Annotated in this window: 46 protein-coding genes (2 of these 46 cut by a window edge); 17 read left to right on the top strand and 29 right to left on the bottom strand. The window is 42.4% G+C overall.

From position 1 onward, the window contains the following. The 12 genes in view from ACXAFJ_RS12655 to ACXAFJ_RS12710 are tightly spaced (at most 27 nt apart) and all read right to left on the bottom strand, a layout consistent with a single transcriptional unit that may run on beyond the window. Nucleotides 1-211, bottom strand: the 5' end (the start) of a protein-coding gene (locus ACXAFJ_RS12655; protein ID WP_475323800.1) for a DegT/DnrJ/EryC1/StrS family aminotransferase. It extends 974 nt beyond the left edge of the window; the window shows 211 of its 1,185 coding nt (coding positions 1-211); its start codon is at nt 209-211; its stop codon lies beyond the left edge, outside the window. Then, nucleotides 201-1,751, bottom strand: coding sequence for a hypothetical protein (locus ACXAFJ_RS12660; RefSeq protein WP_475323802.1), 1,551 nt, complete (start codon nt 1,749-1,751; stop codon nt 201-203). The genes ACXAFJ_RS12655 and ACXAFJ_RS12660 overlap by 11 nt, the downstream gene beginning before the upstream one ends. Nucleotides 1,752-1,753: 2 nt before the next feature. Then, nucleotides 1,754-3,061 carry a polysaccharide deacetylase family protein gene (locus ACXAFJ_RS12665; protein WP_475323803.1) on the bottom strand — a complete coding sequence of 436 codons (1,308 nt, stop codon included), beginning with the start codon at nt 3,059-3,061 and terminating at the stop codon, nt 1,754-1,756. 23 nt (nt 3,062-3,084) lie between these two features. After that, a complete protein-coding gene (gene asnB, locus ACXAFJ_RS12670; protein ID WP_475323804.1) occupies nt 3,085-4,977 on the bottom strand; it encodes an asparagine synthase (glutamine-hydrolyzing) in 1,893 nt (630 codons plus the stop codon). Nucleotide 4,978: 1 nt separating this feature from the next. Then, the gene (locus tag ACXAFJ_RS12675; protein ID WP_475323805.1) at nt 4,979-5,770 is read right to left on the bottom strand and encodes a glycosyltransferase; all 792 of its coding nucleotides are present in this window, start codon (nt 5,768-5,770) and stop codon (nt 4,979-4,981) included. Between the two features lie 27 nt (nt 5,771-5,797). After that, complete coding sequence (locus tag ACXAFJ_RS12680) at nt 5,798-6,865, bottom strand: DegT/DnrJ/EryC1/StrS family aminotransferase (RefSeq protein ID WP_475323807.1); 1,068 nt, start codon at nt 6,863-6,865, stop codon at nt 5,798-5,800. A gap of 20 nt (nt 6,866-6,885) precedes the next feature. Next, nucleotides 6,886-7,461 carry an acyltransferase gene (locus ACXAFJ_RS12685; RefSeq protein WP_475323808.1) on the bottom strand — a complete coding sequence of 192 codons (576 nt, stop codon included), beginning with the start codon at nt 7,459-7,461 and terminating at the stop codon, nt 6,886-6,888. Nucleotides 7,462-7,465: 4 nt separating this feature from the next. Further along, nucleotides 7,466-8,422, bottom strand: a complete 957-nt coding sequence (locus tag ACXAFJ_RS12690) for a Gfo/Idh/MocA family oxidoreductase (protein WP_475323810.1) — start codon at nt 8,420-8,422, stop codon at nt 7,466-7,468. A 15-nt stretch (nt 8,423-8,437) separates the two neighbouring features. Then, a complete protein-coding gene (gene tviB / locus ACXAFJ_RS12695) occupies nt 8,438-9,721 on the bottom strand; it encodes a Vi polysaccharide biosynthesis UDP-N-acetylglucosamine C-6 dehydrogenase TviB (protein ID WP_475323811.1) in 1,284 nt (427 codons plus the stop codon). 26 nt (nt 9,722-9,747) lie between these two features. After that, nucleotides 9,748-10,449 (bottom strand): glycosyltransferase family 32 protein, encoded by a 702-nt coding sequence (locus ACXAFJ_RS12700; RefSeq protein WP_475323813.1) that lies wholly within the window; start codon nt 10,447-10,449, stop codon nt 9,748-9,750. Beyond that, a complete protein-coding gene (locus ACXAFJ_RS12705; RefSeq protein ID WP_475323814.1) occupies nt 10,427-11,644 on the bottom strand; it encodes an O-antigen ligase family protein in 1,218 nt (405 codons plus the stop codon). The genes ACXAFJ_RS12700 and ACXAFJ_RS12705 overlap by 23 nt, the downstream gene beginning before the upstream one ends. Continuing rightward, nucleotides 11,635-12,360: a glycosyltransferase family 25 protein gene (locus ACXAFJ_RS12710; protein ID WP_475323815.1), complete on the bottom strand. Its 726-nt coding sequence runs from the start codon at nt 12,358-12,360 to the stop codon at nt 11,635-11,637. The genes ACXAFJ_RS12705 and ACXAFJ_RS12710 overlap by 10 nt, the downstream gene beginning before the upstream one ends. A 158-nt stretch (nt 12,361-12,518) precedes the next feature. On the opposite strand from ACXAFJ_RS12710, the gene waaF reads away from it, so the two are divergent. Genes waaF through ACXAFJ_RS12735 form a run of 5 tightly spaced genes read left to right on the top strand, consistent with a single transcriptional unit; the run spans nt 12,519 to nt 17,875 of the window. After that, the gene (gene waaF / locus ACXAFJ_RS12715; protein ID WP_475323817.1) at nt 12,519-13,574 is read left to right on the top strand and encodes a lipopolysaccharide heptosyltransferase II; all 1,056 of its coding nucleotides are present in this window, start codon (nt 12,519-12,521) and stop codon (nt 13,572-13,574) included. Then, entirely contained in the window at nt 13,555-14,595 is a 1,041-nt protein-coding gene (locus tag ACXAFJ_RS12720) for a glycosyltransferase family 9 protein (protein WP_475323818.1), read from the top strand. The genes waaF and ACXAFJ_RS12720 overlap by 20 nt, the downstream gene beginning before the upstream one ends. Continuing rightward, nucleotides 14,592-15,368, top strand: coding sequence for a glycosyltransferase family 32 protein (locus ACXAFJ_RS12725; RefSeq protein WP_475323820.1), 777 nt, complete (start codon nt 14,592-14,594; stop codon nt 15,366-15,368). The genes ACXAFJ_RS12720 and ACXAFJ_RS12725 overlap by 4 nt, the downstream gene beginning before the upstream one ends. A gap of 1 nt (nt 15,369) precedes the next feature. Continuing rightward, nucleotides 15,370-16,629, top strand: a complete 1,260-nt coding sequence (locus ACXAFJ_RS12730) for a 3-deoxy-D-manno-octulosonic acid transferase (RefSeq protein WP_475323821.1) — start codon at nt 15,370-15,372, stop codon at nt 16,627-16,629. Beyond that, nucleotides 16,622-17,875, top strand: coding sequence for an O-antigen ligase family protein (locus ACXAFJ_RS12735; RefSeq protein ID WP_475323823.1), 1,254 nt, complete (start codon nt 16,622-16,624; stop codon nt 17,873-17,875). The genes ACXAFJ_RS12730 and ACXAFJ_RS12735 overlap by 8 nt, the downstream gene beginning before the upstream one ends. Here ACXAFJ_RS12735 and ACXAFJ_RS12740 read toward each other — a convergent pair. Next, entirely contained in the window at nt 17,833-18,534 is a 702-nt protein-coding gene (locus tag ACXAFJ_RS12740) for a 3-deoxy-D-manno-octulosonic acid kinase (protein WP_475324125.1), read from the bottom strand. The genes ACXAFJ_RS12735 and ACXAFJ_RS12740 overlap by 43 nt on opposite strands. A 98-nt stretch (nt 18,535-18,632) precedes the next feature. On the opposite strand from ACXAFJ_RS12740, the gene ACXAFJ_RS12745 reads away from it, so the two are divergent. Beyond that, nucleotides 18,633-19,688, top strand: coding sequence for a glycosyltransferase family 9 protein (locus ACXAFJ_RS12745; RefSeq protein ID WP_475323824.1), 1,056 nt, complete (start codon nt 18,633-18,635; stop codon nt 19,686-19,688). Next, nucleotides 19,685-20,476 (top strand): glycosyltransferase family 2 protein, encoded by a 792-nt coding sequence (locus ACXAFJ_RS12750; RefSeq protein WP_475323825.1) that lies wholly within the window; start codon nt 19,685-19,687, stop codon nt 20,474-20,476. The genes ACXAFJ_RS12745 and ACXAFJ_RS12750 overlap by 4 nt, the downstream gene beginning before the upstream one ends. Here ACXAFJ_RS12750 and ACXAFJ_RS12755 read toward each other — a convergent pair. Then, the gene (locus ACXAFJ_RS12755; protein ID WP_475323826.1) at nt 20,473-21,501 is read right to left on the bottom strand and encodes a glycosyltransferase family 9 protein; all 1,029 of its coding nucleotides are present in this window, start codon (nt 21,499-21,501) and stop codon (nt 20,473-20,475) included. The genes ACXAFJ_RS12750 and ACXAFJ_RS12755 overlap by 4 nt on opposite strands. A gap of 112 nt (nt 21,502-21,613) precedes the next feature. Between ACXAFJ_RS12755 and coaD the strand changes: the two genes are divergently transcribed. After that, complete coding sequence (coaD, locus tag ACXAFJ_RS12760) at nt 21,614-22,108, top strand: pantetheine-phosphate adenylyltransferase (RefSeq protein WP_475323828.1); 495 nt, start codon at nt 21,614-21,616, stop codon at nt 22,106-22,108. Here the strand turns inward: coaD and mutM are convergent. From mutM to radC, 5 genes are all read right to left on the bottom strand, one after another. Continuing rightward, nucleotides 22,105-22,917, bottom strand: a complete 813-nt coding sequence (mutM, locus tag ACXAFJ_RS12765) for a bifunctional DNA-formamidopyrimidine glycosylase/DNA-(apurinic or apyrimidinic site) lyase (protein ID WP_475323829.1) — start codon at nt 22,915-22,917, stop codon at nt 22,105-22,107. The genes coaD and mutM overlap by 4 nt on opposite strands. 31 nt (nt 22,918-22,948) lie before the next feature. Beyond that, complete coding sequence (locus ACXAFJ_RS12770) at nt 22,949-23,416, bottom strand: hypothetical protein (protein WP_475323830.1); 468 nt, start codon at nt 23,414-23,416, stop codon at nt 22,949-22,951. 100 nt (nt 23,417-23,516) lie between these two features. After that, nucleotides 23,517-23,687, bottom strand: a complete 171-nt coding sequence (gene rpmG, locus ACXAFJ_RS12775; protein WP_475323832.1) for a 50S ribosomal protein L33 — start codon at nt 23,685-23,687, stop codon at nt 23,517-23,519. A 13-nt stretch (nt 23,688-23,700) separates the two neighbouring features. Further along, the gene (rpmB, locus tag ACXAFJ_RS12780) at nt 23,701-23,937 is read right to left on the bottom strand and encodes a 50S ribosomal protein L28 (protein ID WP_475323833.1); all 237 of its coding nucleotides are present in this window, start codon (nt 23,935-23,937) and stop codon (nt 23,701-23,703) included. A 296-nt stretch (nt 23,938-24,233) separates the two neighbouring features. Beyond that, a complete protein-coding gene (gene radC / locus ACXAFJ_RS12785) occupies nt 24,234-24,902 on the bottom strand; it encodes a RadC family protein (RefSeq protein ID WP_475323834.1) in 669 nt (222 codons plus the stop codon). 313 nt (nt 24,903-25,215) lie between these two features. Here radC and coaBC point away from each other — a divergent pair, with 313 nt between their 5' ends. The 4 genes from coaBC to lpxM are packed head-to-tail and all read left to right on the top strand — an operon-like array spanning nt 25,216 to nt 29,036. After that, nucleotides 25,216-26,442, top strand: coding sequence for a bifunctional phosphopantothenoylcysteine decarboxylase/phosphopantothenate--cysteine ligase CoaBC (gene coaBC, locus ACXAFJ_RS12790; RefSeq protein WP_475323836.1), 1,227 nt, complete (start codon nt 25,216-25,218; stop codon nt 26,440-26,442). 56 nt (nt 26,443-26,498) lie between these two features. Continuing rightward, nucleotides 26,499-27,089, top strand: a complete 591-nt coding sequence (slmA, locus tag ACXAFJ_RS12795; RefSeq protein ID WP_475323837.1) for a nucleoid occlusion factor SlmA — start codon at nt 26,499-26,501, stop codon at nt 27,087-27,089. 4 nt (nt 27,090-27,093) lie between these two features. Beyond that, nucleotides 27,094-28,041, top strand: a complete 948-nt coding sequence (gene lpxL, locus ACXAFJ_RS12800; protein ID WP_475323838.1) for an LpxL/LpxP family Kdo(2)-lipid IV(A) lauroyl/palmitoleoyl acyltransferase — start codon at nt 27,094-27,096, stop codon at nt 28,039-28,041. Between the two features lie 14 nt (nt 28,042-28,055). Then, nucleotides 28,056-29,036 carry a lauroyl-Kdo(2)-lipid IV(A) myristoyltransferase gene (lpxM, locus tag ACXAFJ_RS12805; RefSeq protein WP_475323840.1) on the top strand — a complete coding sequence of 327 codons (981 nt, stop codon included), beginning with the start codon at nt 28,056-28,058 and terminating at the stop codon, nt 29,034-29,036. A gap of 58 nt (nt 29,037-29,094) precedes the next feature. On the opposite strand, the gene pyrE is transcribed toward lpxM, so the two are convergent. Together pyrE and rph are read right to left on the bottom strand one after the other, a co-directional pair. Further along, nucleotides 29,095-29,739 (bottom strand): orotate phosphoribosyltransferase, encoded by a 645-nt coding sequence (gene pyrE / locus ACXAFJ_RS12810; protein ID WP_475323841.1) that lies wholly within the window; start codon nt 29,737-29,739, stop codon nt 29,095-29,097. Nucleotides 29,740-29,811: 72 nt separating this feature from the next. Continuing rightward, the gene (gene rph / locus ACXAFJ_RS12815; protein ID WP_475323842.1) at nt 29,812-30,528 is read right to left on the bottom strand and encodes a ribonuclease PH; all 717 of its coding nucleotides are present in this window, start codon (nt 30,526-30,528) and stop codon (nt 29,812-29,814) included. 180 nt (nt 30,529-30,708) lie between these two features. Between rph and ACXAFJ_RS12820 the strand changes: the two genes are divergently transcribed. Further along, complete coding sequence (locus tag ACXAFJ_RS12820) at nt 30,709-31,575, top strand: YicC/YloC family endoribonuclease (RefSeq protein WP_475323844.1); 867 nt, start codon at nt 30,709-30,711, stop codon at nt 31,573-31,575. Nucleotides 31,576-31,617: 42 nt separating this feature from the next. Here ACXAFJ_RS12820 and ACXAFJ_RS12825 read toward each other — a convergent pair whose 3' ends face one another. The 8 genes from ACXAFJ_RS12825 to ACXAFJ_RS12860 form a co-directional block, all read right to left on the bottom strand. Continuing rightward, nucleotides 31,618-32,664 carry an energy transducer TonB gene (locus tag ACXAFJ_RS12825; protein ID WP_475323845.1) on the bottom strand — a complete coding sequence of 349 codons (1,047 nt, stop codon included), beginning with the start codon at nt 32,662-32,664 and terminating at the stop codon, nt 31,618-31,620. Nucleotides 32,665-32,675: 11 nt separating this feature from the next. Further along, on the bottom strand, nt 32,676-33,095 hold the full coding sequence (locus ACXAFJ_RS12830) for a biopolymer transporter ExbD (protein WP_475323846.1): 420 nt from the start codon (nt 33,093-33,095) through the stop codon (nt 32,676-32,678). 2 nt (nt 33,096-33,097) lie between these two features. Continuing rightward, entirely contained in the window at nt 33,098-34,174 is a 1,077-nt protein-coding gene (exbB, locus tag ACXAFJ_RS12835) for a tonB-system energizer ExbB (protein ID WP_475323848.1), read from the bottom strand. Nucleotides 34,175-34,327: 153 nt separating this feature from the next. Further along, nucleotides 34,328-35,806, bottom strand: a complete 1,479-nt coding sequence (locus ACXAFJ_RS12840) for a surface lipoprotein assembly modifier (protein WP_475323849.1) — start codon at nt 35,804-35,806, stop codon at nt 34,328-34,330. 153 nt (nt 35,807-35,959) lie between these two features. Further along, the gene (locus ACXAFJ_RS12845; protein WP_475323850.1) at nt 35,960-36,667 is read right to left on the bottom strand and encodes a Slam-dependent surface lipoprotein; all 708 of its coding nucleotides are present in this window, start codon (nt 36,665-36,667) and stop codon (nt 35,960-35,962) included. Nucleotides 36,668-36,779: 112 nt separating this feature from the next. After that, nucleotides 36,780-39,977: a TonB-dependent receptor gene (locus ACXAFJ_RS12850; protein WP_475323852.1), complete on the bottom strand. Its 3,198-nt coding sequence runs from the start codon at nt 39,975-39,977 to the stop codon at nt 36,780-36,782. A gap of 131 nt (nt 39,978-40,108) precedes the next feature. Continuing rightward, nucleotides 40,109-41,068, bottom strand: a complete 960-nt coding sequence (locus ACXAFJ_RS12855; RefSeq protein ID WP_475323853.1) for a DUF4880 domain-containing protein — start codon at nt 41,066-41,068, stop codon at nt 40,109-40,111. A 9-nt stretch (nt 41,069-41,077) separates the two neighbouring features. Continuing rightward, nucleotides 41,078-41,596, bottom strand: a complete 519-nt coding sequence (locus tag ACXAFJ_RS12860) for a sigma-70 family RNA polymerase sigma factor (protein ID WP_475323855.1) — start codon at nt 41,594-41,596, stop codon at nt 41,078-41,080. Between the two features lie 303 nt (nt 41,597-41,899). On the opposite strand from ACXAFJ_RS12860, the gene ACXAFJ_RS12865 reads away from it, so the two are divergent. The 4 genes in view from ACXAFJ_RS12865 to ACXAFJ_RS12880 are tightly spaced (at most 16 nt apart) and all read left to right on the top strand, a layout consistent with a single transcriptional unit that may run on beyond the window. Further along, nucleotides 41,900-54,160: a beta strand repeat-containing protein gene (locus tag ACXAFJ_RS12865; RefSeq protein ID WP_475323857.1), complete on the top strand. Its 12,261-nt coding sequence runs from the start codon at nt 41,900-41,902 to the stop codon at nt 54,158-54,160. A 16-nt stretch (nt 54,161-54,176) separates the two neighbouring features. Beyond that, nucleotides 54,177-54,458, top strand: a complete 282-nt coding sequence (locus ACXAFJ_RS12870; RefSeq protein WP_475323858.1) for a DUF3467 domain-containing protein — start codon at nt 54,177-54,179, stop codon at nt 54,456-54,458. Nucleotides 54,459-54,466: 8 nt separating this feature from the next. Then, nucleotides 54,467-56,272: an HlyD family secretion protein gene (locus ACXAFJ_RS12875; protein WP_475323860.1), complete on the top strand. Its 1,806-nt coding sequence runs from the start codon at nt 54,467-54,469 to the stop codon at nt 56,270-56,272. Further along, nucleotides 56,269-57,671 carry the 5' portion of a site-2 protease family protein gene (locus tag ACXAFJ_RS12880; protein WP_475323861.1) on the top strand. The gene runs 721 nt beyond the window's last position, so the window shows 1,403 of its 2,124 coding nt (coding positions 1-1,403); the start codon lies at nt 56,269-56,271; the stop codon falls past the right edge of the window. Before ACXAFJ_RS12875 ends, ACXAFJ_RS12880 begins: the two co-directional genes overlap by 4 nt.

A 57,671-nucleotide genomic window follows, 5' to 3' on the forward strand; every position in this document is an offset into this window, starting at 1 on the left:
CATCACCCTTCAACCCCCAGACTTCAAAAAGGGCATACAACCCAACGCGTCCATGTGCAAACATTGTCGCGTGTGAACATTCAAACTCTTCAGAAAATTGTTTTTCATAAGATTTAATTGCTTTCTTTGAATCAAAAAAATTAAATAACGCAAACCATTCCTGCAACCCATATTGAGGTTTAAAACGAGGTATTAAATATTTATTTTTCACAAGTATCTTGTCTCTGCCAATAGCCTTTGCTTGCCATGTGTATTGAGATAAATTGCGTGACATTTAGTGAGGTCAGGCTTTTTGTTTTTTTGATATCATCTTCAATGTTACGAGCATCGTCAAAACTAATTGTTCTTTGCAGCGTCGCTACTGTTTTTGTACTCCCCGTAATTAATAAATTAACTAATACTTTTTTCACCCACTCTCTAAAGAGATAACTTCTCATTACGGTAATATTTAACCCCCTAAGAACAAGCATCTTAAGAGGCGAAAAACGCCTTCTTGCAACTGGTTGTATTCCGGCTTGGATTGTCACGCTGCTGTCTGAAATTTTGTAGGTATTTTCTTTATTGTAGCTTTGGGAACTATACAGCTTACCAGTGGAAGACTTGCAAATTACACCGTCGTTTTTTGTAACCAGTTTTTCGCTTTTAAACTGATAGACTACCCCGCCCTTGAATAGAGAAACGATGGTGTACATATCAAAACGTTTATTAACAAGTAGTCCGGCTTCTGGAAAGTGACGTTGGAAATCACCATCAGATTGGAAGGGCAAACCTGTTCTATTTTTATTTGTAGAATGTTTGCTAAAGTGCGCAGCCGCCCAACAATAAGAATTAAATAGTGGTATCAGATTTGGTTCATCAATAGCATCAAGGGTAACCACACTGTTTTTTGCAATATGCTTGTACATAAACTGGCTGACCGCCGCTGATGACTCAGAAAATTCACTTAAATACTCAAAACCAGAAGGGTAATAAAATCGGGTATTTCGGCTACCATAAGTACCACCAAAAGAGCCATCAGGGTGAGCAAAGTGCTTAATGAACTCTACGGATTTTAACAAAGAGGCTTTAAGAGTCTCATCCTGATTACTGCTATAAATGTCGCATAGATAGTACGTACATAGCGACTGATATCCGGGATCTGCACCTTCATATTCCAAGTACCATCCTTCTTGTGACTGTTTAGAAAGAATACGCTCTAAGATCTCTTTTCCTCTGACTTCGCCCTCTTCACCAGTTAGTTTGGTCCACTTAACTAATGCAGCGGCAGCCGTTGCTAAGTGATTAGAAATAAAAGCATGATTTTCATCTGAAATGTGAAGATAACTTATCATAGGACGAATAATCGCGAAATATTCGTTCAGTCTAATAGAATCAAAATGACTTTCTAATAACTCAATTGCTGCGAGTAAATCATACGCGACAAGCGCGGTTACACAAAAGGAACCTTCATATGGAAAAGCCTCTTCCAAGCTACCATCATTCCGCGTTAGCTTTTTAGTACCTTTCATCATGGCATCTATCAGTCTAAGCACAGCGTTTTCACTTAAGTAATTCGGCAAAATTCCTGCATCCGCCAAGCGCGCTAGCCCGTGTGCCGCTCCTTGAAATGTACCATTACCGAAATCGATCAGCCCCCAAGCCCAATGAAATCTATCGCCAAACCCAAATGTCTCTGATGTTTTATCCATATCAAAGAGCGCTAAAATTCTTGGTAGATTTCGTTCAACAGAAGATAAATAGACGTTTTCCATTTTCAGGCGCGCTCTCTAAGCACTTGTAATAGCGTTTTGTAGCCGTTTTCCCAGTTATAATCCTTACCTAGTGTATGAGGATGCCAGATTACACTTACAGTACCACCTACAAAAATCACTTCATTTACCAACTTTATTATCGTTTCTTTTCTTTGAACTTCGTTCAATTCGGTATAGTCATACAGATGAGAGTCCATCAAGATCATAGGTAGCGCAATGAAACTAGATTTAAAACGCTGATCAATTTGTTTCACATCAAATGCCAGAGCAAGACCATTTCTAAAACCTAATCTGTCATTAAACCCCAAGGTAGTATCTTCTTTAAAGCCGGCTTTATGTTGCGCTAGCCAGGTTTCATGAAACGAGAAACGTAACCAATGTTGTCGACATGTTTCAATTGGTCGATTTAATGTTTGGCTGACTTTGACTCGCTGCTTATACATGAGATCACTGTCTTGCCAAGCTTCAAACGATTGATGTAATCCAAATTCGTAGTTTTGTTGCTCCAGTTCAAGAAGCGCGTTTACTAATTGTGTATCTTTTATGTCATATGAAGGATCAATTAAAAGCTCTTTTAATGGGCGTTGGTAACCCAAGTCTCCCCCATAAATGTTTATGATCTTGCGCCTAATCAAAGGACTGATAGCTCCTTGATTTAACTTATTTAGATTCATGTATGATTCGTTTCTGAAAAAGAAAGCGATAGCTTTTAAAATTTTATTTTTGAACTCAGCAATTTTTAATTTCTTTAGTGTTTTTAGGGCATTGAAAATTTGGAACGCTGTTTGCTTAAAACGAATTGCTTTCGTCTTCCTGATTGCATCGAGATCAAAAGTAACTAACACAGAAGTTACTGGCTTTGGCTGAGTTTCATTCGGTGTACCCTTAGCTATATGGTTCGCCCAGCAATAAAGAAACATAGCTATACGATTAACCCACGCATACTGCCACATTCTCTCATCCCATCCGGACAACTTGAAACTGTACGAGTGAATAGGACCATTTAGATTTTCATATTCCCTTTCGGCCAAACAATTGGTATACCAATGAATAACATACCACCAATCAATATCTGACCACAAATCTCCCGATGAGACTACTTCGCGAGGAACCAAAATTTGCCCTTCTACCCCACAATGTCTAGCCCATGACGGGAGCATAATTGCACTGAGTTTGACTGGTAAGGCGACAGTGTATGTCCTGCCTTGATTCACTGGTAGTTTTTCAATCAAATTAGCACCATCTCCCCAATAACCGCGTAGTAATTGGAAAGCAAATTTTTTAATATCTTGATTTTTTGTTAAGTCCATATCAAATAAAAATAAGTGCCAACCTAGGAATCAATATACGCTTGGTGCCAAAGCTCTAGGCTTAGTATTCCCCAAAGTTGTCTCGAACCGACGCTAGTCATAGAAGAGATATTCTCCAAAACTTCTTTTTTGTATATGCCTCGTTCAAGGCTCTTCTTTGATAACAATGTGTCTAAAACAAAGTCACGAACAATGCCACCAGTCATCCATTCCTGTAAAGGGACAGGGAAACCCATCTTGTCTTTTCTGCTGAGTACTTTTTTAGGCAAATGTGGCCTAACTACTGTGTTAAGAATCGCTTTTGTCTTACCCCCTTTAAACTTCATTGCAGGGGGAATTGTACCTACCAAGTCAGTGATTCTTGGATCTAATAAGGGCACTCGAGATTCAATAGAGGATGCCATACTGACTCGATCTTCAACGTGCAGTAAAGCAGGGAGCAACGTTTTTAAGTCAAAATGTGACATTTTGTTTATGTATGAATTAGTATCAACCGAATTAAACACTTTACAAAAGTCAATAAAACACTGTTCGCGACTAAATGAACTGGTCATATCTGAAGACAGTATTTTCTGACTATCAGGACTACGGTCAATTAGTGAGAAGTAACGTTCTGACATATCCCCAAATAGACCCGAACTCCAGAAATTGGAAAGCATAGGTTTATACTTTTCTAAAAGCTGAAGATTACCGGACATTTCATCTAATGAAATCGCGTTGATACCTTCAGAAGTATCACCGAATATAGAGCTCTTAAGACTTTGTTCTAAGTAAGCAACCAAGTATCGCGCATAGCCACCAAAAATTTCGTCACCACCTTGACCACCTAATATCACTTTTACATGCATAGAGGCTGCTTTGCTAACCATATACTGCGGAAATACTCCGGGCCCAGCTAAAGGTTCGTCTAGCGAATACATAATACTTGGTAGTAATTCAACAAATTCTTGAGCGCTTGGTATAACGTCATGCATGATACCATCGATTTGTGAACAGACAGATTGAGCATATTCTGACTCATCGTATTGTGGTCCTTCAGCAAATCGACCTGTAAATACGGGTATGCCGCGTTTTAGTACTCGGGCGGTATACGTCGCAATTGAGCTAGAGTCTAACCCCCCAGACAAATAGGCTCCTAACGGGACATCACTTCGCACCTGAAGTTTTATGCTATCGTGTAATAAATGCTCGAGGGTCTCTGCGAAGTAATTTTCAGTATGCTCATAATCGACATCGTATGATGGAGTCCAATATTGCACGCACTCTTCTATATTATTAGTGTTACCTTTCAAATAGTAGCCAGGCTCCACTTTTCGGATATTTTTAAATAGCGTTTCTTCGCCTAAGCAAAACTGAAATGTAAAGTAGTGATGAAGACCCTTTTGATTTACCTGATTTTGATAACCATCTATCGTTCCAAACGCTTTGATTTCAGATGCAAAAAAGAGAGCTTCGTTGCCTCGTTGGTACAAATAAAGAGGCTTAATACCAAAGTGGTCTCTGGCCATAATCCAATTGCCAGTATGAGTATCGAGAAAACAAAATGCGAACATTCCGTTTAGCTTTTTGATAGCTTGTTCACGTTCGGAAATCAATAATTGGAGGAGGACTTCTGTATCCGAATGAGTTGTAAATTGAACTCCAGCTTGAATGAGGCTAATACGAAGCTCGATGTAGTTATATATCTCACCGTTAAACACTAATACATATCTACCACATGAACTAATCATGGGCTGTTGGCCATGTTCGATATCAATAATCGATAGCCTCGTATGACCTAATATACCGCAGTCACTACGAAAGACACCGGAACCATCTGGGCCCCGGTGATGTAGCCTAGACACCATTTTTTCAACGGTATCTGTGGTAAACAACGGATCCCCAGCGCTAGATAAAAAACCAGCTATTCCGCACATACTATCCCTTATTAAATGATTTGTACTTCGTTTTGTACGTGCTACGCCAACCGCCAAAAGGCCAGTGATACAAGAGTGCCATGGTAAGGTAACCCCAAGTTGTAACACTACTTACCATCTTACTCTCACTGACTTTTTGGTCATACCGAAGCATGAAAGGTACCTCACCTATTTTGGCACCAATCATGTTTAGCTTGACGAGTTTCTCAAGTGTGCATGTAAATCCAAGTCCTTTAAGTTGAATAAAGTCATTTCCATAAAAAACAATAGCAGACTGAATAATACTTGCCTTATAGGCTCTAAACCCACACGAGTACTCTTTTAATCCAGATATTGGAAAAAAGACTTTCATAAACAAATTAGCTGAACGACTTATGAATGATCTATATCTACTTACACCTTTTTGACCGCCACCCGGCTCAAACCGAGAAGCGATTACAACATCATAGCCTTCACGAATTTTTCTAATCATACCCGGAATAATGTCTGGTTCATGTGTATCATCACAGTCTAAGCGAATTATAATGTCGTCTGCTTTAGTGATTGATGCCGCTCTTTCAAATAAATCACGTGCAGTTTCACCTAGCCCTCTATTGATTTCATGACCAATAACTTCAAGAGGTAGTTTTTTACTGTATTCGTTTAAGAGCTCTAACGTTCTATCTGAGCTCCCATCATCACACACAAGGATCTTCACATCTTCATCACTGCTGTCGATATACGCTTCGATCTTTGGTAGCAGCACAGGTAAAGACTCTTCTTCGTTAAAAGCTGGTAACATGATCAAAATCATGGCTATTTCCTATAAGTAGAATTCTAACTATCTAATATATGGGTGCATTGGCAAGCTAAAAACCGAACTCGCTAAAAACTCAGCCACGGGGAAATCACCTTCCTGATAGCCCAGCGACTTAAAAGCTGTTTGTTGATGCATACAAGTTCCGTAGTAGACCATTGTCGGAATACCTTTGGTTTGATATTTCGCTATTTCTGCGTCTCGGTCTGCTGCAACAAGTGTATATTGTGCCCAAGAGCTGACGTAACCCTCTGGTAAGACTGGTGTTTTGTAGATACTGTTTAATTCCGCCGTGTACTTATCTGCCGCTATGTTACGATTAATCAATTCTTGAGGGAAAGCCGCTAATTTTTCTAACAGAATGGCTGCTTGAATAGTGTCTAGACGTGAGTTCATACCAATACGCACGTTGTCGTACTTGTCTTTACCTTTACCATGCACACGGTATGACTTAAGTAGCTCTGCATATTCGTCATTATCTGTAAATAATGCACCGCCATCACCATAGCAACCTAGCGGTTTTGCAGGGAAAAAGCTCGTTGTAGCAATATCACCAAATGAGCCTGCACGCTGGCCGTTGATTTCACCACCAAAGCCTTGCGCCGCATCTTCGATGATTTTTAAATCATATTTATCTGCGATTTTTCTAAGTGCAGGATAGTCTGCAGGTAGGCCAAACAAATCTACTGCAATGATTGCTTTTGGCTTGAGCTTGCCTTCTGCGATTACAGCTTCAATGCGTTTTTCTAAGTCTATTGGACAAATGTTAAATGTATCTTCATTTGAATCTACAAATACTGGCGTTGCGCCTTCAAATGCGATGGTTTCTGCTGTTGCGAAGAACGTAAATGTAGGGCAAAAAACCGCATCATCTTCTTTAACATCTAACACCATTAATGCAAGCGTTAATGCGTCTGTGCCATTGGCGCAACTAATTGTGTGCTTAACACCTACATATTCCGATAATTGTTGCTCTAACTCTTGTACTTCAGGACCCATGATATATTTACCATGGTCTAAAACCGCCTGAATGCGAGCGTCAATTTTTTCTTTCAAGTTCTGATATTGCGCAGCTAAATCTATAAATTGCATTTAATAATTACTTCTTCGAATTATTTGACTGAAACAAAGCCATTTTCTAACTGATATTGCTCGCCTGTGTGTTCACAGGTTGCCATACCATTTCCTTCGAGCGGTAGGTCTAGCTGCGCACCGTATTTGCTTATCCAGCCAATTTGTTTGGCCGGCACACCAACCATCAATGCAAAGGGTTTTACGTCTTTATTGATTACAGCGCCTGCACCAACCAGTGAGTATTCACCAATGGTTACACCACAGACTATGGTGCTATTTGCACCTAATGTTGCGCCACGCTTTACTAAAGTGTCGCGATATTCTGTTTTTCGCTCGATAAATGAACGGGGGTTATACACATTGGTAAAAACCATGCTCGGCCCACAAAACACGTCATCTTCTAGGTGAACATTGTCATACACAGAAACGTTGTTTTGTACTTTTACATTGTTACCAATCGTCACTTTGTTACCGACAAATACGTTTTGACCTAGTGAGCAACCTTCACCTATTTGAGCACCACCACACACATGCACAAAATGCCATACACGCGTACCCGAACCGATTTTTGCACCTTTGTCAACTATGGCACTTTCATGTAAATGGTAGTCCATAACCTTATAGCACCTTAGATAGCAGGGGATGTGCTTTTTCACCCGCTTCTACAACGTCTTGAACACGAATATTTTCAACTGTCTCGATTGCAATGCGGTTTTCATCAATACCAAAACCATCGTCTGCAAGCACATTTTGATAGCTTTGAGTATGTAGGTCTGTAAAGCCTCCTGAGAACTCTAACTCTTCTGTATTGTCACCATCGTTAATTGTGATGCTGCGGTAAGTTAGCTTTTCACCTTTTACTGCATTGTCAGGTAGGTTGTTTGAGTCGATTGATAAAAACCACTTAACGCGTGCACGCTCATATTCTAGATAACCACTAGCAGTCTTTTCATCTCTAAAGTGTACTTCGTTGCTTTTCAGCTCACCGAAGATGAAGTGCAGCATGTCGTAGAAATGTACACCGATATTCGTCGCTACGCCGCCAGACTTATGGTCAAAGCCTTTCCAAGACTTCATGTACCATTTACCGCGTGATGTCATGTAAGTTAAATCAACATCAAATACTTTATCAGCAGGCGCTGCTACTACTTTTTCTTTTAACGCGATAATTGAAGGGTGCAAACGCAGTTGTAGAATAGAGTTAACGCGAGCGCCATATTTTTGCTCGTAGTCTTTTAGCACATCCATATCTTCTGAGTGAAGTACCAACGGCTTTTCACAAATTACGTCAATGCCATTTTTAAGTGCATACTTCATATGTGGTGCATGCAGATAATTAGGGCTGCAAATTGAGATGTAATCTAGTTTATTACCTTGCAAAGCTTGGTCCTCAACAAACGCTGTAAAGTCTTCAAACTCTGTAAAAAATTCAGCTTCTGGGAAGTGGCTATCCATGATACCTACAGAGTCATTGATATCCATCGCTGCTACTAGGTTGTTACCTGTATCTTTGATCGCGCGGAGGTGACGTGGTGCGATATATCCCGCAGCACCAATTATCGCAAAATTTTTCATGCTACAATAAACTCCTTAAAGTCTAATATCTGCTTCTGAAGGCTTCAATACATGTTTTACATCGTAAAGCACATGATTTTCTTTACCAAATGAACGCAGCTTTTTCTCACCCATTACTTTTAGCTCCGAATGGTCTACCGCCAATACAACGCCGTCGTATTTGCCTTCTTCCAACTCAGTGATTAGGTCAATACCATATTCATGCTTAACTTCTTCGGGATTCGCCCAACCATCATACACATCAACAGACATATTAAAGTCTTGTAGCTCTTTCACGATATCGATAATTTTAGTGTTACGAACATCAGGACAATCGCCTTTAAAGGTAAAGCCTAGAATAAGCACCTTCGCCTCATCAATATGGATTTTCTTACTTGATAACTTCTTAACCAATTGAGTAGCTACATACTCCCCCATACCATCATTAATTCGACGACCTGCTAAAATAACTTCTGGGCGGTAACCTACTTCTTGTGCTTTATGCGTCAGATAGTAAGGGTCAACACTGATACAGTGACCGCCAACCAAGCCTGGTTTGAATTTCAAGAAGTTCCACTTTGTACCCGCAGCATTTAACACTTCTTCGGTATCAATCCCCAAACGATTAAAGATTTTGGAAAACTCGTTAATAATCGCTATATTTAAGTCTCGCTGAGTATTTTCAATAACTTTTGCTGCTTCTGCAACTTTCAGTGAACTTGCTTTATGCGTTCCCGCTTCAACGATTGAGCCATAAAGGACATCAACAAAGTCAGCCACCTCAGGTGTTGACCCTGAAGTAATTTTCATGATTTTAGTCAGGGTGTTTACTTTGTCGCCGGGGTTAATACGCTCTGGTGAGTAACCAGCAAAGAAATCTACGTTGAATTTTAAGTTTGATACTTTTTCTATAATTGGTAAGCATACTTCTTCTGTTGCTCCTGGATAAACTGTAGATTCAAATACAATAATATCTCCAGGAGATATAACCTGAGCAGCAGCTTTTGATGCTGATTCTAACGGAGACAAATCTGGAGCGTTATTCTCATCAATAGGTGTAGGTACAGTTATTATATAAAAGTTGCATTTGGAGATCGCTTCTATATCGCTAGTATAAACGAGTTTATCAGCCGACTTTAACTCTTCCGACGAGCACTCTAGTGTTGAGTCTATACCACGCTCAAGCTCAGCGATCCTGTCAGTGTTAATATCAAATCCAATTGTAGGATACTTCTTTCCAAACTCTACAGCTAGTGGCAAACCCACATAACCTAAGCCAATAATACCGATTCTTACATTAGACAATGTATAATTGTACATATTTTTACCATTATAATATTCTGAAACTAGTATCTTTTTTTTCTAAAAATTTGTTTTTGAATTTCATACAGCTTACCCAATATTCCTTTGTTTTTTCCCTTCAAAAAGGCCAAGCCCAGGTTATTATTAGACCAACTATTATTGAACCAATGCACTGTAAATGCGGATTCAGGCACATTAAATTCAGATACTACATGATCCGGATGGTAAGAATAGAATGCATCAACATCCATAACAAAATAATCACTCGAGCTGAAACCATTTTTCTCCGATAACAACCAAGTAAGTATTTTGGGGCCAATATACAAATTACTTAGCATAATTTCACTTTCGTAATAATAAACCAACTTTTTTAAAACGATAGAATCCCTACTCGCGTATATAACTGCCGTACCTACATCATTTTCATTTTCTTTGCCAATGATAAAATCACTGTTACTAATCTCGAACAGATCACCAACGATCGTGACATCGGTATCTAAATACCAACCACCTTGTAACTCTAAGACTTTCAACCGAATATAGTCAGAGACGAAAGCGTACAACTTCCTCTCATAACACTTTTTAGCGAATATACAATTATCTATCCAACCCTGTACAATACTGTCTTTATCGGACCAAACTATCACCTCATACCCTTTTTTTTTCCAGTCATGGATACAAACTTGAGACAGAGTATTTAGATTTCCACCCAGCCACACGGTATTAACTATTTTGTTTTTTATCATCCGACCACTCAACCTCCGTGATAACTAATAGAGAAAGCACACCTAAATAAGCATAAACAACTGATTCATAAATTAAAAAGTAAGACTCAAAAAACGAACAGACGATCACGAAGGCTTGTAATGCATATAGTAAGTCTCTATGCGCTTTTATTTGGGACAATAATATCGTTGGGAGAAACAAGAAGATAATAAATGCAATACTTCCAACCCACCCTGTCATAATGAATGCTTGAATGTAGTCATTATGAAAACTTGGTCTAGGATGGTTTAGTATTTCATATGTGCGCTCAGATATCTTATTTTCAATAAACAACTCTTGTATGATTAATCTTTGCTTTTCTATGCCGACACCAAGGAATGATATTTCATCTAACATTCTAATACCTGCCGACCAAAGTTCCAACCTCACTCCTATCGAACCTGAGAAGTCCCCTTCCGATATTCGATAAAATTCTTCCCCTATAAATAAAATCCTATCAACAAGACCAAAAAAAGCAAAACTAGCACCAAAAACAATCAATAATAAAGCGATAGAGAGTGTATTATTACAAAGAGATTTACCTTTTTTAAAAGCTAACAGAGAAATAGCTATTATCAAAGAAAAAAACACCGCCCTAGTCTGTGAGGCTATGACGAGAAGAGTTAAGACTAACAGCGTCAGTAGAAGTAAAAAACTATAAAAGCCACTAAATCTGAAAGTAAAAAAATATATCGAAATCAGGAATAAAATCCCTACATTAAAAGACAACTGTGCCGGGTTGGAATAAGAACTTAGCCGTACGCTTCCTAGTGAGTAAATTTCAATAAGAGAGAACACCATTAAGAAAAGAGAAGATAAAGTCAAAATAGTAACAACCATTCCAATCGATACAGCATTTCGGCTAATAAGAAACATCGGCACCAGAAACAATGCAATACTTCGGGGTAGGCTGAATTCACCATATCCTTGATAAGCGATAATGAAATAGCATATTGAAATAAAAGAAACAACAACAATAAATAGGACATTTTTTTCTTTAAGAAAAAATTTATTCTGGAATTTTAATGACAAACAAAATACGAATATTGATATTATCACCACAAATTCAGCAGTAACACCTTGAGCTCCTGGGATATACAAAATCACCCCTAAAAGCCACAAAAACATTGCTGAAACAGCAATATTACTAATTAAAAAACTTCGTTCTAAATCCATTTTCTTGAAGCAGTCCACATAGCAATTTTTCTATACATAGAATATATTTCTCTGGTTGGCTTTCTGAAAAGCTTTGCTTTGCTTTCTTCACCTAAATGTATAGATGTTGGAAAGTACTCTTCATCGTTAATAAAGCTTGGATTCAAAACGAAAGATGGCATTTGGTGTAAGTAAATTGCACCAATATAATTATCTACTGGCATGCACCATCGTTCAGATTTATCTATAAGTTTTCTTGAAGCATCTGGAGTAATTGCGTACCCCCGAGTCCCAAAACTGTTATTGTACAAAAAGCTAACGCTTTTCCCTTGAGAGCGCTCTTTATGGTAAATGCGCGATCCGTTTCTAACAGGCTCTAACCTGAGAAAACCATAATTGTGTACAAAAGATGCAATTTCATCTAAGTTAAATTTTACTTGATCATCAAACACTACATCATCTTCTAATACAACTACTGGTTGATCGAGTTCGACGCATTTTTTCCATATCAAATAATGACTAGCGTAACAGCCCAACTCCCCTTTAGATGGCATTCGGCCACTTGTCAACCATAACCTTTTTTTGTAATTGTAATTCTTAAAAAGTGGATGCGGTGGCGTGATTCTTCCATCTATTGCGTCAAAGAATTCGAAATCGATGTTACGCTCCTCGAGCTGTTTTGACATGTATCGACGTCTATCCAAAGACTTTTCGAGGCTGATTACTATAACCTTCACGACTTCACTTTTAGTTCTACTTAGTTTTGAAGCGCTATTTAATCACATCACTGGGCTCATGCAAATTGACTTAAGTTCAAAAAACCGCAATCTCAACTTTATCATGTCTTCTATGATTTGTGATAAGCTAAACCTGTTCAGCTATCTCTCGGACCCAAATGAAAACACTTGTAGTTGGCCCTTCATGGGTCGGTGACATGATAATGTCTCAAAGCCTTTATAAGGTAATTAAAAAAAAACATCCCCATTCTCACCTTGATGTTCTGGCACCAAAGTGGTGCAAACCCCTGTTAGATAGGATGCCAGAAGTTGATAGTTCAATAGAAATACCCTTGGGTCATGGTGAGTTGAATTTGGGAGTTCGCTTTAAGCTAGCAAACAGTATTTCTGAAAATAACTATAGTAACGCTATAGTGGCCCCCAACTCAGCTAAATCCGCATTGATCCCATTTATGGCTCGAATTCCCAAAAGAACGGGTTGGAAAGGAGAGTTTCGATATGGACTACTAAATGACCTTAGGCCAAATAGAAAAGTGTTTCAGTACATGGTCGAACGATATGTCGCGCTCGCTTACAAAAAAGAGGACATGGTTGATTTGGTTAGTCTCGAAAACTGCCCAAAACCAAGTTTAAATATTGACCGAGAGGCGCAAACACTAACCATCAATAAGTTAAACTTGAAAACTACTGTGCCTATAATAGGAATATGCCCTGGTGCAGAGTTCGGTCCAGCAAAACGTTGGCCGGATTTTCATTACGCTAAAGTAACTCAGCATGCGATCAACAAAGGATTTCAAGTTTGGCTTTTTGGCTCAGTCAGAGATTTTGAGGTCACAAAAAAAATACGAATGAGCCTGCCCCAACACCTGCAGAATCAATGTGTTAATCTTGCTGGTCAAACGTCTTTGATAGAGGCTGTTGACTTACTTGCACATTGCCATACTGTCGTTTCCAATGACTCGGGTTTAATGCATGTATCGGCAGCTGTGGGTTGTAACATTGTAGCCATATATGGCTCAAGCTCACCTAATTATACTCCCCCATTAACAGACAAACTTCAGATCGTGAACACTGACCTAGACTGTAGACCATGCTTTAAGCGAGAATGTCCTCTTGAACACTTGGATTGTTTGAATAAACTTTCTCCCAAGTTGGTTATCACAGCTCTAGAAAAATTTATCAGCAAAGGTACGAATGAAATTTCTTTGGTTTGAAAAAGGCGCGTACGCCTCAAACACCGCAAAACGCTATTTGACTCAAGAGTTCAACCCGCTCGAAATCAAACAGATCGCAGTAATGCGACACGCCGCATTGGGTGATCAGGTGTTAGTGCGCCCTTTTCTCATAGAAGCTCGGAAGTTTTTTCCTAATGCCAAGATCACTTTAGTCGGTGTAGCAAACTATCAGTACGGTATACCCTCAGAATTGGCTGATGAGACTGTAATTGCCGCGGACAGGCAACAAGCACAAAGCATGAGCTTGTTTGAGAAAATATCGGACTACCAAAAACTACCAAAACAAGACATTATTTTCGATTTAGCTGGTACAAGTCGCTCATATTGGATGACCTTTTTTACTAAAGCGCAGCTGAAAATCGGCTTTCCATATACGGGAGCATTAAGAGGTTCATTGTACAACATAACGGTTCATCGCTCTGACTTTGAACCTGAAGTAGAGTGTATGTTGGATATGTTAAAAATACTTGGACATGCGCCATCATACCCGCTCGATTTTGCCTACCCTGACCACAGAATCGTGCAAGAGAAAAATGAACCGTTCATTCTATATTTTTCAGGCGCCTCAACTGAAAATAAAGCAATATCTCGCGCCGATATGAAAGAAACAATGATAGAAGCTCAGTCGTCATTACCAGATTATCGTCACATATACCTCGAAGGGGTCAAAGACTGGGAGAAAGGAGATTTTCTAAATTCAGAGGTGAATAAAGGACTTGTCGAAGTTCAAGAGTGTTTGCCTCTAGAACAAGTTATTCAGCTAATAGCAGAATCTAGCCTTTTAATCTCCCCGGATACTGGTATTCGAAATGTCGCTATTTCAACACACACTCCAACAGTTGGAGTTTTTTATACAACGGTTCCGTTTAGATATACACCGCAATACGAGCTACATCATATTGTAATGAATGCTAGTGGAGAGCCACCTAAACCAAGCCAAATTGCTGACAAAATATATTATCACTTTAGCTCACACTCTACTTTGGATACCCAATCATGAATCAAGTATATCCACTCATTGCAAATCGTTTGATTCGTCTATCTAGTAACATTGTTAAAATGGCTGCTTACCCATTCCATTGGTTGTTTCCAAAGCTTAGATTCACCATACCTAATCATTCTAAACCTATTGTGAAGCTAAATAACGAGACAAAAATTCCAAGAATTATCTGGCAAACCAATTTTACGAACAAAGCTTCGATGCCCCTATACATTAACTATCTGTTTAATAGATTAATGTCGTTAAATTGCGAGTATCGATATATGAGCACGGAAGATAGGGAGATATTCATTAAAGAACACTCTACTCCTGAAACTTATTCTGCTTATATGCGTTTAAACAACGGAGCGGCACAAGCTGATCTATGGCGTTTAGTTGTTCTTAATGTACATGGGGGTGTTTACATGGACATTGATGCGACTTTGGTCTGGTCTCTGAATAAGCTTTTAGTGCCATATGAAAATTCTCTTTATATAAAAGTTAGCAATAACACCGAAATTACTAATTACTTCATTGCTTCGAGACCGAATAATCCTGAATTACAAGCCATAATCGATAAAATAGTATACAATATCAACAACTACAAACCTGAAATGGGGGTTTATGGTACAACTGGCCCAGATGTACTAAATCAAGTTTTAGATAGCAATGTAGATACTCTCGATAGAAAGTATGTGTGTATTCAAGGCACATTTACAAACGAGCATTTTCAATATATAGATAGACCCCGTAGTAAATGGACACATATGGATCCTAAAAATTTGGTTAAGTAGTATGGCAATTGGGATTTATAGGCTCCTCGTCTGGTTGGTTTTTCCAATAGGGTTATATAGTCTTTGCAAAAAGAAAGCTGGAAAACCCCATGTTGGTAAAAGGTGGATAGAATACATTGGAAAAACTAAGCCTTTGTCCTTTAATAAAAATCCTATTCTAATTCATGCGGCCTCTGTTGGCGAAGTTATTGCAGCAGCTACTCTAATAAAAGCTCTGAAGAAAAAAGAGCCTGCGACAAAGTTCTTGATTTCTACTACAACTGTTACTGGTTTCGAGCACGCAAATAAGCTACTGCCTGAGATTGAACATCGATTTCTTCCACTCGATATATATTCATTCCAGAAAAAGTTTATTCGTTACTATAAGCCAAAGAAAATTTTCATTATGGAGCGCGAGCTTTGGCCGAATCTTCTAGATGCTTGTGAAAAATGTAAAGTACCGGTCATCATTGTTAACGCCCGCCTCTCAGAAAAGTCAATGAACCACTACAAAAAGATCAGATCCTTAACTTCATTCATGATGACTCGTATCGCAAGCATACATTGCCAACATGAAAATGATAGGCTTAGATATTTGCAACTGGGTTTTCCTGACAATCGTATTACAGTTACTGGTTCAATCAAGTTTGATTTTTCCCCACCCTCAACCCAGATAAAAGAAGGTAATAGACTACTTTCAAGCATTGGTAAAAACAAATTTGTATGGTGTGCTATCAGCACACACTTAGGAGAAGAGGAAAAACTTCTTGACGCACATCAAGAGCTCCTAAAGACGCTGCCTGATTCAGTGTTGATCCTGGTTCCAAGACATCCAGAGCATTTTAAAACTGTCGAAAATGCCATTAAAATGCGTTTCGAATACGGAAAACGTAGCTCAAACTCAACGAACTTTAATTGCGTCAACGTTATCTTAGGTGACACTTTAGGCGAAGTAGCCATTTATATTTCCGCATCAAAAGTATGCTTTATGGGTGGAAGTCTAATGGGAGACCGAATTGGAGGTCATAATATTATTGAACCTGCTTACTTAGGTAAACCTATTCTGGTCGGTCCAAGTTATTTTAACTTCCAAGAGATTACCGATAATTTAATACATATGGGAGTGTGCTTTAAAGTAGACAATTCAAAATCTATTTGTGACAACCTAATATCAATCAATAGCAAGACCAATAATTATAACGAAATCATTGAAAAGTTAAAAAAATTCAAATTGAAAAATCAAGGCGGATTAAAAAACACCCTCGAGGCTATTTATGACTAACCTTCTAAAAAAAACAAAAATTGATAAGCCGCTTGAAACATTTTCTTTATTACTCATTTTTTTATATCCCAGCACTTTATTAATCCATGGAAAAAGCTACTCATGGATCTCAATATTGCTGTTAATCACAGGACTATTATCAATTGCAAAGACTCGACAGCAGCTAAAAAATAGGGATGGTGTATTACTCTTTTACGCTGCTGCAATAAGTTACTTTGCGGTTATTGTAGCCTCTTGGTTAGTCTTTGACGGTCCCTCAAAACAGTTGGATATAGCTAATAGAGTCATATTCTTCTTACCTGCCTTAGCTCTTATCTTATTTGTGAAGCCAAGTAAAGTTATTGTTTTAGTTTCACTTTCTGTTGGCGCCATAATTAGTGGATTGGCTGCAGTGATTATGCAATTTGTGCTTAACGTAAGACCATTTGAAGCTTTTGGGTTTATGCCTATTCAATCTTCAGGCATGGCAGCAAGCCTAGCAGTTTTTTCGTTGGTCACAGCTTTTGAGGGACGAAGCACTTACAACCGTCATTTGAGTTGGCTAGGTATAATAGGGTTTCTTTTGGGTGCTACTGCAGTCTTATTGTGCGGGAGCAAAGGAGCATTTATTCCGTTACCTTTTGTATTGTTTATCGTTTTTTGGTTCTTTAAGCATTCGTTAAGTAGAAAATTTATTGCTGTCCAAAGTATTTTGTTTTTGTCTGTTGCTTTTTTATCCGGTGACTTATTGAGCTCCCGGGTTAGCTCAGCATATAGTGATTTTGTTGAACGAACAGAAGGGACATCTACAGGAGTAAGGCTCGAACTTTGGAAAGCCGCTTACTTAGTAGGTAAAGACAATGTATTGTTTGGAGTTGGTAGAAATAATGTTATTCCCGAAAAACAAAAACTCTATGAGCAAGGGCTGGTAGGTGAAGATGCAATTAAATATGGCAACGCCCACAACCAATACCTAGATGCATTTCAAGAAAGAGGATTAATAGGACTATTTTCTATACTGATTATGTGTCTTGTTCCTATATATTTGTTCTTTAAGCTCGATATAAAAAGGAATTGTTTTGCTCTTATGGGTATATGCCATATGTTGCTACTTATGGGGTATTTCCTAACGCAAACCTACCTTAATCATCACTCCGGAATGCTGTTCTACACCGTATTCTTAGCAATCTTTGCTGGGATGGCCATACTTACGGCAGAAGAAAATCAAAAGAGTTTGCAGTCAATTTCTGAAAAAAGCACTTCATAACCTGCAAAAAAAATGTTTTCTTTAAAGTGCTCTTTTTCAAAAGAGCGCTTTAATCTTGCTAGGTTACTTCCTTCAAAACCTGTCGATTGCTGTTTACACTTATCAAAGTCGATAATCCAGACTTTGTTCTGATCATCTAGCAAGATGTTGTGAATATTCAGGTCAGTATGATTAACACTGGCTTGGTGCATTTTGCTGATTTCTCGTCCAATAGCACGATAGGTTTCTTCTGGCAGTGGCACTTCTTTTAAAATCGAGACTAAATCACGTGCATTAGCGATTTTTTCAGTCAGGATAGTAGCGGTGTATACCAAGTTCGATTTTTTCGCCCGTGCCGCGATTGGTTTTGGTACGTTTACTCCATTTTCAATCAGATGATTAAGAAGGCTGAGCTCTTGATAACAGCGGGTGTTTTCCCAACCGGTAAACCAATAGCTTTGTTTAACCACTCGACCAAACAATCCACCTCGCAAATACTGTCGCAACGCAGCATGATGATTACCAGTATCAACAAACCAAGTGGTACCGCGTCCTTTTGCACTGCCTAGTACTCGATTCTCTTCTTGCCAATATTCAGGCGCAAACCACTCAGCGGTGACATCAGACACCAACTCAGTGTTGTACCAAATGGTTTCATTGTTTTTTGAAATTGAGTTAATCAAATCAAGTTACTAACGGATAAAAAGAGAGTCTTGCATTTTACATTTATCTACCCGCTCTGCATAATTCTGGTTAACTTTCATGGCATAGATCTAGTATGGCTCTTTTTTCCCACGCTCCTCATTCTCTGTGTATTCTTCGCCTGTCGGCCATTGGGGACGTCTGTAATGCCATCGCTGCAGTGCAATCTATTCAAGCACATTGGCCAGAAACCAAGATTACTTGGGTAACAGGTAAATTAGAAGCCAGATTACTCGAAGCCATTGATGGAATTGAGGTCATTATTTTCGACAAGTCTTTAGGTTGGAAAGCTTACACACAGCTATGGAAGCAGTTAAAACACAAAAGGTTTGATGCGTTATTGCACATGCAATATGCGATGCGTGCCAACATAGCCAATTTAGGAATCAAAGCTCAGTACAAATTGGGATTTGATAAAACGAGAAGCCAAGACTTTCAAACTTGGTTTACCAATCAAAAAGTTCCGTCTCCTCCAGCGCCACATGTGCTAGATGGTTTCTTGGCTTTTGCTAACTACTTAGGTGTACCTCACGCAACACCTACTTGGAAACTGAATATCTCAGAGCAAGATACCCATTGGGCAAGTACCCACCTAGCGGATAACAAACCCAACCTACTTGTCGTGCCGGGTGCAAGCAAAGCCTATAAAAACTGGACCGCAGAAGGTTATGCTGAAGTCATTCGCCACGCAGAGCAGAATGGTTTTCATGTGATAATGGCTGGCAGCCCGTCTTCTGTTGAGATCGAGCTTGCAAAAAATATCGCAATTAGACTCCAGCAACCTATTGAAAATCTAGTAGGGCAATCTAGTCTTTCACAAATGCTGGCTTTGATTAGCCAATCTCAATTAGTACTAGCCCCTGATACTGGCCCTACCCACATGGCAAACGCTCTGAGCATTCCGGTTATTGGGCTTTATGCTCACCACAATCCCAAACGGACTGGCCCATACAATTATCAAGACTATATTGTCAGTGTTTGGCAACAAGCCATAGAAGAGCAAACGGACAGACCAGCAAACTCGCTCTCTTGGCGAACTCGTGTTAAAGACAAACAAGCGATGCAACGTATTCAAACTAAACATGTGATTGAGATGTTCGATTACGTTGTCAAAAAAGAAGGTATTCAATGAGCAATTTTGCCAATCAACAAAGAGCCACCATCGCCGCCATTATCATTACTAAGAATGAAGAAAGTGCACTAAAAGATTGCTTGGAAAGCGTTAAATGGGTGGATGATATCGTGATCGTCGATTCAGGTAGTTCCGACGGAACTGAGCACATTGCCCGAGAATACACCGATAAGTTCTATACAAATTCAGTTTGGCCGGGATTTGGTAAACAAAAGCAATTGGCTCAGAGCTATACCGATTGCGATTGGATTCTTGCGGTTGATGCTGATGAGCGCATTGATGACACTCTAAAAAACAACATTTTAGCTATGTTAGAGCGCCCACCCGAGAACACTGTCTACAACCTTAACGAGCTAACTTGGGTGTTTGGTCGCTTCCTGAAACATTCCGGTTGGTACTACCGCCACGTGCGTTTGTATCCTAACAAGTTCACTAAATACAACGATAACCTTGTTCACGAATCGGTCATCATTCCTGAAGGCACTAAAGTCGCGGAACTCGATGGCGATATTCTCCATTATTCATACCAAAACCTAAACCATTACTTAGTGAAGTCGGCCGGCTATGCCAAAGCTTGGGCAGACCAGCGACAAGCTCGAGGAAAAAAAGCCAGCCTCTCACAAGGCATTGTTCACGCGCTGGGGTGCTTCTTAAAGATGTATATATTAAAGCGTGGCTTTCTGGACGGTAAACAGGGGTTTCTCATCGCTTTACTCTCTGCGCACTCTACCTTTGTTAAATACGCCGATTTATGGGCGCGGGATAACGACTCACACTACAAAAGTTAGCTTGTTGCTAACCATTGGTTTGTTTGGGTTATCGCATCCAAAATATCAACGTTGCTCATGTCTTCTTGCTCCGCTTTGTCACCTCTCTTTGGTGGGCAAAACGCTATATGGTGACCGATTGAGTTAATGGGTTGCCATCTAAGCGGTGTCGCAGAGCGTTTGCTTGGGAAGAATCCAACGGTAGGAACATCAACCGCCGCAGCAATGTGCAGTGGCCCAGTAGATCCCGCCACAAATAAACTGGCGCAAGCTATAGAACAGGTAAAGTCTTCAAGGCCATCGTTTTCAATATATACCTTAGCTTGTATACCTTTTTCAGTAAGCTGTTCAAATAGCTGTAAAGCACTGTCTTCTTCACCCGGTCCCGCAGTCAGTACCCACTGATACTCCGATGATATACCGGCAATAAATTCCGCATATTGCGACATAGACAAATTGTTCGCAGAACCCCCACTACCAACGTGAACCATAGCAATAGGGTTGTCTGAATTTAGCGACAGCGCGTTACATAATTTGGCTTGCTGAACCTCAATTACGTCTGACGGAAAACTAAGGTAAGGCGCTTTAGGCTCTTGTATTTCAATCCCTTTTTTATCCAAAAATGCTCGGACCAAATCCAAGTTATATTCATATTCGGGTTTTGCCGATTGAGAACGTTTTTGTTTCACTCGATGATTGTAAAAAATCTGAGCCAGCTTAGTGGCAGGTGCTACGCGATTGGGAATACCCGCTTTCCATACCGCTAACGCGTTATAGCTGTCTGAAAACAGATTGATCGACGCATCGAATTGCTTTTGCCTGATAGTCTCTATTAGAGCTTTTTTTTGTGTCTTATCTGCTTTCTTTCCGCAGTCGACAATTATGTGATCAATCCAAGGGCAAAGCTCGGCTAAAGGCTTGGTATAGTTTGGCACCAATGCGGTAATTTCTGCGTCCGGCAACGACTGTTTGAGCATCGCAAAGCTTGGCCAAGCCAACATAAAATCGCCAATTTTGTCGTTACGTATTACCAGAATTTTTTGCATGATGCCTCTGCTCTAGCTATTTTGCCTTTTCTCTATCATAACTAAGTAGATAGGCGCAGTTCAGCCTTTTTGTTACCATCACCAAAGCAAATTTGAATTTGAGTAGCTGAATATGACTAAAAAACGTCTTTCTCGTGTTATCTATCCCGGAACTTTTGACCCCATTACTCACGGTCATTTGGATCTTGTCGAACGAGCTTCCGAGATGTTTGATGAAGTCATTATTGCGGTCGCCGCCAGTCCGAGTAAAAACACCATGTTTACCTTAGACGAACGAGTGCAGTTTGCACAAAGTGTTACTGCACATCTTTCAAATGTCACAACCAAGGGGTTTACTGGCCTGATGGTAGATTTTGCCAAGCAAGAACATGCCAATGTGCTGATTCGAGGATTGCGAACTACGGTCGATTTTGAGTACGAATTTGGCCTGACTAACATGTACCGACGCCTAATGCCCGGTCTTGAAAGTGTGTTTCTTACGCCGGCAGAAGAACACGCATTTATCTCATCGACCATAGTCCGAGAAGTCGCCATTCATGGTGGCGACGTTAGCGAATTTGTGCCCGAAATAGTTGCCGCTGCACTTAAGTCAAAAGCAAAAGTTTAAGCTGGCTGACAGTTAGGGCAATAGAAAGTGTTGCGCTGTCCTATCTTCATGGATTGAATCGTCTCATCACACGTACGACATTGCTCGCCATCTCGTCCGTATACTTGCAGTTCTTGTGCGAAATATCCAGGTTTGCCATCTGCCTGAGAGAAATCTTTTAAAGTAGTGCCACCTTGCTTGATGGCTATGGCAAGTACTTGTTTAATGGCCACTACCAACTTTTCCCATTCGACAATAGAGAGGCTTTTGGCCGGTCTTGTGGGAGCAACGCCAGCCATAAATAGAGATTCACACGCGTAAATATTGCCCACACCTACAACATTCGCGTTATTCATAATGAAGGTTTTAACTGCGACTTGTTTGTTTTGAGCAAGTTTAGCTATTTGGTCAACTGAAAATTCGTCGGTTAATGGTTCAGGTCCTAAGCTATCGAGTAGCTGATGCTGCTGATCTTTCTCTGCCCATAGCCAAGCGCCAAAACGTCTTGGATCGTTGTAACGCAATACCTTTCCGTTCGACAGTACCATGTCCACATGATCGTGTTTTTGCTCAGGTAGTTGAGTGTCTAGCACTCTAAGTGATCCCGACATACCCAAATGGACAACAGCCGTTCCTGCATGAGTATCAATTAGCAAGTACTTAGCTCGTCGACGAATTTGAGTGATGACTTGCCCTTCCAGCTGCTTGAGCTCAGCTGGAACATCCCACCTCAATTTGGGTGCGCGCAGAATCATTGACGTAATTTTTTGACCTACTAAATGCGGGCTAATGCCCATCCGACTTACTTCAACTTCAGGCAACTCTGGCATGACTCAATGACCACTTTAATTCATTAGTTCGCTAGGGTATCAAATAGTGGGAATCAACAGAAATTGCGATCCAGTCTTGTTGCCAGTTTTGCATCAACCAAAATTGATCCGTCATATACACAGTGATCCTTTGCGGCTCCTCTTGGCGTTGGTACCAGATTTCAATGGTGGAAGGGGCTGGTAAACCGGGTTTAAGTGCTGAGAATGATTCAGAATCGACAGCAGTTCCGACAAGAGATTGCCATCTTGTGGCCCATTCATCTGCATTCACCGTACTGAGAATATTACTCTGCCACTCACCATCAATCAGCTCTAGCTGCCAATCCCCAAAATACAAGGATTGCAATTCAGCATTTGGGTTGAGTAGATGTGGATAGAGCGGCGGCGATTGCTCAATAAGCCAGTGTTTAATAACCGTCGGTAAATTCAGAACTGAAATGAAAGCAATCACGGCAAAAATGAGTCGGTTATTCCACTTGCGACGGTGTTTGGCGTCCATACTTATTCGCTATCAATCAGTGATGGATAAAATATAACGATTAAAAAACAAAAAACCCAGCCGTTAGGCTGGGTTTTCAAACTTTCAAAGAGGCAATCAATTACTTGATTTTCGCTTCTTTGTAAACAACGTGCTTACGTACAACTGGATCAAACTTTTTGATCTCAAATTTGCCTGGCATGTTGCGCTTGTTCTTGTCAGTAGTGTAGAAGTGACCAGTTTCAGCAGTAGAAACTAGACGAATTTTCTCACGGGCGCCTTTCTTAGCCATTGTTTAATTCCTCTTATACCTTTTCGCCGTTAGCACGGATATCAGCAAGAACAGCATCGATGCCTTTCTTGTCGATGATACGCATGCCTTTAGCAGATAGGCGTAGTTTAACAAAACGTTTTTCGCTCTCTACCCAGAAACGATGAGTTTGTAGGTTCGGCAGAAAACGACGCTTAGTAGCATTTCGCGCGTGAGAACGGTTGTTACCCGTTACTGGACGCTTACCAGTTACTTGGCATACTCGGGACATGAATGTCTTCTCCAAAATCGTTTCAGCTCGATATCAACCTTGGTGGCCGAACCTCTTTCTCTAAACAAAGAAGTTGGAGGTTAAAAACCGCTATGGAAAATCCATACAAGGCTATCAAAGGTCGCGCATTATACTAACTTGACTAGCATTGCTCAAGACCCGAACAGATCCTTTTTGCGATTTTCGAGATCTTTTTAACCAGAGCTGATAAAGGTTCAAAAAATGTCGGCAGATTGTAGCAGAATCTAAGAAGCGAACAACAAAAACTTTGAACTCAAACCCTAATGCTGGCAAAGCTAGAGCCAGCCTCGCTCTGCAAAAGATGTCACCTCGCCATCACCAACGACAAAATGGTCCAAAATACGCACTTCAATCAAGGACAAAGCATCAACCAGTCGTTCGGTAATTTGTCTATCTGATTGGCTCGGCTCACTGATCCCTGATGGATGATTATGTGCCAAGATGAGTGACGCAGCGTTAAGCTCAAGTGTTCGCTTGACGACTTCACGCGGATGCACTGATGCACTATTAATGGTTCCTTCGAACAGAACCTCATCTTTTATTACACGATTTTGGCTATCGAGAAACAGTATATAAAACGCTTCTCGTTGGCGATCTCTGAGCACAGTCGACAAATATTGTTTGGTATGAGTGGGACTTGTTATAGAACCGCCTCGTTCAATTCTTTCGGCAAGGTAGCGCTTTGACATCTCGAGAATCGCTTGAGTCTGCACATACTTAGCCATTCCCAGCCCTTTATGCTGACAAAACACATCAATATCTGCCGAAAACAAGGCTCGTAGCGAACCAAATTCAGTTAATAGATGGTGAGAAAGTTGGATGACATTCATCCCTTTGGTGCCGGTTCGAAGAAAAATGGCCAGAAGTTCAGCATCTGTAAGTGCATGCGGACCAAACTGAAGCAGCTTTTCTCGTGGCATAGAATCAGTGGGAATAGAAGACATACAAAATCTACCAAGTATTTAACCTGACTTAATCTAATCTCAGTCGCTAGCCTAGCTCCACACAAGGCAAGGTATAAGTCGTAGTGGAATGTTGCACTTCCGACTGACAAAAAAACAAGCTGTAACTGAAGTGTCAATCAGGCATGGGGATTAGCGACTGACGTCAAAACTAAACTTACGCTAGTTTGTTTGCCAATTGCTTCGCCAATTGTTGGGTCAGAAATAATCCGTAAGCCAAAACTCCTGATGGTCATCATTTTCGAACCAGATAATAGCGTGGTATGGTTAGCGGCATAAATTTGAGGGAAAACAGATGCAAACATCGAACTTGAGTTTGGCCGGGAAAAAGATCTTGCTAGGGATCACTGGCGGAATCGCCGCTTATAAATGCGCAGATTTAACTCGTCGCTTAATTGAGCGTGGTGCAGAAGTCCAAGTCGTGATGACTGCTGCGGCTAAAGAGTTTATTACGCCTTTAACCATGCAGGCCGTGTCTGGACGCACGGTATCAGATAGTCTTCTCGATCCTGCTGCGGAAGCATCCATGGGTCACATTGAACTGGCGAAATGGGCTGATTTGGTTTTGATTGCCCCCGCAAGTGCTGACTTCATTGCTAGAGCAACCGCGGGGATGGGCAATGACCTACTTTCCACCTTATTACTTGCAACTGATTCCCCAGTTGCATTTGCGCCCGCGATGAATCAACAGATGTACCGCAATGTTGCAACCCAAAGCAACCTTGTCACTCTCAAACAACGTGGTTTTCATTTGTGGGGGCCGGCATCTGGCGAGCAAGCCTGTGGTGATGTTGGTCCGGGGAGAATGATAGAGCCACTTGAGCTAGTCGCGCACTGTGAGTCATTTTTTGCACCTAAGATTTTGAGCGGTAAAAAGCTGCTGATTACAGCAGGTCCGACTCGTGAAGCGTTAGATCCGGTTCGCTACATCAGCAATCACAGCTCTGGAAAGATGGGTTATGCACTGGCTGAGCAAGCGACCAAATTAGGTGCAAAAGTTACTTTAGTCTCAGGCCCTGTAAACTTAACTGTACCAGCGAACGTAGACATCGTTCCTGTGGAAAGTGCTCAACAGATGTTTGATGAAGTCATGCAACGGGCGCAAGACAACGCGATATTTATTGGCTGTGCCGCCGTGGCGGATTATCGCGCCGAGCAAGTCGCTAACCAGAAAATGAAAAAGAATGCCGATACGGATTCAATTACCCTGACTATGGTTAAAAACCCCGATATCCTTGCCAACGTCGCCAAGCTGAAAGAGTCGAGACCCTTCACCGTGGGGTTTGCCGCCGAAACCCAAGAAGTTGAAAAATACGCCAAAGATAAGCTTGCAAGAAAACAGCTCGATATGATCTGTGCCAATGACGTCTCTAAATCAGGTCAAGGGTTTAACAGTAACGATAACGCGATCACTCTTTACTGGCAAAATAGTAAGCGTACACTTACTCTCGCTCCAAAACACGACATTGCTCATCTTATACTTGAAGAGATTGCTGATAGGATGTCAGTCAATCCAGAGTAATTGAAGACAGGTGACTCTTAGAGTCCCAAACATTGTAAAAAGGAAGGAACGATTTCATGGCTGGTAACAAGAGATCAAACCGTCGCGAAGAAATTCTACAAGCGCTGGCAGAAATGCTTGAGTCTCATGATGGCGCAGCGCGAATCACAACCGCTAAACTGGCTAAGAAAGTTGGCGTGTCAGAGGCCGCTCTTTATCGCCACTTTCCAAGTAAAGCACGTATGTTTGAAGGCTTGATCGAGTTTATCGAAGAATCTCTAATGTCTCGCATTAACCGTATCTTGGATGAAGAAAAAGACACGCTAAAGCGCATTCGAATGGTATTGCAGCTTTTACTCGTCTTTGCCGAGCGTAATCCGGGCTTAACACGCATTTTGTCTGGCCATGCGTTAATGTTTGAAAATGAAAGGCTTCGTGACCGAATCAATCAACTCTATGAGCGCATTGAAACCTCACTACGCCAGATTCTCCGTGAGCGTAAACTTCGTGAAGAAAAATCTTTCCCAGTAGAAGAGTCGGTTCTGGCCGCACAGTTATTAGGACAAGTAGAGGGTAGCTTAAATCGCTTTGTTCGTTCAGACTTTAAATACCAACCAACCGAGAATTTTGAAGAGTATTGGTCGCTATTGAGCGCTCAAATCCAATAACATCATGACGCAGTATCCCGTATCAAAACCTCCGTTTACCCTGAGCTTATTGCACCCTAAATACTGGGGTGTTTGGCTTGGATTTAGTTTGTTGGCGCTTATCGTCAACCTGCTTCCTTATCCTGTTTTATATAAGCTTGGAAGAGGCATAGGAACGCTAGGTCTAAAGCTGGGTAAATCTCGAGCTAAAATTGCTCAGCGAAACATTGAGTTGGCCTTTCCTGAAATGCCAACTGAAGAAAGAGATAGGCTAGTTGTTGAAAACTTCAAAAACACTGGAATGGCTTTAATTGAAACTGGTATTGCTTGGTTTTGGCCCGATTGGCGATTAAAAAAACAGCTCGATATCAAGAATATAGATACATTGCTTAAGTATCAAAAAGAAGGCAAAGGTGTACTCTTATGTTGTGTACACGCCCTCAATCTAGAAATTACCGCTCGTGCGTTTGGAGTCATTGGGCTTCCCGGTTACGGTGCTTACCGTCCTCACTCCAATCCAGCTTACGAGTTTATTCAATACCGCGGTCGTTCTAGAAGTGGCAATGCACTTATATACCGCACCGATTTAAAACGAATGATTCGTTCAATCCGCAGCGGAGAACGCTTCTTCTATTTACCCGATCAAGACTACGGACATAAAAAATCTGTCTTTGTCCCGTTCTTTGCCGTTGAAGAAGCCTGTACCATCACTGGTACCAGTATTCTCGCCTACACTTCAAAAGGCGCGATTGTGACAGGCTCAGGGTTTCGCAATGCTAAAGGCAAATACGAAATCATCGTCAGTGAAGACTTAGAACCAGAATATCCAAAAGGTGATGAAGTTGCGGCCGCAACATTTATGAATAAAAAAATCGAAGAAGTTATACTTCGCGCTCCAGAGCAGTGGCTTTGGCTTCATAAACGCTTCAAGTCACTACCAGATAGAGCGCTCACAAACTCTCGTTATCAGTAACAAATAGGTTTTGCATGTCTCAGACAGAAAACAACACTGCTAAAAAAAGCAGTGTTGATAACTACCTACACAACCCAACCTTTCAATGGTCGTTCCTGCATCCTAAATATTGGGGTACATGGATTGGCATTTTTTTCGCCGCGTTATTTGCATTTATTCCCGTTGGCTTACGAGACAGTTTAGCCAGAAAGCTGTCTACCATTGTGGTGAATAAAAATGGCCGTGTGGTGCGCCGTGCTCGCACTAACTTAGAACATTGCTTTCCGGACAAGACACCTGAAGAACGCGAACATATTATTCGTGAGACGTTTGTAAAAGCTGCCCAATATTTCTTTGGTTATTCTGAGTTCTTAGCCCGTTCGACCAAGCACAATCAAAACCGTGGAGTGATGATAGGAGAAGAGAACCTAATCCCATTACTCGATGCAGGAGAGAAAGTCATCATCTTGGCTCCGCATGCTTGGGCTGTCGATTACCCAGGTGTCATGCTCGCAGCACGAGGCTATAAAATAACGACGATTATGAAGCCACAACGCGACCCAATTGGTGATTGGCTAATGCAAGTTCAACGCATGCAATACGGCGGTAGAATTTTTGCTCGAGAAGCTGGTGTGAAGCCGTTTGTTCGCTCAATCAAAGAGGGCTATGTAGGTTACTGGTTACCCGATGAAGATTTTGGCCCACAGAATTCTGTTTTTGTGGATTTTTTCGGTACAGAAAAAGCAACATTAAAAGGTTTTGGCAAGATGGCTCGCCTATCAAAAGCCAAAGTCGTACCGGTTCTTCCAGCCTACAATGAGAAAACTCGAAAATACGAAGTCCATATTCTGCCTGCGCTCGAAAACTTCCCGACCGGTGATGAAGAAACTGATGCTCGAGCAATGAATAAAGCAATTGAAGATATGGTGACACCAAGGCCAGAGCAATATATGTGGAATCTAGGTTTGCTAAAAACTCGCCGCAATGGTGAAGCACTTTACGACGACAGCCATTAAGATAACCAATAAAAAAAGCCTAGCGATTGCTAGGCTTTTTAGTTCTATAAAAGATTACTTAAGCGATTCCATATTCAGCTCGGTAAGCTTTTACCGCTTCAAGGTGCTCTAAGTTGTCACCCTTTTCTTCCAAGTAAGTGATTAGATCTGTTAGAGACACAATTGCAATGATTGAACAGTTAAAATCGCGCTCTACTTCTTGAATAGCAGATAACTCGCCCTTGCCTTTCTCTTGACGGTCAATCGCCACGAGCACGCCAGCGAGATCAGCGCCGTTGGCTTGAATGATTTCCATCGATTCACGAATGGCGGTTCCCGCGGTGATCACGTCATCCACTAACATGATACGGCCTTCTAACGCGCTGCCGACAAGATTTCCACCTTCACCATGGTCTTTCGCTTCTTTGCGATTAAAGCAGTATGGTTTGTCAGTATCATGGTGATCAGCCAGTGCGACCGCAGTAGTCGTAGCAATTGGGATGCCTTTGTAAGCTGGGCCAAACAACACATCGTAATCAATACCAGAGTCTGCTAGTGCAGCTGCGTAAAAACGACCCAGTTTCGCCAAATCGCGGCCTGTATTAAACAAACCAGCATTAAAAAAGTAAGGGCTCTTACGACCAGACTTCAAGGTAAATTCACCAAACTTCAACACTTCTTTTTCAAGGGCAAATTCAATAAAGTCACGCTGGTATGCTTTCATCTTCTTCTCTCTTATTACTCACGCTTATCTCTAAGCAAAAAAATAGCTCCTTTCGGAGCTATTTAACAAAAATTATTCGGCTAACGCGCTTTTCTGCGCGGCGACGATCTCACTAATACCTTTTTGGGCTGACTCTAAAAGCCTCAAAAGCTCTTCATGGCTGAACGGTTCACCTTCAGCGGTACCTTGAACTTCGATCATCTTACCTTGCTCGGTCATAACTACATTCATGTCTGTATCAGCTGCAGAATCTTCGACATATTCAAGGTCGCACAAGACGTTTTCACCTAAGATACCTACAGATACAGCCGCAACATGACCTTTCATCGGGTTCTTTTTCAACTTTCCTGATTCAACCAAATGAGCAAAGGCGTCAGCCATCGCAACACTTGCACCACTAATTGATGCCGTACGAGTTCCGCCATCAGCTTGAATTACATCACAATCCACGGTGACCATGATTTCACCCATCGCTTGTAAATCAACAACAGCGCGCAAACTACGGGCAATTAAGCGTTGAATTTCCATAGTGCGGCCACCTTGCTTACCACTGGCTGCTTCGCGTCGCGTTCGCGAGTGAGTGGCACGTGGCAACATACCGTATTCCGCTGTCACCCACCCTTTACCTTGGCCTTTTAACCAACGAGGTACTGATTCTTCAACCGTGGCATTACACAATACTTTGGTGTTCCCAAACTCTACCAACACAGAACCTTCTGCATAAGCGGTGTAGTTACGAGTGATTTTTATTGGGCGAACTTGATCCGCTCCACGGTCATTTGGGCGCATTGGCAGTTACCTTTATGTGCAACCTGATAGGGATTGGGGGCAGATTATAACCAAGAAGCTAGGTAAACAAAAGTAAGCAAACAAAGTCAGTTAGCCTTAGTGGCTGTACCTAGGTCACTACCAAAGCCAACTGTGTGTGCTACCATGCTGTCAGTTAAAAATATCATCAGAAGGTATTCAATGATCTACAGCATGACTGCGTATGCGCGCAAAGAGATCAAGGCAGACTGGGGCACAGCGGTGTGGGAAATCCGTTCTGTGAACCAAAGGTATCTAGAAACGTATTTCCGTATGCACGAACAGTTTCGTGGTTTAGAACCACTACTGCGTGAACGTTTTCGTAAGCGTCTAGCGCGAGGCAAAGTAGAGTGTAGCCTGAGATTCGAGGCAAACCCAGCCGCTACCGCCGACTTGTCCATTAATGAAAACCTTGCAAAACAGGTTATTAGCGCTGCCAACCAAGTCATGAATCTAACAGGTGAGCAAAGCCGCATCAATCCATTTCAAGTGATGCAATGGCCGGGCGTGATGGAAACGCCAGAGCAGGATATGGACAGCATAAATACTGACTTACTTGCTGGTTTTGACGAAGCGTTAAGTGAGTTCATTACTGCACGTGGCCGCGAAGGTGAAAACATGAAAACGCTCATCGTTCAGCGTCTAGATGCGATTACCGATGAAGTAGTTAAAGTAAGAGCTCGTATGCCAGAAATCATTGAATGGCAAAGAGAGCGTTTATTTAGCAAGTTTGAAGATGCAAAAGTTGAACTAGACAGCTCTCGTGTTGAACAAGAACTCATTCTATTGGCACAAAAATCTGATGTAGCAGAAGAACTTGACCGCCTAGATTCACACGTTAAAGAGACGAAAAGCATCCTCAAGAAAGGTGGCGCTTGTGGCCGTCGCTTAGACTTCATGATGCAGGAGTTTAACCGTGAGTCGAATACTCTCGCTTCTAAGTCAATCAGCACCGACATCACTGCATCAGGGGTAGAACTCAAAGTGCTAATTGAGCAGATGCGCGAGCAAATTCAGAACATAGAGTAAGTTAAGTAAACTGGATTAAAAGGCCGCTTAATGCGGCCTTTTTTAGTCTTTTAACGAAAAGCTAATGGGGACTGTCCAAGGCACTGTTTTGCCTTCTATATTAGAAGGTAACGTTGGTAGAGGCTCCGCTCTTTTTAACATTGCTAATGCTTCTTGGTCTAGGGAAGCGGTACCACTACTTTTCACTAGCATCGAACTAACTACGTTACCGTCTCGATCCATCACAAATCGAATCACTGGCATACCTTGTCGTTTTTGACGCCGAGCTAATCTTGGATACTGTTTATGAGCATCCAAATGAGCCTGCAACATCCTGCGCCATGTTAGCTTGGCTTGTCTTTGTTGCTCACTCAACTGCCCTACTCTGGGAGCCGACGTCGCATTACTTTGATTGTTACTTTTTATTTGTCGCTTTGCCGAATCAATACTGTTCTTTGATTCAACTTCTCTGATTTCAATATCAGGTAGAGGTTTTTCAAGCTCTTTTACTGGTTTAGGTAGCACTTCCTTAGGTTTAGGCGGAATGGCTTTTTCTACCTTCTTAGCAACTGGTACTTTCTGGAGTTCAGTTTTCTCTGGTGGTGGTTCTTTTTTAGGTTCAACTTTGGTTTCAGACTTCGCAATCAGCTCGGCAGGCTCCGCGACTTTAGGTGCCTCAACCGGAGAGGGGGCTGATTTTGGCTCTGGCTCTGGCTCTGGCTCTGGCTCTGGCTCTGGCTCTGGCTCTGGCTCTGGCTCTGGCTCTGGCTCTGGCTCTGGCTCTGGCTCTGGCAGTGTGGGTTCAGGTTCACGAGGTTGCAAGGACGGCGCACTTTGTGTCGAGTCTATGTCCTGTGGAGTATCAATATTGGTATCTTGGTTACTCGCCACGGGCGCAACCAGAGTTAAAACGATTGGCGCTGCCTCTGAACTAGCTCGAACAATTCGACTGGGTTTATAGAGAACAATCGCCAAGATCGCTAAATGCGCTACCACACTGACCAAAATACCATATTGCCAAAGCGGCCTTTCTCGGTACTTGCTTGGCAAAGAAGAAGTAAACGGATTAAAAGTGGGCGAGCTTTTCTTCAAAAAACGACTAAACAACACAGATTTTCAACCTAACTTTCACTGGCTAGTCCAACTAAAGCGACTTTGGTGTAGCCATTCGCAGCAAGTACATTCATTAATTTCATTAGGTCGTCGTAAACTAAGCCTTTATCCGCACGCAAATAAATCACAGTGTCTTTTTTAGAGAGAACCTGACTCAATACATCAGGAAGATTGTCCAAAGTTGTATTGTTGTCTTCACCAATAACAAGATTGCCTTTTTCTTGTACCGTTAGGTAAAACAAGTCACTGGCTTTAGGAGGTGATTTCGCTGATGACGCTGGCAGCTCAACGGGAACATTGACTGTTGCTAAGGGCGCGGCAACCATCACTATGATCAATAACACCAACATCACGTCTACAAAAGGAGTAACGTTGATCTCGTGGTTAGCTTGTAAGTCATCATCACCAGATTGAGGTTTAAATCCCATGATTAACCTACTTTCTGAAGTGGAGACACGTCGAGACCATCTTCAGTCAGGTCATCTTTACCTTTTCTGTCTAAATCCCTGCTCAATAGAATCAAAATTGCCGCAGAAATATCCGCTAGACTTGCACGATATTGCGCAATTTGGCGAGTGAAATGGTTATACATCATCACGGCTGGAATCGCGGCAACCAGACCAATCGCAGTCGCTAATAGGGCCTCAGCGATACCGGGAGCGACGACTGATAGGCTGGTGGTGTTAGATTTTGCGATACCGATAAACGCATTCATAATTCCCCAAACCGTACCAAACAGACCGACAAAAGGTCCTACCGAACCAACACTTGCCAATGTACTGGTTCCTTTTGCCATTTCGCTGCTGAAATGCGCTTGGATTCTCTCTAAACGAATTTGGGTACGCTCTTTGATACCGTCATCGCTGGTTTGTCCTTGATGAGACACTTGCCATTCCTTTACAGCACCATCCAACAAGCTTTTTCCCGCCATGGATTTAAGGTCTTCGATTTCACCGGCTTTAGTTAAGGTATCTACCTCTAAAAGGTTTTGAGCTGCCTGCCTCGCATACTTGGTAGCTTTCGATAATTGCAATTGTTTGCTAAAGGCAATGGCCCAAGTAACAAATGAAGCAAAAACAAGCATCAACATGACAGATTTCACCACCCAATCGGCAGCGTAATACATGCCTATTGGTGACAGATCATGAATAACATTGGCTTCCACATTAGAATAATCAGTAGGAAGTAATTCGGTACTATCGGTATTCAAGGAAGAATCTACTGAAACAGGGGCTGAATCCAAATGTGCAGTTTCAGAGTCGGCAACCAAACTTGTACTTTCAGCATTTGAATCAACAAGTAACGTAGACGATGTTTCGTTAGAAGTAGCCGTTTTATCTACTGTTTTAATTTCTGGTGCGGCTGTTTCTAGAAGAGAGGTTTCTTTAAGAGAAGTTTCTTGAAGAGAAGCTTGTTGAGAAAGCGTTTCCTGCGAATGTGCAATTGCGACTGGAAGTAGTAGACCAATCGTAAGTAGCCACTTATTTCTTTTGTTTTTGTTAGCCATGTTTTGACGTCGTTAGTAATGTCAACGCGGACAGAATAATCAGCGATGAACATATCAATGTATTAGTGCTTACCTTTACTACCGAATCAAAACGTAAAACCCGTAAAGAAAATTAGAAAAAACCTCAAAAGAATTTTAAGCCACTGTTTTTAATTAAAATCTTTTCTCTATTTTTAACGTGACGTCGTTTTTTTTGTGAGTCCTTAGCCAATCAATATTACTATTAACTCGACTATGATTAACCGCTAATACAGGTGTTAGACCTTTCCATTCGAATGCTGGTACTCTTAAACTTGCGCTGTGATTTTGCTCAAAGTCATTAATCCTTCCTCCCATAAAACGGTTCACCTCATCATAAGTACGACGCTTGAATGAACTGGAGATTGTTAAATCTAGGTGTTTATTCAATTTGTAGTTTGTACCCAACCTAGCACCATAAAGATTGTATGAAAACACGTTCTGGTGGGTATCTTTTCGTGATACGTCGACGCCACCAAAGACTAGAAAGTTGGAAGTTAGCTGATTCCAATACAATGTACTTACAGAAGATAGTGACCCATCTTCATGACTCTTGTTTTTTGGCCTGTATTCTTGATACTCGTGTTTTAGATCGATTTTGAATGCACTTTTAACTGTCGGAAACGTCATCCAACTGATATCAAAACCTTCGGCAACATATAAGGTTTGGTTGTCTGTAGAAATCCATTCTAATCTCGGACCAAACCCCCAGCGATATTTGGCAGATTGATTGCTATAACCAACAGAGTTAACGAGTCTGTGATGGTTGTGATAACGCTCGTTGTGGTAGTTTTCCGATAAGCCAAAGGCATCCCATTTAATGCCATGATTTCCACTAAGTGACCAACGTTTAGACAGTGTTCCGTCCGCAACAACTCCAGCGGTTTTTATTTTCTTTTCCGTTGAACGGCATCGTCTTTCCACTTCCATCTTGCCGTTATTTAAAACAATGACATAACCACATTCTTCAAAGTTGGATGTTTTATTTAAGTTATCGGTGTACTTTCCACCAACAGAAAAAGTGCCATTGAGTTTGTCGCGTTTAATCGCAGCTTCTGAGAATAAAGAAACCGTTTTTCTTACACCATCTGCTCTAGGATCATCAGGTAGCCCTTGTGCAATTTCATCAAAGTGCTGTAAGGCGTCAGTGTTTTTGTAGTTTTCAAATTGAACACGTGCCAATTCAAGCTTACCCAATAAAAATTTGGGTTGAATATCTAGAAGACTCAGAAAGGATTGTTCCGCTTGTTCGAATTTTCGTTGAGTGCGAAATAGATTACCTTCTGCGTAGTGCACCAGCATGGCATCTGGCTGATCTAGTGCCTTATAGCGAATTAGTAGTTGCTCTGCCGCTAACCAATTTTTTTTCTGAACCATGTAATGCAGAGCTTGACCCAATTCAGAAGCCGTGTTGGGAATGGCATCTAAATCAATGTCTGGCGATGACTGGCTGGCGTGATCTTTTGCTCTCTCTTCTTTGAGAAGTTCGTCTTCCTTTTCCTTTTGATGACGCGATTGGGTCTCTCTAACCTCTCTTTGTAAGTCGTTGTTAGAAATAGAACTAGAGTAAGAACCGAGGGAATCAGCAAGGCTATGGTTAGAAGCAAAAAGCACTGTAAAAAAAAGTGAGCACGAAGCTAAAAATTTAAAGTTTAGAAAAGAAATGTACAGCAGACGCATTCAACACCACAACAAGACAAATACAAGGATTGTGAAAACAAATTGGCAGGGTATTTACCCTGCCAATTAACTAAGTTTGAAAGTTACTTAGTTTTTTGTACCGCCGTAAGCTGTGTCGTACTGGCTGTCAGCAAACGTCGCAATACCTGCTAGCGCCGCAGCTTCAGAGCCGAAGAAGTGACCTTGTGCATTACCAAATGCAAGGTCTTGTCCCTGCTGCGCAAAAGCCAAACCACTAAATGAAGCGTCGGCAGAGTTGATACTTGTGAATACACTTACCTTTAACGAATTATTTTCGATAGAACCGTTAAGTGACTGAGTACCAAAGTTTGCGGTAAATGTACCTGCAAGTTTGTTTGTACCATTAAACTTGTTTACACCTTCAACAGTATAGGTTGCAACACCTGAAGCTGGTACGGTTGTTCCTGTGTTATCTCCAACATAATAAACCGTGCGGTTTGCCCAGTTAGTGTTTGTACCGCCAGCAGCCCATTCACCAAACCAAACATCTTGGTCCGCCACTTGGCCAAAGTTCCACGTAGATTTTCCAGCATGCGTATCACCTAGAACATGGATGCCGTCAGTTTGAGTTGCTGAAGCAGTTAAACCTTGAAAATCAACCATTCCACGTGGACTAAAACCGATACCTGCACGACCTGAAACATGAGGACCGCCGTCAACTGTAGACTTACCAACAAATAGAGAACCGCTAGTGGCACCATCAAAACCTGCGTTTGCCGCACCTGCAACTGTCATAACCGCTGCTGCAATCACTGAAAGAGTAACTTTTTTCATATTTCATTCCTTTTTAGGTAACTTTCTAGAGGGACTATCCCTCACTTAAAATGGCTTCTTTAGAAGCTTTCATCCTATGTACCGAATGAAAAAATGAAACCCTCAATTATTCTTAGAATTTACCCTTAAATTTCATGCTAATAGTACGGCCAGGTGCCGGTAAACCAGCGCCTGATGATGGCTCCATATAATATAGATTGAACAAGTTAGTCCCCACTAACTCAATATCAAAGTGATCATTAAATTCATAACCAATATAGGCATCAAAAGTTAACGAGCTGTCTCGTTGAATTTTGTCTTCCGAGTCACTTTTCGATGAATAATGTGTTCGGAAACCTGTCTCCAAACTTTGATTAAACGTTCTAGCGCCAAGATGTAATGTTGCAGAGTGCTTTGGTGGTGACGTATAAGACAAATAACTTCCACCGCCATAGCCACCTCTAACACAAGTTTGAATTGGTTTACTAGGATCAGTTAAATGAAGTTGAATCGACTGATAACTATCGCAAACTTCGTTCTCATAGTTGTAAGCGGCAGAAAACTCGCCGTAGTAATTACCGGTATCATAATCCGCCTGAAGTTCAAATCCACTAACTGTATGTTTATCGATACTGACAAAAGTAACACCTGTCGTTGACCCATCTCCTCTGTCACGATCCATCATATTGTCAGTTTTTTGAGTAAAGTGGCTTAGCTTAATATTACCTTTATCTAAATAGTGAACGTAGCCAACTTCGAATAATTTGCTGCGTTCGTTGTTTTGAGCGGAATCAGGTATTGGACTGGCAGAAAAACCGGTTGTGCTTTCGAAAAGACTTGGGAAACGAACAGCTTGAGTGTACTTTGCATATACCTTGTTCCTCATATCAAGTTGCCAACCAACTGCGAGTGAAGGCATCCAAGCGGCACCACTCGATTTATGGCCTGTTCTACTTTCAAATTCCCCTAGGTCGACCTTTTGTAAAGTGCCTGACTTTAAGTTTTCCATCTTACTTTTGTATTCAGCGATACTGGTGTCTTGTGTTACTACATACTGATGAGATTCGGTATAAGAGGTTTGTGACCTAGCAAGATTTTCCGCATTCTGTTTTATTTCAGCAAGAGGTGTGACGGCTTCAGCTAAAAGGTTTTCAAGGTTGGTTTTTTTAGCTTGAAGCGCAGGCCGTTCAACATTTTGTATATGAAGTCCACGAGCATGTAAAGCGCCCAATTCGGCCAAATTGCCAGCCAACATCGCAGCATTAATCTTGGCTGGTAGCTCGGCCCATTCAATATCGAGAGCATTTATTTTGGTGTTCGTATCGTTGAGTTCTTCCTGTTTGATTGTCCTAGTTAATTGAGTATCGTTCCAAGTATCCGTAGCTTGCTGAACTGCGGCATCAACCCGTGCTTGCATTTCAGACTCGGTGTAGACATGTTCCGTATCATAAGACAGTGTATAGCCGTCAGCGGCCCAGTATTGTGCAAACTTATCTTGCTGCCCAGAATCTATCGCGTACTTGATTACATCATCTTCGGCTTTGAATCGACCATATCTAAGCCCAGCATCTACTTGAATGTGAGACTTTGGACGCCATTTAGCGGTTATGCTGCCTTTAAATTCTTCTCTCTCACCAGACCTAATGCTTCCTTTTCTTTCCTCTATCATCTGAACTAGATCTCCTTTCGGAGTTAAAACATGTCTTTGGTAGTCTGCCGAAAGCGTTAGGTCTAATTTGTCGGATATTTTTTGTGTGTTCTTTGCATTAATACCATAGCGGCGTTCTGTTTTTTCGTTTCTAGCTCCGTTATACAAGATGTCATTGGCATCTGGATAGTTAGGGGAATTACTCCCTGTGTTATCCGCGATATCAGACAAGGTTGCCCACAAACCTACTTCCATATCAATCGAGGGATTACTAGGATTGAAAGAGAAATCTGCATTATAGGCCTGAAGTTGTACTTTACTTAGGGGCCATTGTGGCATCCCATCTTTGGTTCTGTTCTCAGCTCGGGAAGCAAACATTTCTCCGTGAATTGATTCTGTGTATCTAGCACCCAAACTTAATTCCGAGACAGTGTTAAACTTTAAAGCTCCCTTTAATAAATAGGATGTCATTTCAGAGGAAGTGTTATGTACTTCTTGACCTGGTAGATGGCAAGACGCAACCCAATATGGATTCAACTGTGTTTGTCGACTAGCCGTGGGGCATTCTTCTTGTCTGTAAAAATCTGACCCATTTTTCCCAGAAAAATAATTTCCTCGCTTTCTATAGGCATAAGCTGTCAGCCATTCAAGGCGCTCATGTTTGCCTGCAATCGCCAATCGCGCAGCACCATCCTCACCATTTAACGGATTATCCGTCCGATCCCTCGGATGAAAGAGTAGAGCTGGATCTTGATACTGGAACATAGTCCGAAGCTGATTCATATCTATGCCATTTCTGTTGACATAATCAATGTAGAAAGGCACTTGCTTAAAATCTTGGCCACTAAACAACTGTGGCTCTCTAGGTGAGATAGAGTTACTACTCGACTCCAAAACAAGTTCCATTCCAAACTTATTACCGTCTAGCAAAATATCGTCAGCTGCAAGTGTTGAAATCGCAATGCCGCCACCGACAGACGTACTCATATCTGGATCAATTGCGGGGCCCTTTTGCACTTTCATCGAACCAACCAAATTAGGGTCGAGGTAGTTTCGGTTTCCAGCTCCGCGATACCCCTTGTAAGCCGTCACCGCTTGTTCCGTACCATCGATAGTTACAGGAACACGACCCGGTCCTTGAATTCCTCGTATGTTCGGATCTATTGAACCAGAAGCTCGGCCATCTGCACTGTATGCGTTAGCTACACTGGTAAATAAATCTGTGGCACTCGAACCTTTAAATCTTTCTACTTCTTCTTTGTTTACATAGGAGGTTGAATTGTTTTGATCGTATACATCCCACTCGCCTTGCTCATCACGGCTAACTTCAGATTGGCTTTCAACTTGAATGGGGTCGAGGGTAAATTCGTCTGTCTCTAAATCAATAAGAAAAGAGCCGTCATTTTGTGGTGCAGCGTCCAATCCTGTATCTTTTAGCAACAATGCAAGAGCTTGCTCTATATCGAATTCGCCTTGTAGACCTGGGCTGTATAAACCTTGGGTTAAGCTGGCATCGACATAAAATTCCACACCGGAATCTACGGCAAATTTACTAAGAACGGTATCCAGCTCTCCAGCTGGTATATCAAGATTGACTTGGGCAATGGCTGACTGAGAAAGTGACAAACTGATCGCCGCAGCCAACAAAGAGGTTGGCTTAAAATGTATACGCGCGAGTTTCAAAACTACATCCCTGATTAGAATTATTGAATTACGCATCTACACCGAGTGAGATAATAAAACCCTCAACAAAAAGTCATTTTTTTGTCACAGTCAGCAGAGCGACAAAACAAAGAATGAATAGCTTTAAGGTTTTAACGACGTGGTTGAATGGACACCCATAATGGAGTGCGGTAATGAAGTTCGATTGGAAGAATATTCGTTAAGTTGGCCAACGTATTATCGACATCCTGAGTAGAAAACACGCCAGTTATCCTCAGTTCGGCCACTTCTTTAGCAACATGGATATACCCGCGACGATAATTGCCAATACGCGCAGCAAACTCATGTAAGGCTTCATTTTTTGCCAAAAGTTTGCCGTCTACCCAGAGTAAATCGAATGGGTTATTTGCTTGTATTACTTGAAGCCCTGTTGCATCAAATATGAGCTGGCTACCTTGCTCAACTAATTTAGAGAAACCATCAATACTGGTCACTCTTACCTTACCTTGGTACACACTGGTTTCTGCAAAGGTATCGTGTTTCTTTACGGAAAATACAGTACCAATAGGAGCAACAGAACCATATTGACTCGACACCGTTAACGGTGAGGATCCTGATTCCACAACCACTTCACCTTGCTCCAAATACAATGTTCGGCCAAGTTCAGTTTTGATCAGTTTGGCACGAGCATTTGAGTTGAAAGCTAGCTTGGTACCATCAGATAAAATGTGCTTTTGAATTTCACCCGCTACGGTTGCAAAGCCGGTTTCTGCTGAAGAGACAAACCAATCTTTACTCAGGTATAAGGATGAAGTCAGAACCGCTCCAGCACATAAAAATGACCTCCTAGACACGTCTTTACGACGTGTACGAACCAACACTTTACGGCTCATTTTTGGATTGGGGACAGAGCTAAATCGCTGCTGAATGCTCTGAAGTTGTTGCCAAGCAAACTCATGAGACGGACTCTGTGCCCGCCAACGAGTTAACTCCTGCTTATCCACATCACTGACATTGTCCGACCACATTCTCGCCATCCATAATGAGGCTTGCTCAATGGTTTGTTTCGAGAGTGGTGGGGGAGAAATTGCTTGCTCGGAAAATTCAGGCATTGATGTTCTCTACGACCAAGTGTTCATCATAGACATCATGCAAGCTTGCAACGCTTTGGCGACGTATTTTTCTACAGAGGATACGGATACCCCCATTTGGGCGGCAATTTCTTTGTAAGACAACCCTTCCATTTGTCTCAACAGGAAGGCTTCTCGCGCTTTGCTAGGCAGGCGATTAAGCAAGGTATCAATCTCGATAAGAGATTCAATCATTTGTGTTTTTTCTTCTGGCGAGACAGCTACAGGCTCAGGCTGTTGAGCGATATATTCAAGATAAGCCGATTCAACGCGCTTACGGCGATAGTTATCAATCACTAAGCCTTTGGCAATATGTGTCAGATACCGTCGCGAATCTTTGGTCGAAGGCAAGCTACCTTTAACCAATAAACGCATATAAGTGTCTTGAACTAAATCTGCTGCTGCTTCAGGACATCCCATTCGTCGCTGAATAAACATAGATAACCAGCCTTTGTGTTCAACGTACATTTCTTGAACACTTTTCATTGTTGCCGGATTCAAAACCGCCATTGTTTGATACTCCTCATTTCCCAAACAAAACACGAGAATGCGAATAATTATCATTTATATTGATACAGATCAACATCCAATTGCATAGATGAGACGAGGCGGTCAATTCTCAAACAGATTTAAGAAACTGGTTTTATATTTGTTGTGAATACTGAGTAGCACAATTGAGAAGATTGTCAAAAAAGTGTGCTAATACATTGATTGGCTGATACTAAAGTTTGATTTCTATTCCACTTTTTTATCTAATTTCATACGGAAAAATGCACGTATTGCGTAGAACAGCGGCAAAGGGAACACAATAAAATGCTCAACCATCGTCAGTCGAAGAAACTTGCGTTAAAGCCAGTTGGAAAGCTAGTAAAAAAGTTTATCAATAAAAAAAGCCAATCTAACCCAACTGCATCCCCTAACGTTGCTGTTCTTGAGGCAATGGAACCGCGTCTTCTCCTCTCGGCAGACACCGCGTTAACGTTTAAAGAACTCTATTCCCTTGAGTTCAATTTAAAGCAACAACTTGCGTTTTTTGAGTCCTACTTGGACCAAGTCGAAGGGATTCAAGCACTGACAAATCATAATGAGCAGGCACCGTTCCTAAACTTAAACCACGAAGCCAACGGTTTAAGCGGTTCCATTGGCAATGCATTAGATTACAGCAAGCTGTTTGCTGACTACGTGAAGTCACCTTTAGGTGAAGTACAGATAAACTCTTCATCGGGCTTACTAGAAAATAGTCTTTTACCTAGCTTAAACGATGTAATGATCAAGCAATTAACGGATGGTGGAATACTCAAACCGTTACAAGAGCGCTTCTCAGACGCATTGAATGAAACAAGGTGGGATTATAACAACGACTCAATAGATGAAACTCAATGGTCATCGGACTGGTTTCGAGCCCAACTTGAGTCAAAATTAGACAGTAAACTTCACGCCATCGGTGGAGACGCAACGGTTACTGTAACTCCGACGATGTCAGGCTCAACCGTCTCATCCTTAACCTTTGGCTTTACCATATCTAAGGCTCAAACCTCAAAAGCTGCTGACCTTGATCTTTCGTCACTAAGTGAAGATGGGTTTTCTAAACTCGGTTCAACATCGTCTGCCGACATTGCCGTCGAACACCAAATCAAGTTTGATGTAGATATCAAATTGCAAGACATCGTTAACAAAGTAGAAACAAAACTTGAGAGCAATAAGCCGATCTTTAACGCTTCTACTGAAGCGATCACATCGAGTGACAATATCTTTTTCAAAAATCTATCTATCACTTCGAATCTCAATGTTTCTGCCGATCTTACAGGGCAAAGCCTCCACTTAGGTCTATTTGAGTTTAAGGTTGGTGATGGTACGTTAGGCGAGAACCAAGACAAGGAAATAGATTACGCAGTTAAAACCCAATTGGACTGGTCACAAACTATTTCCAACCAACTGCTTGCCAATGGTCTAACAGAAGAGCAAGCCAGTCACTTTACTGCCACCTTCACCAAAATCATTGAGAATAACCAAACTCAAATTGTTGATATGCCACTTTCAATGTCTGGAAGTAATATCGTCGCAGGCTTAGCATTAGGCGCTGATCCATCTATTTCAGTTTCAATTGATGAGTCTAGTTCTGGGTTGGAAAGCCTAACGACAGCATTTACCGCCAATCTGAAAGAACTGTCCATGGTTAGTCAGCACGCTGTCGCGGATGCGCTCAATGGTTTAGGGCAACGAATTGATGCTTTGTTTGCCAACGAAGGTTTGGAAGTTTCCTTACCTTTCCTTGAAGAACTAGGCTTGGCGGACAATTTAAAACTGGGTGATGCGTTTACCGAAAAAGTCGTCAAACCGTTAATTTCGGATCTTCCTAACCTTGGTCTGACGGAATCTATAACTCAACAAACTGTCGACGAAGACGGAAAAAAGCAGATTGTCGAAGTACAGTCTTCAGGACTCACAGAGAACTCCAGCTCTGACGTTTTGAGCACAAAATTAACCAAGACGTTTAGAATTGAAATTGCGCTAAGTGATGGCACAACTGACATATTGACGTGGAAACCAGGTGATAATGGCGAGCACGCGATTGAATCTTTAACCGCGTTAGTGGCAGTACTCAATAACAAGCTTAATTCATCGAAATTGGCAAATCGCGTTAGTTTTGAGGAGCACTCTGTCAATGAGGGAGAAAACAACTACAAAGCGATTAAATTAGTTGCATCTAATCAAAACACGTCTTCAATCACCATTAAAGACCCTGGTATTCTCACCATTTCAGACATGACTGAGACACTTGCTGAATCTCTAGGGCTAACCGACCAACTCAATTCGTTATCAGATCTTGCCGATCAGCTCAATCTCCGCGTAGAAGACAACGCCATGAAAATTGACTTGTCGTTGTTCTCAAATTACAAGCTCGCTGAAACGTCATTTGATACCAATTTGTCATTTGGTGATCTCGCCGGATTAAGCTCATCAGCAAAATTTTCTGTCAACGCCGATCTTGCGTTGATGACCACCATTGGTTTTGACTTTACTCCACTAGGCCAAGATTCTGAAAACTCCATCAACCAAAGCACCAAGTTATCGGACTTGAAGCTCTGGGATGAAAGCTACAACGGCCATGTAACTGAAGATTTGTTAATAACCACCGCCAACGGCGAGATTTTTACTCTGCATATCTCCGAGACCGATACCATCGAAGAACTTATTGCTAAAGTCGAAGACTTGAGCAATTCGTTGTCTTTACAGTTTGATGCTGAGGGCCAAAATTTCATCTTAACCGACAGCAGTGCAGCAAACGGCGAGCCAGTATTAAACACTAACCTGCTATCTGGCTATCCTGAACTGGATAGTGCCAACGGAGGTAAAGGTTCGGGGAAGGCTGAAATTGTATTACATCCTTATCAAGCACCTGCAGATTCAGAAGAACAATCTCAGTCAATCACAACTAAGACGATGTTATCTGAAAGCTACGAAGCAAGTGATGCGTTCACTTTACTATTCCAAATCGGTAAAGCTCAGCCGCAATATATCACGGTGCCATCGGAAACCAATCGCTCTACTGACAATCTTATTAAAAAAATTAATGAGAAACTTGCCACGATCACTTACAACGCAAGTGAGCTGGGATTAAAGGACAACCAGTTAAAATCGGATAGCGTTACACTCAGTGAGATATTGACCGTTAAGGCTCAAGGAACGGCAATCAAGTTTGCTTCAGATATCACTGCTGTGCTCGCACCCAATGCATCTGGCTTTGAAGTCAATCAAATACTTCGCTCACCTATAACACTTTCTAACGCCAACTTCTCTGCGATGGGAATCAATGATTCTCCTTTGGCTCTGTTACTTGGTTTGAACGGTTACGGCGATAGCCAAGGAAAAATAACGGGGCATGCGATACATGGTGAAAATTTTGGTGATCGAGTCTTCTTAGAAGATACCTCCGTATCGGCATTATTGGATGTCAATTTGGCAGGTAATGACACGCCAATCGATATCGAAGGCAATGTTGGTATTGTCGGCATTAAAGCGAAAATTGATGAGGGCTTCATTTCACTTGGAACACTAATAACGTTAGATGATGATGACAATGGTAAGTTCACCGTCAATGAGTTTAGAGAAGCAGCCAGCTCTGGTGAGCTTGCATCTAAAGTGAATCTTGAATTTTTCTCGGGTCGCGAATCTGGTGAGTTTGCCAAACTTACTTTAGGCTCGATTGAGGCTCAAGCCGGACTAGGTTTGAACTTTGACAATTTAGATATTGGTGTGAGCTTAGAACTACCTACTTTTGAAAACGGTAGCCTAGTGTTGCCAAGCCCTGAGCTCAACCTACCAACTCTAGATGGTTTCGATGGTCTTTCATCATTGTCCTTCTCCCAGATGGTGGAAGGCTTGCAATTTGTCATGGGGACCCTAGATCAACAGCTGAGTGCTGGCTTCTACGACACTACTTTGCCGCTCCTGAATCTTAGCCTAAAAGACATAATGGATTTCACTGGCGACTTCGCTGCCAAACTCGATGCTGTGATTGAAAACCCGAACTTGGGTTTAAATGCTATCGAAGTAGAAATCGAAAATATGCTCAAAATTCCTGACGAAGCATTCGATTTAAGGTACGTGTCCGACCACGATGGACTCGGCCCTGTCATCTTATTGGATATTAATTACGAGTTAGTCGATTACACCAAAGAAGTCGCCCTGAACCTAGACTTAAAAGAGCTTGCGAAGAGTGTCGACAATGATGCCGTCCGTACCATGCTTGAAGGTGTAACAAATTTGGTAAGTGCCGGTGCCAGCGGACAACTCGACCTAGCGCTAACTGGCGGTTTATCGACTCTAATGGGGATTAGGCTTCAGCCAGGAGCGACTCCTGCTCAATTAACGACGCCGCTAAACCTACTCAATGATGGAAGAGGACTTTCAACCAATGGTAATAGTGGCAGTGACTTAAAATTCACACTGAAAAGTGGGGAAGTGATCGAGTTTGATGTCGATACTGTATTAGCTCAAGACGACGCTACCCTTGAAACACTAATAACAGCGATAAACGAGTTAGATAGTACTAAGCTTAGCGCCGAACTTGTCAATGGTAAGCTTCAATTTACTGACCTGACAGATACTCAACAACCCAATCTTGGCCTCTCTGACATAGGGCTCTCTACTGGATTACAAACACTAGACTCAAATGGTGTGTTGAAATCAGATTTAGCTGGTACGTTTGACGCAAGTGAAGCATTTGAAATCGGGCTCCAGCTCAATGATGGAACAACCTATCACATTGCTCTTGAAGCACAGCAAAATCGAACCGTTACTCAATGGTCGGAGCAAATCAATAAAGAACTATTAACAGCATTTGCCGACAAGCAAGATTTGGGTGGCAATAACAGCGGGAAGATCTTGCTCAGCCAGTTTATCACTGTAGACGCCGATTCAACTCAACTGACACTCTCTCTCGACAAAACGAAACTAGAAAAGTTAGGTCTTACGACACCAAGTCTTACATTGACAGAAGTATCCAATACCAACGCAACTCTTTTAGTTGAGAGTATTAATAACAGTCAAGTTGCGGCAGAACTTGGGTTAGACACTCTATCGCTTGACAATGAAAAGTACCTCTCCAGTGCAATCAATCTCGCCGACAATAACGAAAGATTTTTTGTTGAAGCTGATAAAACCAAACTTTATGTTAATGCCGAAGTCAAAGGCGAAAACCTTAATTTCCAAACTAATTTAGGTGCACTGGAAATCGAGGTCAAAGATGGTACTGCAAAACTATCTGGTGACGATGCTCAAGGACTCAAAGCAAATGAAGATGGATTTACAGTTGGTGGTGATGACAACAAACTTGAATTCAAGTTTGGGCTAAAAGATGAAGGAGATAATCGTCTTTACTTTAGTGAATTAGAGAATTTCAACAGTAACTTCATTGAAGTAGGCCTTGATGGAGCAGCAGAAGCAGTTCTTCCCGTCTATGTCATGGGCGCAAGTATCGGCGATATCGTCGTGAACGTAAGCGATATAGCTAATGCTGACGACAATCAAGTTATCGATATTCAAACACCTGATCTTGCAGCAATAATCAAAGACCTTAATTTTCTAAACAACCCGGAAATCCTCATCAGTGGTTTGGACGCTGTTTTTGCAAGTTTAGATAAAATTTTGACCGATTCTGTCTTTGGTTTCGAGATCCCAATCATCGGCAGTGCACTTGAAGAATCCGGTAACTTCGTTTCAAAATTAAGAGATGCGATAGTCCCAGCCCTGTGGCAAGAAGTCGAAGAATTCAAGCTAAACAACCCTGGGGTTCCGCCTACCACTTCAACGATTATTGCGAGCGTTCTTGAAGAACAGCTAAAGCAGCTTGGTTGGAGTGGCGTATCAGTCACTGGTAATGAAAACCTTGATAGCAAGTCAGTTGACTTCACAGTGGCGTTCGAAAAAGAGATTTTCTCGGCAGACATCAACCTTGATGCGGATCTTGGGTTCCCTGGTCTTGGCTTAGAAATCAACGACGGCACCGTGGGCTTTAGCGCGACGGCAGCAATGGAGTTTGGTTTTGGTTTCGGTTTAGAAAATGGCTTCTATATTGATGCTGGAGCAGATGACTTAGATCGCAACGAATTAGAAATAAAGCTTGATGTCGATTTCAGTGACTTTGCCACTGGGCCTGATGGAATTAGCGCCAGTTTAGGACTGCTGCAAGCCGAACTTCGCAATAACTCTCAATCTCTCAATGAGACTGACAATAAAGCCACCTCTTTAACCGGAACAATCGGTGTTAATCTAAACGCCTATGACCCGAACCAAGATGGCATCATGACCTTTGACGAATTAAAAGGTCAGCAATATTTGCTTGAAGCTAAAGCAACCATCGATACCGTATTAAACGTATTACTTGCTGCCAAGTTTAATGATGCATTGCCAATCAGCTTGCCAGCTATCAGCACAAATCTATATCTAGACCATACTTATGAACGCATTCTGTATGGCGAAAAACCTGCAACGCCGCTTAACGAAGTCCATGCCTTTGAACTTCGTGACATTACATTGGACGCGGGACAATTCCTATCTGGGTTCTTAAAACCAATTATTGGCTACGCTGACAAAGCCATAGACCCAATTCGTCCACTCATTGATTTTATTACCATGCCACTGCCCGGAGTCTCCGACATTGTGGGCAATTTGTCTCTGTTAGATATTGGTAAATTAGCTGCGCCGTACGATCCAAAAATCCAAACAACGGTTAAATTCGTCGAAACTGTGGCACAAATTAGCGCACTCATCGAAGCACTGAATTCACTCGAGGGCGATGTCCAGCTTAAGTTTGGTACTTATGATTTTGGCACCACAAACCCATTCACTGGCGGTCTCAAAGAGCACAAATTCGATCTCGCTAACCTAGAAGGCGGTCAGATTGATTTTAGCAATCCATACAATGATCTCGGTGATGCAGGCGAAAAGCTAAAAGCAATGGGGGGAGTGGAAACCACTAACCAAAGTTCTTCAAGCTCCACCAGCAAAAGTGGCCTATCAATTCCACTTCTGACCAACCCACTTAACGCACTTAAGCTATTGAGTGGTGACATTGCTGATGTGGACTTGTTCCTATGGCACTTGCCATCATTTAGCTTCCAATTCAATCATCACATTGGCGCGTCAGTCCCGGGCATCCCTAAAGTAGGGTTAGATGTCGGCGTTAATTTCTTCGTTGATATGGGTATTGATTTTGCGTTTGGTTATGATGCAAGCGGCTTTGTAAAAATGATTGAAAGTGGCAATGCGAAATACGTGTTGGACGGTTTCTACATCGCTGATTTCATTGATGGCAAAGAAAAACCAGAGGCATGGTTCAACACTCGCATTGGTATGAATGCAGGTGTGGACTTGGCATTGTTTAAAGCTGGCATTTCAGGCTTTTTGAACGGTACCCTTACCGCCGATCTTTATGATCCGAATGGTGACGGAAAAATAAGGGCTGGCGAATTTTACAAAATCATCAGTGAAACCCCTCAATATCTGTTTGATATCGACGGCAAGATTACTGCAGGAATCGATGCATATTACGAAGTAAAAATTCCATGGTTTAAACCGTGGAAGTTCTATATGAAAACCATCGCTAAAGACAGCTGGTCAATCTTGCCTGAAACCACGATTGTCGACTTCTCTCATGGTTACAAGCCACAGGTCAGTCTTGCCGATAAGAGTGATAATGGAACTCTGACAATCAACTTAGGTGACTACGCCGATCAGCGTGTTACCGGTGATATGACAGACGGAAACGAAAAATTCTATATCTCCCAATCAGGTGGTACGGTCAGCGTTTTTGCTGAGTATTTTGGTGATGGTAATACCGCTCAGACCTTTACTGGGGTCAACAAAATCATTGTCAAATCCGGCGCGGGCAATGACCACGTGGTCTTTGATGGTGTCACCGCAGACATCGAAATTGATGGCGGTGTGGGTGACGACATTTTCTACTTAGGCGGTACTGTAGAAGATGGCAACAACATTGCTTTCAATAAAGCTAACTACAACTCTGTGCTTGGTAAAACAGCCAATAGCGCCTCTACCGGTAATGTCACGATTCGCGGAGGTGAAGGTAATGACATTATTATCGGCGGTAACGGTGTTAATACCGTTTATGGTGGAAACGGTAACGACCTGATCTTTACGGGCTCAAACAACGACATAATTTACGGTGAAAAAGGTGACGACCAAATCCTATCTGGCGCTGGTAATGACACGATTCACACTGGTCATGGTAAAAACACTGTCTTGGCAGGTACGGGTAACGATGACGTTACTGGCGGCTCAAGCGTTGACACCATCATTGGTGGTCTAGGAGCAGATACCCTTCGTGGTGAAGGAGGCAATGACTTCATCATCGGTGATGATGGCGAAATCACCCAAAACCATGTCCACTCTGAAAGCAATTCAGGTGACAATGATAAAATTTATGGTGGTGATGGCAAAGACTTCATCATCGCAGGTCTTGGTGACGATGAAATTCATTCAGGTTCAGGCGACGACGTCGTTATAGCTGACCTGGGTACTATCGGCCTTGGGGTCACCAACTTCACCACTGCAGTCACCTCGATTAATAACGATACGTTAGGTGGCAATGACACGGTTTATGCTGGTTTCGGTCAAGACGTCATTCTCGGTGGCGCTGGCAATGATGAACTGCACGGTGAAGATGGTGTCGATGTCATTCTTGGTGACAACGGTTACGTTGAAGGACCTGATGGCGCCCAATCTTTGGGTCAATTTGAAATAAGCACCAAAGCGTTCAGTACCTCTATCACCAGCCAAGACAAAATATTTGGCGGAGACAGTCGAGACATACTCATTGGTGGTGCCGGAACCGATGATATTGATGGTGGAGAAGGCAGCGATGTTATTTTGGGTGACCACGGTGAAGTGTATCGACAAACCACTGCGAGCGCATCATTCACAAAAATAGTGTCGTCTTCAAGCGATCTGGATAATGATGATGCCATAAACGCTGGCAACGGTAGTAACGTCGTGATTGGTGGCGGTGGTGCAGATACCATTACTGCTACCAGTACCGGCTCTGATGACCAAACCGGTAACAACGTTTTATTGGGTGACTACGGACAAGTACTACCTGCAGGTTCTACCATAGGCAATAGTCCAGTTGCGGATATTCAAACAATTGATTCTTTGAAAGGCGGCAACGACACTATTACCGCTGCAAATGGTAGAGACATCATTCTTGGCGGTGCAGGCGACGATACCTTAACTGGACAAGACGGCGACGATGTCATTCTAGGTGACACAGGTTCGGTCACTCGAGATGACGCTTTGTACGTTTTAGAGGCCAAGTCTGACAAAACTCAAACATTGGCAGGTAGTGAACAAACTGCACCAGAAGGTAATGACACACTCCATGCCGGTAGCGGTAACGACCTCTTAATTGGTGGTTCAGGCCTCGACGAGATTAACGGGCACGAAGGCAATGACTTAATCGTTGGCGACTATGCACTATTCAAAGCTGCAACTTACAACGAAGACAATGACACCACAAATGATCGAGTTCTAAAAAGCCTCACGACCACTGACGGCATGAAAGATACCCTCTATGGCCATTCAGGCGATGATCTCATCATTGGTGGCGCTGGCAATGATGTCATCAACTCGCACGAAGGTAATGACATTGTTCTTGGAGACTCTGGGGAAATTGCTCACACCTCAACGTTTAAAGATGATGCCGATTTAGAACGAAAAGTTCTCGATACGCTGAGTTTTGCTAGCGCTCAATCCATTGAAGAAGAGTTAGGCGGCGATGACACCATCACCGCGGGTGCTGGCAATGATACCGTGATTGCAGGTACGGGTGACGATACTGTAGACGGCAACGAAGGTGTTGACGTGATTCTAGGTGATCTTGGTATTGTGACGCCAGCAAATGGCGCCACGCCTGAAATTATCGCTCGTAATTACACACATGGTGGTAAAGACACGCTAAATGGACACGACGGCAATGATGTCATCATTGGTGGTGGTAACCTAGCTGAAGCCAGCAACGAAGACACCATTGACGGCGGTACTGGCCACGACATTTTATTGGGTGACAACGGTCAAGTAACTCGCGCAACAGAGCAAGATGGCTGGGCCATGTTAGCTGTGGAATCCACCGAGGAAGAGTTTGGCGGTAACGATATCATCACTGCGGGCACTGGAAACGATACAGTTATTGCCGGTACGGGTGACGATACTGTAGACGGCAACGAAGGTGTTGACGTGATTCTAGGTGATCTAGGCATTGTAACTCCAGCTAACGGCACCACACCCGAGATCATCGCTCGCAACCACGCTAACGGTGGCAAAGACACGCTAAATGGACACGACGGTAATGATGTCATTATTGGCGGTGGCAACCTAGCTGGGGCCGGTAACGAAGACACCATTGACGGCGGTACTGGCCACGACGTTTTGTTAGGTGACAACGGTCAAGTGACTCGTGTAACAGAACGAGATGACTGGACCATGTTGGCCGTGGAATCCACTGAGGAAGAGTTTGGCGGTAACGATATCATCACTGCGGGCGCTGGCAATGATACCGTGATTGCCGGTACGGGTGACGATACCGTTCATGGCAACGAAGGCGTTGACGTGATACTTGGTGACTTAGGTATTGTCGTACCTGCCAATGGCACGACTCCTGAAGTAATTGGCCGCAACCATGCCCTTGGTGGCAAAGACACACTAAACGGTAACGATGGCAATGACGTCGTCATAGGTGGTGGCGACAACGATGTCATTGATTCAGGTAATCATGAAGACATCGTTCTTGGTGATAATGGCCAAGTTACTCGTTCTACTGAAGCAACTGGGTGGTCCAACCTAAAAACAGAAACTACCGAGCAAACATTTGGCGGCAATGACACCATCACCGCCGGTGACGGTAGAGATATCGTTATAGGTGGACAGGGACAAGATACCATCTACGGCAATGGTGGAAACGACGTTCTGCTTGGTGACCTTGGTATCGTAGTACCAGCAGATGCAAGTAACCCGGATATTATCTCTCGCGATGCAGAGATTGGTGCTAATGACGAAATCCATGGTGGTGCTGGCCATGATGTTCTTATTGGTAGTGCTGGACGCGATACGCTAAACGGAAACGAAGGTAACGACGTTATCTTAGGGGATAGCGGCCAAGTCACAAGAAACACCAATGACCAACTGAGATTTGTTACGACAACACAAATAACTATTGGTGATAATGACACCATTACTGGTGGTTCTGACAATGATGTTGTCATCGCTGGACTTGGTGACGATACCGCCTATGGTAATGAAGGTTCAGACATACTCATCGGAGATGGCGGTACTCAAACCCACGATAACAATTGGATAGCACGCGATATGCTTTCTACCGATTTTTCGATTGGTGGCGATGACCGCTTGATCGGTAATGAGGGTGACGATTTTGTAATTGGCGGTATTGGCAGTGATTACGCCGAAGGTAACCAAGGCAGAGACGTGCTCATTGGTGACCAAGGACAAGTCACGTGGGAAGCTAACGGACACCGTAAACTCGCACAAACCCTCGTTGAGTCTCGCTCTGTTTCAACCCAAAAAGGATTTTCGGATGACGAACTATGGGGTGGAATTGGTGACGACAATCTTCTAGGTGGTCGCTTAGAAGATAAGTTATACGGTGGTCTGGGTAGTGATATTTTGATCGGTGACGAAGGCAATATCATCTACAAAAACGATAAAGAGTTTATCGCCCAGTCTAAAGAATCATTCTCCGGCCGTGCCGATGTGATGCATTTAGGGACATCCGCTGGTAACCCAGAAGGTGTAGACCTCTCACCAGACTTCTTGTTGGGGGGTGAACAACCTAACTTTAACTATGCAGATACGAATCTCGACATGATTTTGCATGAAAATGCTCACGTTGAGATCAGTCCAGATCGAATTGCTGAATGGGAAGAGCCGCCATTCCTTGGGGACCCAATTTCCACTACAACCGACGATTTCTTTGCAACGCCGGGCGAACTCGACAACCTTCTCAGCGAGACCAACTCAAATTCTGAACGTGAAATTTCAGAAGTTAACGTGGTTACAAGTGGTACGGAAAAGAAAGATAAGTCGCAAAGTCTTCAAGCCAACCAGCGCCAAGGCTTAGTAAATACCGCTGAATCCAGAAGCCCACAATTAACTGCCATAGAGTCAACTTTAGAGTCCACTGCTGAAAGTCAATTTAGCCAGATTCTTGGAACTTCAGAAACCGTAAGTTCCGAGCTCGAAGCGAATTCAGCTTCTCCCCAAGTAGAGCCAACTAACGCTGGTCTTCGCAATAGCAGTGTTGATGGTACTTCGCCATCAAAACAAACAGATTCTGGCTCTCAAACAATAGAAGCCAGCAACGAACCCGTTAATCAAGAGCAACCTGATAATACCCAATCTAACGATAGTGAAGAGTTACTACCTGATCAGGTCAATCACCTTTACTTCGATACAACATTGGGTATTTGGGTTATGGGCTCGCAAAATAGTGCGCCAGTAATTAATAACACTTCAGTTAACAATGCGATTCGAATCGTATAGCAAAAGGACAGAGAAAATGTCAGACGAAAACAAAGCTTTGAATGAACAAGCAAACAAAGTGAACTGGGACGATTCTGAAATGCGTTCTACCTATGCCAACGTTGCAAACGTGGGTAGCACATTGGAAGAATTTATGTTGCTTTTTGGCACGAGCCAAAATTGGAACGGTTCACAAGAGAACATTGAAGTGAAATTAAGCGATCGCGTGATCATGAACCCGCGTGCGGCTAAACGTCTATTTTTGCTGCTAGGTAACGTGATTCAAGATTACGAAAACAAACACGGCCAAATCAAATAGTAATGAATATGTCTTCACCCAATACTGTTCAAGATCTATGGCGAGACTTCTTTGAATCTTCTGATTCAAAGAAGTTTAGTGAAGCCTGGGTAAAAATAGTTGAGCACCAGTTACTGGTTTTGGCGAAAGTCCAAGTTTCTGCTTCGTTGCTCGCATTAGCCAGTACGGAAAGTAAAGACTTTCAAACAGTTTGGGCATCTTCAGTTGACGTGAAGACATCGCCCGCCTTCTTACAGGCGGGTGAAAAAGCGATGGCTAAGTTGGCTCCAGTCATTCAGGAAGATAACAAGCAGGCGCTGTATTTTGCATTTCCACTTACCGCTTACGAACAGCTGTTAGGGGTAGTGGTTTTTCAGTTGCCAAGCACTTCGGATGTCAACTCGGTATTGCGAGTTGTTCAATGGTCGTCTTCAGCCTGCACACATCGATTAGCACCTCCACTACAAAGTGGCCACTCAGATTTATCGTCGCTTAGCCATATGGTCAGCTCATTGACTAAAGCACTAGACAACCCGAGAAAACTCGACGATCAGATAGAATGGGTATGTGAGCAAATCAGACGTGAATTTGAGCTGCAGCGGGTCATGCTTGTCATTACAGATCACAAGGCAAACGTGATACGAAACGTATCTTCGATCAGCGGTAAACTCCAAAGCAATGCTGACCTGCACGATGCACTTGGTGTGTTAATTCACCAGGATGTGACGAACACCGACTATCACTCGTTTGCTCGAGACATCGATGAGGTTTCAACCCTAATCTGTCAATCAGACAAGGCAAATTGGGCAAGCTGGACTGGGGAGCAAATCTCTACACTTACCGTAAAGCAGCGTGCTTTTTGGATTATTACTGGTCACGATTCGCTTTCTGCCGATAAAGCGACTGTGCTAACTGCGCTCACATCAGCTTTGGTGCCACTCATTGCCAATTTACACGCGCATTCTCAAAGTCTTCCTGTCCAAGCCTTGCAAAAAATGATTGGTAGATTTTCCCCAAATAAGCTGCGCCAAACTAAAACACTGTCGGCCGTCCTAACTATGTTGGGTTTGATTGTGTTTTTGTTTTGGCCGACCGACTACCAAATTATCGCCGATGCAGAAATCGCTGGGAAAGAGACCCGAATTATTTCTGCTCCTTTTGATGGCTACATCGATGATGTGATGGTCCGCCCTGGCGATAAAGTTCTAGCATCACAAACGTTATTGCAGCTCGATACTCGTGATTTAAGACTGCAATTGATGGATCTCAAAGCTCGCTATATCGAAGTGGTTCGCAAGCGTGATGCTGCTCGTGGTGAGCAAGACGTCGCACAATCCAATATTTTAGATGCCGCCCGCGAACGAGTAGAAACGGAAATTCGCTTGATCAATGAAAAGCTCAAGCGGTCAAGTCTCGAAGCGCCCTACAATGGTTACATCATTGATGGTGACAAAATTGACGCAATAGGCACTCCAATTCGCCAAGGGGACGTTTTATTCAAGTTATCGCCACTTGAAAACTTTCGACTCATTATTCACGTAGAGCAAGATGACATTGAGCAAATCAGGGTGAATCAAACTGGCGCCGTACGTTTTGTTCCACTTCCTCACAGTACGTTTCCGCTAACCATCGAAAGAGTGACGCCCATTGCTGAGTCCAAAGATGGAAAAACCATTTATCGTGCTGAAGCGAAATTGGATCAATCAGTCGAGACTTTGCGTCCGGGTATGAAAGGTGTGGTAAAAATTGCGACCGAGCAGAAAGCGCGTATCTGGAATTGGACTCATAAATTCTGGGGCTGGTTGCGCTTAAAAACATGGGCATTTTTGCCATGAGCGATGAAACATGGGAGCGTATTGCCTCTAGTCGACCTTTATTAAAATCAGGTATTGAGCGCTCGGTGCACCATTACCGCGGTCAGCCATGGTTGGTACTCAGAGAAGCCGATACTCAGCGTTTGTTTAGACTACCCCAATCGCTTGGAGTGCTTTTGCAATGGTTTGATGGCAAACACTCTCTGCGACAAGCTTTCGAAAAGTTTACAGATTTACAATCAGAGAACACGATTGAAAAAGAGCATTTACAGGCGTTGTTGTTCCAGATGGAATCGCAAGGTCTACTAGCAGGGCTGAATCCAACGGATGTGAAGCGCCTCTCCGAGAAGCGCAGTCGACAACGACGACTGCAATTGTTTTCAAAATACGGCAATCCCATCTCATTCAAACTCCCATTACTCGACCCTCAAAAATGGGCGTCGCCATTGACAGCGCTCGGCAAAGCCACGTTTAGTGGCCTGGGTTTATTTCTTTGGACTTCAATCGTATCAATCGGTGCCTTGGTCGCGGCTTTTAACTGGTCAGCCATTACCGGCAATCTCAATGACCAGTTTTTTTCCATGGAAAACGCGGCATTAGGTATTGCCATGTACGCGCTGATTAAGGCGGTGCATGAATTCGCTCATGTCTTAGCGATCAAACGCTATGGCGGGCAATGTAACGAAATTGGCTTGTTGTTTATCGCCTTTATGCCCGTGCCCTACGTTGATGCAGCTCGGGCCTCAATGTTAAGTAACAAATGGCATCGATTCATTGTAAGTGCAGCTGGGGTGCAATCTGAGTTACTACTGGCAGCCATAGCGACCATGATTTGGGCGGCGGCTGAACCCGGCATATTACGTGCAGCCATGTACAACATTATGATGATAGGCTGGATCAATACTTTGCTGTTCAATGGCAATCCACTTCAGCGATTTGATGGTTACTTTGCACTTCAAGATGCCGTGGAACTGCCCAACCTAGCTACGCGCTCAGCAAAACACTATTCCTACCTAGTCCAGAAGTACGCGTTGGGCAAAGACGTCGCTACACAATCATTAACGACTACACGTGAAAAAGTGTGGTTCTCTGTGTATTGGCCTCTGTCATGGCTCTACCGAACCGCTATTTTGCTCACAATTGCCTTGTACATCGCTGAGCACATTCCATTTATTGGCTTCGCCCTAGCAAGCTGGACACTAGCACAAATGTTCATTATGCCGTTATTCAAGCTAGTCGTGTTTTTCAAAACTCAACGAGGTCAGTCCACCCCGACCAAAGTTTACGTTCGTTCAGGTTTATTCGCCGGATTCATTGCAGCGTTATTGTTTTTTGTGCCTGTGCCCAACTCAACGGTTGTAGAAGGCGTAGTGTGGCTAGAAGAGAATGAACAAGTCAAAGCCAAAGCCAGTGGCTTTAT

The sequence above is a fragment of the Vibrio sp. ABH4_348 genome (assembly GCF_056159765.1).

Coding starts and splice junctions, on each gene's coding strand:
- ACXAFJ_RS12660 (WP_475323802.1), bottom strand. CDS start 1,751: ATGGAAAACGTCTATTTATCTTCTGTTGAACGAAATCTACCAAGAATT.
- ACXAFJ_RS12665 (WP_475323803.1), bottom strand. CDS start 3,061: ATGGACTTAACAAAAAATCAAGATATTAAAAAATTTGCTTTCCAATTA.
- asnB (WP_475323804.1), bottom strand. CDS start 4,977: ATGTGCGGAATAGCTGGTTTTTTATCTAGCGCTGGGGATCCGTTGTTT.
- ACXAFJ_RS12675 (WP_475323805.1), bottom strand. CDS start 5,770: ATGATTTTGATCATGTTACCAGCTTTTAACGAAGAAGAGTCTTTACCT.
- ACXAFJ_RS12680 (WP_475323807.1), bottom strand. CDS start 6,865: ATGCAATTTATAGATTTAGCTGCGCAATATCAGAACTTGAAAGAAAAA.
- ACXAFJ_RS12685 (WP_475323808.1), bottom strand. CDS start 7,461: ATGGACTACCATTTACATGAAAGTGCCATAGTTGACAAAGGTGCAAAA.
- ACXAFJ_RS12690 (WP_475323810.1), bottom strand. CDS start 8,422: ATGAAAAATTTTGCGATAATTGGTGCTGCGGGATATATCGCACCACGT.
- tviB (WP_475323811.1), bottom strand. CDS start 9,721: ATGTACAATTATACATTGTCTAATGTAAGAATCGGTATTATTGGCTTA.
- ACXAFJ_RS12700 (WP_475323813.1), bottom strand. CDS start 10,449: ATGATAAAAAACAAAATAGTTAATACCGTGTGGCTGGGTGGAAATCTA.
- ACXAFJ_RS12705 (WP_475323814.1), bottom strand. CDS start 11,644: ATGGATTTAGAACGAAGTTTTTTAATTAGTAATATTGCTGTTTCAGCA.
- waaF (WP_475323817.1), top strand. CDS start 12,519: ATGAAAACACTTGTAGTTGGCCCTTCATGGGTCGGTGACATGATAATG.
- ACXAFJ_RS12720 (WP_475323818.1), top strand. CDS start 13,555: ATGAAATTTCTTTGGTTTGAAAAAGGCGCGTACGCCTCAAACACCGCA.
- ACXAFJ_RS12725 (WP_475323820.1), top strand. CDS start 14,592: ATGAATCAAGTATATCCACTCATTGCAAATCGTTTGATTCGTCTATCT.
- ACXAFJ_RS12730 (WP_475323821.1), top strand. CDS start 15,370: ATGGCAATTGGGATTTATAGGCTCCTCGTCTGGTTGGTTTTTCCAATA.
- ACXAFJ_RS12735 (WP_475323823.1), top strand. CDS start 16,622: ATGACTAACCTTCTAAAAAAAACAAAAATTGATAAGCCGCTTGAAACA.
- ACXAFJ_RS12745 (WP_475323824.1), top strand. CDS start 18,633: ATGGCTCTTTTTTCCCACGCTCCTCATTCTCTGTGTATTCTTCGCCTG.
- ACXAFJ_RS12750 (WP_475323825.1), top strand. CDS start 19,685: ATGAGCAATTTTGCCAATCAACAAAGAGCCACCATCGCCGCCATTATC.
- ACXAFJ_RS12755 (WP_475323826.1), bottom strand. CDS start 21,501: ATGCAAAAAATTCTGGTAATACGTAACGACAAAATTGGCGATTTTATG.
- coaD (WP_475323828.1), top strand. CDS start 21,614: ATGACTAAAAAACGTCTTTCTCGTGTTATCTATCCCGGAACTTTTGAC.
- mutM (WP_475323829.1), bottom strand. CDS start 22,917: ATGCCAGAGTTGCCTGAAGTTGAAGTAAGTCGGATGGGCATTAGCCCG.
- ACXAFJ_RS12770 (WP_475323830.1), bottom strand. CDS start 23,416: ATGGACGCCAAACACCGTCGCAAGTGGAATAACCGACTCATTTTTGCC.
- rpmG (WP_475323832.1), bottom strand. CDS start 23,687: ATGGCTAAGAAAGGCGCCCGTGAGAAAATTCGTCTAGTTTCTACTGCT.
- rpmB (WP_475323833.1), bottom strand. CDS start 23,937: ATGTCCCGAGTATGCCAAGTAACTGGTAAGCGTCCAGTAACGGGTAAC.
- radC (WP_475323834.1), bottom strand. CDS start 24,902: ATGTCTTCTATTCCCACTGATTCTATGCCACGAGAAAAGCTGCTTCAG.
- coaBC (WP_475323836.1), top strand. CDS start 25,216: ATGCAAACATCGAACTTGAGTTTGGCCGGGAAAAAGATCTTGCTAGGG.
- slmA (WP_475323837.1), top strand. CDS start 26,499: ATGGCTGGTAACAAGAGATCAAACCGTCGCGAAGAAATTCTACAAGCG.
- lpxL (WP_475323838.1), top strand. CDS start 27,094: ATGACGCAGTATCCCGTATCAAAACCTCCGTTTACCCTGAGCTTATTG.
- lpxM (WP_475323840.1), top strand. CDS start 28,056: ATGTCTCAGACAGAAAACAACACTGCTAAAAAAAGCAGTGTTGATAAC.
- pyrE (WP_475323841.1), bottom strand. CDS start 29,739: ATGAAAGCATACCAGCGTGACTTTATTGAATTTGCCCTTGAAAAAGAA.
- rph (WP_475323842.1), bottom strand. CDS start 30,528: ATGCGCCCAAATGACCGTGGAGCGGATCAAGTTCGCCCAATAAAAATC.
- ACXAFJ_RS12820 (WP_475323844.1), top strand. CDS start 30,709: ATGATCTACAGCATGACTGCGTATGCGCGCAAAGAGATCAAGGCAGAC.
- ACXAFJ_RS12830 (WP_475323846.1), bottom strand. CDS start 33,095: ATGGGATTTAAACCTCAATCTGGTGATGATGACTTACAAGCTAACCAC.
- exbB (WP_475323848.1), bottom strand. CDS start 34,174: ATGGCTAACAAAAACAAAAGAAATAAGTGGCTACTTACGATTGGTCTA.
- ACXAFJ_RS12845 (WP_475323850.1), bottom strand. CDS start 36,667: ATGAAAAAAGTTACTCTTTCAGTGATTGCAGCAGCGGTTATGACAGTT.
- ACXAFJ_RS12855 (WP_475323853.1), bottom strand. CDS start 41,068: ATGCCTGAATTTTCCGAGCAAGCAATTTCTCCCCCACCACTCTCGAAA.
- ACXAFJ_RS12860 (WP_475323855.1), bottom strand. CDS start 41,596: ATGGCGGTTTTGAATCCGGCAACAATGAAAAGTGTTCAAGAAATGTAC.
- ACXAFJ_RS12865 (WP_475323857.1), top strand. CDS start 41,900: ATGCTCAACCATCGTCAGTCGAAGAAACTTGCGTTAAAGCCAGTTGGA.
- ACXAFJ_RS12870 (WP_475323858.1), top strand. CDS start 54,177: ATGTCAGACGAAAACAAAGCTTTGAATGAACAAGCAAACAAAGTGAAC.
- ACXAFJ_RS12875 (WP_475323860.1), top strand. CDS start 54,467: ATGTCTTCACCCAATACTGTTCAAGATCTATGGCGAGACTTCTTTGAA.